The 48,468-nt window shown below is 59.8% G+C and carries 45 protein-coding genes and 3 pseudogenes; 16 read left to right on the forward strand and 32 right to left on the reverse strand.

All coding sequences use genetic code 11. The features are described from left to right. Window positions 1-679: 679 nt before the first annotated feature. The 5 genes from LB529_RS27595 to LB529_RS27615 all read right to left on the reverse strand — a co-directional run bounded on the left by LB529_RS27595 (window position 680) and on the right by LB529_RS27615 (window position 4,808). Complete coding sequence (locus LB529_RS27595; protein ID WP_224712850.1) at window positions 680-997, reverse strand: hypothetical protein; 318 nt, start codon at window positions 995-997, stop codon at window positions 680-682. Between the two features lie 215 nt (window positions 998-1,212). Next, window positions 1,213-2,277 (reverse strand): dicarboxylate transporter/tellurite-resistance protein TehA, encoded by a 1,065-nt coding sequence (locus tag LB529_RS27600; RefSeq protein WP_224712851.1) that lies wholly within the window; start codon window positions 2,275-2,277, stop codon window positions 1,213-1,215. A gap of 98 nt (window positions 2,278-2,375) precedes the next feature. Beyond that, on the reverse strand, window positions 2,376-3,086 hold the full coding sequence (locus tag LB529_RS27605; protein ID WP_224712852.1) for a sensor histidine kinase: 711 nt from the start codon (window positions 3,084-3,086) through the stop codon (window positions 2,376-2,378). Between the two features lie 133 nt (window positions 3,087-3,219). Next, entirely contained in the window at window positions 3,220-3,801 is a 582-nt protein-coding gene (locus LB529_RS27610; protein ID WP_224712853.1) for a HupE/UreJ family protein, read from the reverse strand. A gap of 80 nt (window positions 3,802-3,881) precedes the next feature. Continuing rightward, a complete protein-coding gene (locus tag LB529_RS27615; RefSeq protein WP_411962589.1) occupies window positions 3,882-4,808 on the reverse strand; it encodes a DUF4331 family protein in 927 nt (308 codons plus the stop codon). 345 nt (window positions 4,809-5,153) lie between these two features. On the opposite strand from LB529_RS27615, the gene LB529_RS27620 reads away from it, so the two are divergent. Continuing rightward, the gene (locus LB529_RS27620; protein ID WP_224582093.1) at window positions 5,154-6,914 is read left to right on the forward strand and encodes an MOSC and FAD-binding oxidoreductase domain-containing protein; all 1,761 of its coding nucleotides are present in this window, start codon (window positions 5,154-5,156) and stop codon (window positions 6,912-6,914) included. Window positions 6,915-6,980: 66 nt separating this feature from the next. Here the strand turns inward: LB529_RS27620 and LB529_RS27625 are convergent. After that, window positions 6,981-7,623, reverse strand: a pseudogene (locus tag LB529_RS27625) (VOC family protein). 642 nt (window positions 7,624-8,265) lie between these two features. Here LB529_RS27625 and LB529_RS27630 point away from each other — a divergent pair. Further along, entirely contained in the window at window positions 8,266-8,562 is a 297-nt protein-coding gene (locus LB529_RS27630; protein WP_224582094.1) for a hypothetical protein, read from the forward strand. Window positions 8,563-8,790: 228 nt separating this feature from the next. Here the strand turns inward: LB529_RS27630 and LB529_RS27635 are convergent, their stop codons facing one another. The 4 genes from LB529_RS27635 to LB529_RS27650 form a co-directional block, all read right to left on the reverse strand. Continuing rightward, on the reverse strand, window positions 8,791-9,408 hold the full coding sequence (locus LB529_RS27635) for a response regulator transcription factor (protein ID WP_224582278.1): 618 nt from the start codon (window positions 9,406-9,408) through the stop codon (window positions 8,791-8,793). Between the two features lie 92 nt (window positions 9,409-9,500). Next, complete coding sequence (locus LB529_RS27640; protein ID WP_224582095.1) at window positions 9,501-9,875, reverse strand: response regulator; 375 nt, start codon at window positions 9,873-9,875, stop codon at window positions 9,501-9,503. Beyond that, window positions 9,872-12,931: a PAS domain-containing protein gene (locus LB529_RS27645; protein WP_224712854.1), complete on the reverse strand. Its 3,060-nt coding sequence runs from the start codon at window positions 12,929-12,931 to the stop codon at window positions 9,872-9,874. Before LB529_RS27645 ends, LB529_RS27640 begins: the two co-directional genes overlap by 4 nt. Window position 12,932: 1 nt before the next feature. Then, window positions 12,933-13,589: an MEDS domain-containing protein gene (locus LB529_RS27650; protein WP_224712855.1), complete on the reverse strand. Its 657-nt coding sequence runs from the start codon at window positions 13,587-13,589 to the stop codon at window positions 12,933-12,935. Between the two features lie 246 nt (window positions 13,590-13,835). Here LB529_RS27650 and LB529_RS27655 point away from each other — a divergent pair, with 246 nt between their 5' ends. Continuing rightward, a complete protein-coding gene (locus LB529_RS27655) occupies window positions 13,836-14,429 on the forward strand; it encodes a redoxin domain-containing protein (RefSeq protein WP_224712873.1) in 594 nt (197 codons plus the stop codon). Window positions 14,430-14,590: 161 nt separating this feature from the next. On the opposite strand, the pseudogene LB529_RS27660 reads toward LB529_RS27655, so the two are convergent. Then, window positions 14,591-14,860: pseudogene (locus LB529_RS27660) on the reverse strand (hypothetical protein); the annotation flags it as partial. A 725-nt stretch (window positions 14,861-15,585) separates the two neighbouring features. On the opposite strand from LB529_RS27660, the gene LB529_RS27665 reads away from it, so the two are divergent. Together LB529_RS27665 and LB529_RS27670 are read left to right on the forward strand one after the other, a co-directional pair. Then, window positions 15,586-18,381, forward strand: coding sequence for a PAS domain-containing protein (locus LB529_RS27665; protein WP_224582098.1), 2,796 nt, complete (start codon window positions 15,586-15,588; stop codon window positions 18,379-18,381). Further along, window positions 18,378-18,752 carry a response regulator gene (locus LB529_RS27670; RefSeq protein ID WP_140502853.1) on the forward strand — a complete coding sequence of 125 codons (375 nt, stop codon included), beginning with the start codon at window positions 18,378-18,380 and terminating at the stop codon, window positions 18,750-18,752. Before LB529_RS27665 ends, LB529_RS27670 begins: the two co-directional genes overlap by 4 nt. A 432-nt stretch (window positions 18,753-19,184) precedes the next feature. Here LB529_RS27670 and LB529_RS27675 read toward each other — a convergent pair whose 3' ends face one another. The 6 genes from LB529_RS27675 to LB529_RS27700 all read right to left on the reverse strand — a co-directional run bounded on the left by LB529_RS27675 (window position 19,185) and on the right by LB529_RS27700 (window position 24,750). After that, on the reverse strand, window positions 19,185-19,514 hold the full coding sequence (locus tag LB529_RS27675) for an alpha/beta fold hydrolase (protein WP_318012585.1): 330 nt from the start codon (window positions 19,512-19,514) through the stop codon (window positions 19,185-19,187). Between the two features lie 89 nt (window positions 19,515-19,603). Beyond that, window positions 19,604-20,602 (reverse strand): alpha/beta fold hydrolase, encoded by a 999-nt coding sequence (locus LB529_RS27680; protein ID WP_411962590.1) that lies wholly within the window; start codon window positions 20,600-20,602, stop codon window positions 19,604-19,606. A 182-nt stretch (window positions 20,603-20,784) separates the two neighbouring features. Continuing rightward, window positions 20,785-21,561, reverse strand: coding sequence for an alpha/beta fold hydrolase (locus LB529_RS27685; protein ID WP_224582101.1), 777 nt, complete (start codon window positions 21,559-21,561; stop codon window positions 20,785-20,787). Window positions 21,562-21,671: 110 nt separating this feature from the next. Beyond that, window positions 21,672-22,268: a VOC family protein gene (locus tag LB529_RS27690; protein WP_224712874.1), complete on the reverse strand. Its 597-nt coding sequence runs from the start codon at window positions 22,266-22,268 to the stop codon at window positions 21,672-21,674. 207 nt (window positions 22,269-22,475) lie between these two features. After that, window positions 22,476-23,750 carry an epoxide hydrolase family protein gene (locus tag LB529_RS27695; RefSeq protein ID WP_224712857.1) on the reverse strand — a complete coding sequence of 425 codons (1,275 nt, stop codon included), beginning with the start codon at window positions 23,748-23,750 and terminating at the stop codon, window positions 22,476-22,478. Window positions 23,751-24,165: 415 nt separating this feature from the next. Beyond that, entirely contained in the window at window positions 24,166-24,750 is a 585-nt protein-coding gene (locus LB529_RS27700) for a hypothetical protein (protein WP_224712858.1), read from the reverse strand. 283 nt (window positions 24,751-25,033) lie between these two features. Here LB529_RS27700 and LB529_RS27705 point away from each other — a divergent pair, with 283 nt between their 5' ends. From LB529_RS27705 to LB529_RS27720, 4 genes are all read left to right on the forward strand, one after another. Further along, window positions 25,034-25,870 carry an enoyl-CoA hydratase/isomerase family protein gene (locus tag LB529_RS27705; protein ID WP_224582104.1) on the forward strand — a complete coding sequence of 279 codons (837 nt, stop codon included), beginning with the start codon at window positions 25,034-25,036 and terminating at the stop codon, window positions 25,868-25,870. A gap of 33 nt (window positions 25,871-25,903) precedes the next feature. Further along, entirely contained in the window at window positions 25,904-26,314 is a 411-nt protein-coding gene (locus LB529_RS27710; protein WP_140502839.1) for a GlcG/HbpS family heme-binding protein, read from the forward strand. A 251-nt stretch (window positions 26,315-26,565) separates the two neighbouring features. Further along, window positions 26,566-27,660, forward strand: a complete 1,095-nt coding sequence (locus tag LB529_RS27715) for an HlyD family secretion protein (protein ID WP_224712859.1) — start codon at window positions 26,566-26,568, stop codon at window positions 27,658-27,660. Continuing rightward, window positions 27,657-29,276: an MFS transporter gene (locus LB529_RS27720; protein WP_224712860.1), complete on the forward strand. Its 1,620-nt coding sequence runs from the start codon at window positions 27,657-27,659 to the stop codon at window positions 29,274-29,276. Before LB529_RS27715 ends, LB529_RS27720 begins: the two co-directional genes overlap by 4 nt. Before the next feature lie 107 nt (window positions 29,277-29,383). Here the strand turns inward: LB529_RS27720 and LB529_RS27725 are convergent, their stop codons facing one another. From LB529_RS27725 to LB529_RS27750, 6 genes are all read right to left on the reverse strand, one after another. Continuing rightward, window positions 29,384-29,587: a response regulator gene (locus LB529_RS27725; RefSeq protein WP_318012586.1), complete on the reverse strand. Its 204-nt coding sequence runs from the start codon at window positions 29,585-29,587 to the stop codon at window positions 29,384-29,386. Between the two features lie 160 nt (window positions 29,588-29,747). Next, on the reverse strand, window positions 29,748-32,156 hold the full coding sequence (locus LB529_RS27730; protein WP_224712861.1) for a PAS domain S-box protein: 2,409 nt from the start codon (window positions 32,154-32,156) through the stop codon (window positions 29,748-29,750). A gap of 442 nt (window positions 32,157-32,598) precedes the next feature. Beyond that, window positions 32,599-33,126, reverse strand: a complete 528-nt coding sequence (locus LB529_RS27735; RefSeq protein WP_224582108.1) for a beta-class carbonic anhydrase — start codon at window positions 33,124-33,126, stop codon at window positions 32,599-32,601. Between the two features lie 523 nt (window positions 33,127-33,649). Further along, window positions 33,650-33,919: a hypothetical protein gene (locus LB529_RS27740; protein ID WP_224582109.1), complete on the reverse strand. Its 270-nt coding sequence runs from the start codon at window positions 33,917-33,919 to the stop codon at window positions 33,650-33,652. Window positions 33,920-33,931: 12 nt separating this feature from the next. Further along, window positions 33,932-34,141 (reverse strand): hypothetical protein, encoded by a 210-nt coding sequence (locus LB529_RS27745; RefSeq protein WP_224582110.1) that lies wholly within the window; start codon window positions 34,139-34,141, stop codon window positions 33,932-33,934. Window positions 34,142-34,451: 310 nt separating this feature from the next. Further along, window positions 34,452-34,682 (reverse strand): hypothetical protein, encoded by a 231-nt coding sequence (locus LB529_RS27750; RefSeq protein WP_224712862.1) that lies wholly within the window; start codon window positions 34,680-34,682, stop codon window positions 34,452-34,454. Window positions 34,683-34,706: 24 nt separating this feature from the next. Here LB529_RS27750 and LB529_RS27755 point away from each other — a divergent pair, with 24 nt between their 5' ends. After that, a complete protein-coding gene (locus tag LB529_RS27755) occupies window positions 34,707-34,922 on the forward strand; it encodes a hypothetical protein (protein WP_224712863.1) in 216 nt (71 codons plus the stop codon). A gap of 28 nt (window positions 34,923-34,950) precedes the next feature. Here LB529_RS27755 and LB529_RS27760 read toward each other — a convergent pair whose 3' ends face one another. The 5 genes from LB529_RS27760 to LB529_RS27780 form a co-directional block, all read right to left on the reverse strand. Continuing rightward, window positions 34,951-35,136 carry a hypothetical protein gene (locus tag LB529_RS27760; protein ID WP_224712864.1) on the reverse strand — a complete coding sequence of 62 codons (186 nt, stop codon included), beginning with the start codon at window positions 35,134-35,136 and terminating at the stop codon, window positions 34,951-34,953. A gap of 799 nt (window positions 35,137-35,935) precedes the next feature. Next, the gene (locus tag LB529_RS27765) at window positions 35,936-36,118 is read right to left on the reverse strand and encodes a hypothetical protein (protein WP_224712865.1); all 183 of its coding nucleotides are present in this window, start codon (window positions 36,116-36,118) and stop codon (window positions 35,936-35,938) included. An 85-nt stretch (window positions 36,119-36,203) separates the two neighbouring features. Further along, the gene (locus tag LB529_RS27770) at window positions 36,204-36,437 is read right to left on the reverse strand and encodes a DUF982 domain-containing protein (protein ID WP_224712866.1); all 234 of its coding nucleotides are present in this window, start codon (window positions 36,435-36,437) and stop codon (window positions 36,204-36,206) included. Then, on the reverse strand, window positions 36,438-36,599 hold the full coding sequence (locus LB529_RS27775) for a hypothetical protein (RefSeq protein WP_224582114.1): 162 nt from the start codon (window positions 36,597-36,599) through the stop codon (window positions 36,438-36,440). A 1,398-nt stretch (window positions 36,600-37,997) separates the two neighbouring features. After that, the gene (locus tag LB529_RS27780; RefSeq protein ID WP_140691910.1) at window positions 37,998-38,396 is read right to left on the reverse strand and encodes a VOC family protein; all 399 of its coding nucleotides are present in this window, start codon (window positions 38,394-38,396) and stop codon (window positions 37,998-38,000) included. A 91-nt stretch (window positions 38,397-38,487) separates the two neighbouring features. Between LB529_RS27780 and LB529_RS27785 the strand changes: the two genes are divergently transcribed. Continuing rightward, window positions 38,488-39,183: a helix-turn-helix transcriptional regulator gene (locus LB529_RS27785; protein ID WP_224582115.1), complete on the forward strand. Its 696-nt coding sequence runs from the start codon at window positions 38,488-38,490 to the stop codon at window positions 39,181-39,183. A 211-nt stretch (window positions 39,184-39,394) separates the two neighbouring features. Beyond that, window positions 39,395-39,671: pseudogene (locus LB529_RS27790) on the forward strand (zincin-like metallopeptidase domain-containing protein); the annotation flags it as partial. 280 nt (window positions 39,672-39,951) lie between these two features. On the opposite strand, the gene LB529_RS27795 reads toward LB529_RS27790, so the two are convergent. Then, window positions 39,952-40,200 (reverse strand): conjugal transfer protein TraD, encoded by a 249-nt coding sequence (locus LB529_RS27795; protein ID WP_224582116.1) that lies wholly within the window; start codon window positions 40,198-40,200, stop codon window positions 39,952-39,954. A 1-nt stretch (window position 40,201) separates the two neighbouring features. After that, window positions 40,202-40,528 carry a conjugal transfer protein TraD gene (locus LB529_RS27800; RefSeq protein WP_224582117.1) on the reverse strand — a complete coding sequence of 109 codons (327 nt, stop codon included), beginning with the start codon at window positions 40,526-40,528 and terminating at the stop codon, window positions 40,202-40,204. A gap of 172 nt (window positions 40,529-40,700) precedes the next feature. Between LB529_RS27800 and traA the strand changes: the two genes are divergently transcribed. Further along, on the forward strand, window positions 40,701-43,745 hold the full coding sequence (gene traA / locus LB529_RS27805) for a Ti-type conjugative transfer relaxase TraA (protein WP_224712867.1): 3,045 nt from the start codon (window positions 40,701-40,703) through the stop codon (window positions 43,743-43,745). A gap of 129 nt (window positions 43,746-43,874) precedes the next feature. Beyond that, on the forward strand, window positions 43,875-44,078 hold the full coding sequence (locus LB529_RS27810) for a helix-turn-helix transcriptional regulator (RefSeq protein ID WP_224712868.1): 204 nt from the start codon (window positions 43,875-43,877) through the stop codon (window positions 44,076-44,078). Here the strand turns inward: LB529_RS27810 and LB529_RS27815 are convergent. Then, window positions 44,069-44,299, reverse strand: a complete 231-nt coding sequence (locus tag LB529_RS27815) for a transcriptional regulator (protein WP_224712869.1) — start codon at window positions 44,297-44,299, stop codon at window positions 44,069-44,071. The genes LB529_RS27810 and LB529_RS27815 overlap by 10 nt on opposite strands. Before the next feature lie 135 nt (window positions 44,300-44,434). Between LB529_RS27815 and LB529_RS27820 the strand changes: the two genes are divergently transcribed. Then, window positions 44,435-45,025 carry a hypothetical protein gene (locus LB529_RS27820; RefSeq protein ID WP_224712870.1) on the forward strand — a complete coding sequence of 197 codons (591 nt, stop codon included), beginning with the start codon at window positions 44,435-44,437 and terminating at the stop codon, window positions 45,023-45,025. A 385-nt stretch (window positions 45,026-45,410) separates the two neighbouring features. On the opposite strand, the gene LB529_RS27825 is transcribed toward LB529_RS27820, so the two are convergent. After that, complete coding sequence (locus tag LB529_RS27825; RefSeq protein WP_224712871.1) at window positions 45,411-45,956, reverse strand: hypothetical protein; 546 nt, start codon at window positions 45,954-45,956, stop codon at window positions 45,411-45,413. Window positions 45,957-46,806: 850 nt separating this feature from the next. Between LB529_RS27825 and LB529_RS27830 the strand changes: the two genes are divergently transcribed. Then, on the forward strand, window positions 46,807-48,465 hold the full coding sequence (locus LB529_RS27830; RefSeq protein WP_224712872.1) for a recombinase family protein: 1,659 nt from the start codon (window positions 46,807-46,809) through the stop codon (window positions 48,463-48,465). Window positions 48,466-48,468 lie beyond the last annotated feature (3 nt).

Here is a 48,468-nt window from a genome sequence, read left to right on the forward strand (position 1 = left end):
GCTGCGACGGTCGCTACCGCGATCAGCATTCCTCTAAGCATTTCGGCCGTACAGGGGGAGCAATGGTAGCGGGAGAGCGCTACCGCCTTTCCCCCCACTCGGAAACCCCGCGATATTTCCTACGGTGTTGGGCGTGATGACTGTATCGGTGTTGCAAGGGCGAGGGCAAATCTGACTCGAAGCCGACGCCCGTCTGCATGACGCGAACGGCCGCTTCGCGCCTGATGTCGGCCATTGGAGCCAGCTTGCCCCCGCCCGTAAGCAGACATCGCTGCTCAAAAAGTTAGGCATGGGAGCCGCGGGAGGCGAGAAAAAGCGGCAGCCGGCGTTCTGTACGGGCCACGTCTCGCCAATGACGCTCTTGACGTTGGCTCCTCCAATATCAGAACCAGGCCGCCGATACTTGACATCGATTTCCCATCGAAGCGCCCGGGCCGCAGATCAGTCGCAGGACCGATAGGCTGCTCGTCACAAGCTTTGACCCAACAACTCGGCAGCATGCTTGCTCTCCTCGTCGTGCAGTTCTGGCCTTGCGCCTCCCTGGCTAACCAAATACGACCCTGGCTCACTTTGACCCACTTCGATGATATAGCCGTCCGGATTGCGAATGTAGCACCGCGTCTCGCCGTACTTCTCCATCGGCTCGGTAATGAATTCAGCACCTCGGGCTTGCCATAGTTCATGGCAGCCGTGGATCGGCAACGCGAATGTTCAGAAAGCTGCTGACTAAATTGGGATCGCCGGGAACATCCAGCATGACGGACGGTTTGTCGGGGGTAGGCCCACCCCCGACGTTTACGATCAGCCAAGTATTCGCGATCTGAATGTAGCCGGGCGCACCACTGCTATCTCCCAGGCTCAGAATGCGGCCTCCGAAGACCTTCTCGTAAAACCGCGCCGAACGACCGATGTCGGCCACTGTCAAAAAATGCGCGACGGTAAAGCCCTTTTGCGGGGGCATTGCATAGATTTGATCCGCTACGATCGCTTGGGTCATCCGGGACTCCCATTGAGACAAAGTTCAAATCTTTGCGACCTTCCTTGGCTGCCGATCCTGCGCGGGCGTCTCCTTTGCAAATCGGCAGTTGTGAGCAGCCCGTGGCAAGGGAACGTCGCAGTGCCGACCGAAGCACCTGCCAAGTCGCGGCCCTTCAGACCCACGAAGCACGGCTATACGTGGCCGCTATTGCAGGGCGGAATTTGCACACGGGATCATTTCTCCTCCTGGGCGACAGGCAGTAGAGAACCGGAGATAGCCGAAATGATCGTTCTGACGGTTAGCCACAGGATAAGCAGGTTGACGCCGACAAAAACCGGCAGAGCAAGGACCGTCGCAACATTCGTGTCGCCTCGAACAGCCAGCTTTTCAATTGACGTTGCCAATGCTGTGGCCCCGAAGCTGACACTCCAAAGTCCGGCGGAGAAGCGTCGTAGGATCCGTGAGAGAATGGCGCCAACGACAATTGCTTGCAGAAGCGCGTAACCCACGAGGGAGTGGACGAACACGTCTCCAGCGGTACCCGACAAATCAGCGTAGGCCAGTGAGCACACCGCCGGCGGCGCCAGTTGGACACCCATCGTCGATCGGATCTGGCTGGCTAGCGGCTCACCAAAATAGAGCCGGCCAAACAATAGCGATTCGGTCGCCAGCCATGAGAAGAGTCCCGCCCCTAACGCCAGCTCGGCCCAGTCAAACCAGCCAAATGTCGACAAGCCAATACTCAGGACAAAAGAGGCCGCGGCAACCGGCAAATATAGGGCAGGGGTCGCGTCGGACATCGAAATCGTCCCCCGCCAGATCATTTGGGTCCGCCAGATGCCGTAGCTTGCTGCGAGCACACCTCCCGTAGAAAGCAGCACGACTGCCCCAATCTTGCTGTAGGGCAACATGCTCACTGCAGTGAGCATCATGCCGACGCCCGCCAGACCAGGGAAGCAATTCTGAACGGGATTGGCGAGCTCTGCTCGCAACGCCATTGGAGCCAGCGACAACTTCAGAATGTAGAGCGTCAGAAGGACTGCCCACAGACACGCCGCAAGCAACACCAATGCCATAACAATCCCCTCCGGAGCCGCCCAGAGCTGATGCGCTAACTGCCACGAACCAGCGAAGGAACTTGTCCCCAGGCCGATCGCAAAGAACGAAGCGGGAAACCGCGCTATCAGAGATTTTTCGATGGGCGGAGGGATCATCCCCTCGTGCGCGGATGCCACCGCTTCGTCCAACGCCAACCCACTCAGTGGTGTGATGCCTTCAGATATGGACGGCTTTTCCATTGTTGCTCCTCACGGTTTCCGGCTCGTGGTGATAGGGGATTGTCACAGCACACCCGGTGCCCGGCCGCAGTCGCGATTGGACCGCTCGCAGTGCTTCGTCAGCTTGTTACGGGCAATCGCAATGTCACGGTTGTGCCCATCCCGAGTACGCTCTCGATATGGACGCTTCCTTCGGACTCTTCGGCGAAACGTTTCACCATCGGCAGGCCGACACCGCCAAAGCCACCGCCCTTTGTCGTGAAGAAGGGATCAAATGCCCGGACCACTGTCTCGCCGGTCATTCCAATTCCGCTGTCCCGAATGCGAATGGCGACCTGACGAAGGCTTTCCGGGGCAAAGGCGTCGATTGAGATCAAACCGCCGTCAGGCATTGCGTCACGAGCGTTGAACACAAGGTTCAGGACCGCGTTCTGCAAGCCTGCCCGATCGCACCTTACCAAAGGGAGGTTGGAATCTACCCGAAACTCAAAACGAACATTTTCATATCGAGCACTTCGGACAAGAGATTCAATCTCGACCAGGCACACGCTTATGTTCGCATGCTCGACATTGCCCTGAATCTCCCGGGCCGTCTTGATCGTCTGCCTGACAAGCCCGCCCGCTCGATCCAACGCGGTTCTGGCACCGGCAATTACAATATCAATTCCCGGAACCGCTGAGATGCTGGGCTCGCGAGCCAGATGGTTCAACGCAGAGGAAGCCACCTGGATGAGATTGCCCAGGTCATGGACCACCCCCGCCGTGGATAACTGCGAACGCACGCGACCCCCAGGAACGACGCCTGGGCTGAGAGACACGTCATCATCCATCTCTGGTCCTGACATTCCATTCCTCCGTTTGCCCGGTCGACAGTTCTTGCGTCAGTCCCAGCCACACAGCGCCACTTGTGCTGCAATCCAGCAATGAATCTGACGCCAGAAACGGCTCTTGCTTGGCCCCGCTTCAAAGAACTCCTGCGTACAGGCCCGCCCCGATCGCGACGCAGAGCGCGCCGCTCGCGCGACTGAGGGGAACTGACGCAGAGCGCTGCAAGGCGAGCGCCAATCCGATTCCGATTGCTTGCAAGACCGCGGTGGCAGACGCAAATCCCGCAACGAATTCAAGCCCATTCACGGTCTCAGGCAACTCAGTTCCATGGGCGTGACCATGCAGCAGCGCAAAAAGAGCAATGATGGCAGCTCCGATCCATACCGGCGGATTTACCGCCGACGCCACCATGAGCCCCAGGATGATCACCGAAGCCAGGATGCCAGGCTCCACCAACGGCACAGTGATGTGCGCCAGGCCAAGAGCGCCGCCAATCAGCATCACCACAAGGAAGGTCAACGGCCACACCCAGAGCGCACGGTTTCCCTTGGCGGCGGCCCACATCCCGACGGCCACCATGGCTGTGATGTGATCGAGGCCCGTGAGGGGATGACCCAACCCTGCGTTAAAGGAAACGACGGAATCAACGCCGGGGTGGGCAAAGGTTGGCGTTGCCAAGGCGAGGGTTACAGTTATCAAAATCAGGATCAATCGCATGTCTGTCTCCTCAGTGAAGCACACGGGCGTCGTTCGGCCGGGTAGTGGATCGAACAACACCCAGGGAACATCTCCAACCCTCAAAGGTGCGGGTTGTGCGGCGACCCCAGATACGGGAACTCGGCAAGCAGGTCGCGGTGCGGCCCCACTCCATCCCCCGGAACCCTGCCGTTCGTGAAAATGGCCATAAAGACATCCGCGGCATCGTCAGTCAGGCTTCTGCCGTTTTCCGGGAATGACGCAGGTCGTGACGGGTCGTAAACGAGAATGTCGGGAAGCAGCGTTCTTGCCACGCGCTCTGCTTCAGCAGGCCCGTATCCTCCCGAGTGCTCAAGGGTGTGCGCGAACGTCTTGATGAACTGGTTGTCGTCTGCCGGCTCGGCGGAGAGATAGTCCTCTCTCTGCTCGCCGGGGAGGAACACTGCCTGCTGGGGTCGAGCACCACGTTCAACCTGTATCCAACGGTCGCCCTGTCTGTCCAAAATGCGAGCCCATAGACCGATGGGCTTTGAGCCCAGCGTGGAATTGGCTACTTCCAGCACGATGCTGCAGATATCCTTGTCGGCAAAGAAATCAGCACCCGTGAATTGCAAATCAGCGACTGCGCCGAGAGTATCGAAGAAAAATGGCTCGCTTCGCCAACCCGCGAAGAAACGGTAATCGCCTGCTTCCGTTACCTGGGCGTCGCTTCCTCTCGAGACTGGTGCGGCCGTGACGACGACCTCCCCGCCGTCGTCGGCCCCAGCTGCTAAGGCGCCTTCCACACGACTCACAGAGGCGATCTGCCTTCCTTCCGATAAGGACACAAAATTCACTCGATACGCGACATCGGCGACTGCATCGCCGTTTGTGTCGATCTTCAGCTCGTACACCGCGTCGGGGGCGAATGGCTCTGCGGTTGTGGAATGTGGATCAATCACCGTCGAGGATGGATGCACATTCATGATGAGGATCGACTTGCTCGCGTCTCCCGGTTTGGGGAAGGCATAAATGTCAGTGAGGTCCAAACGTGCGTCTCCACGAGGAAAGCCAAACTCAGGGCCTGAATAGTGATGAGACATTATCATGTTCTCCGAATTGTGAACCAAAGCGGAAGCCGAAAGCTACATTTATCCCTGACACGAGAGTACCATCTGTAAAATCGCGACCACGAAAACACCTGTCCGCCACTTCAGCAGAACAAACTGTGGCAGTGCCACGAGGCAGAATATATTGCACGATGGTATCTCCAATACTTTGGTCTCGGTCGCATCGGCGGGCCCGCGATGGTACTTTTGGTGGTAACCCTGAAGGCATTCTGGTGAAATGTTGGCGAGCGGTGCAGCCCGCGACGCTGACGGAGAAGAGGGAACATGGCTCGCTTGCTATCGGTCAATGTGGGATTGCCGCGCGGCATTCCATGGCAAGGCAAGATCGTCGACACCGCCGTTTGGAAAGCGCCAGTCGAGGGCCTCTGCCAGGTGCGTCGGCTCAACATCGATGGCGACCGGCAAGGAGATATCGCGGGGCACGGTGGGGAACAACGCGCCGTGCTGGTTTATCAAATCGACTCTTATCGGTTCTGGCAAAGCGAGCTAGGTCGCAACGACTTCGTTTACGGGCAATTTGGCGAGAATTTCACGGTCGATGGCTTGCCGGATCGTGAGGTTTGCATTGGCGATCGCTACCGCATCGGCGGCGCGCTGTTGGAAGTGACGCAGCCGCGCGTCACCTGTTACCGTGTTGGCATCCGGATGAATGAGCCGCGTATGGCCGCGCTGCTGGTCGCGCGCGGCAGGCCTGGCTTTTACCTGCGCGTACTGGAAGAAGGCCAGGTTCAGGCGGGAGATGAAATCACTCGGGTGGAAATCGGCCCAGAGGCGATGACGGTCTCCGAGGTGGACGCGCTGCTTTACACGCCCAGCCATCCGCGGAGCCAGCTTGAGCGCGCACTGCGCATTCCCGCGCTGAGTCCTGGTTGGCAAGGATCCTTCCGAGCACTTCTCGGACAAGGGGAGAAGGGAACCACGACGGGAAATGCCGGTCTGGACCCTGTCTCCGGACGGCCACCAGCATGGCCGGGGTTCCGGCCGCTGAAGGTGGCTCGCAAGGTCCATGAAAGCGGGACTGTGGTTTCATTGATCCTCGAGCCTACGGATGACTCTCATCTGTACGCCGCCATCCCCGGCCAATTCGTCGTGCTGCGCCTCGCGGTTTCGGCCGACGGGCCGGCTGTTATGCGCAGTTACTCTTTGTCGAGTGCGCCCGGGGATCCGTGCTATCGGGTAAGCGTAAAGCGGGAACCGCATGGCGAGGCAAGCACGTTTATAGACGAGAGCGTCCAGGTTGGAGATTTCCTGGACGTGAGCGCGCCACGGGGCAATTTCATTCTCGGGGACGAGGATCGCCCGATAGTGCTGCTGAGCGCCGGAGTGGGCGTTACGCCCATGATGTCGATGCTTCACGCATTGGCAGCCCGAGCGTCGACGCAAGAAGTTTGGTGGTTCCATGGGGCCCATTGCGGTCGCGAGCATCCTTTCGCCGAAGAGGCCCGAAACCTGCTTGAGGCCTTGACGCGCAGCCATTCCCACATACGCTACAGTTCGCCCGATCGCGAGGACAGGTTAGGTGTCGATTTCGACGCTATCGGACGCTTGGATGTGCGCGCACTCCAAGATCTGGGTGTGCCGCCAGATGCCGACTTCTACATCTGCGGACCATCGGTGTTCATGAGTGGCATGACTGCCGGTCTTGCCACATGCGCCGTCGCCCCTGCAAGAATCCATACCGAAGTGTTTGGCCCAGGTCCTTCGACGACGCCCGGGATAGCCAGCGATCCATCGCGATCGCCGCATCCGCTGGTTGAAGCTCCCAACGCGGGCCCCCGTGTTTCTTTTGCCCGGAGTGGCTTGAGCGTCCGCTGGGGATCACGGTTTCAGAGCTTACTTGAACTTGCCGAAGCCTGCGACGTGCCCACGCGATGGTCATGCCGAACTGGCGTCTGCCATACTTGCGAGACGGGACTCGTCACTGGGACCGTCACCTATAGCCCCGAGCCAATCGACGCGCCGGCGACGGCCAATGCGCTGATTTGCTGCTCGCAGCCCGATGGGGACGTCGTTCTCGACCTTTGATCTGCCCCGGGGAATTTCGACACCGGAGCTGTCGCTCGCAGGATTGGAAATCTCCGCGCGTGGCCACTACGTCGGCAGCGGGCCACCGGTCTGTTCCGCCACCATGAACTGCGCGTAGCAGTCGGGCCAGTTGTCGTCACGCTGGCCGCCAGTCCGCCTTTCATGCTCGACATGTGCCGAAGCCGCCCGCCGCAACGCAGCGGCAAGCTCCAAAAACTCGAGAATGTCGTGTCCTGCGCGTCCTCGCCACCAGGCAATCGGTGCGTGATCTCCTGCAACAGCCACCATTGCCATCGGGATCAGCGAATGTGGCAAAAGACGAATAGCTGCGCCCCTCTGGATCCCGGCCGCCGACAGGTGGCTGGCCTGGGCCGGCCCGATGATACACCTCGCTAGCGTCGACCCCACGCGCCACGAGTTCAGCGCGTGCCGCTTCGATGTCGGGGACGACAAGGTAAATTACCTTCGCGGACCCAGGCTCGGCCGAAGTCAGGCCCTTGCCGAAGTGCACGCAGCACGCTGAGCCCGGAGGGGTGAATTGAACAACGCGGAACGCATTGCCGACGACAAAGTCCGCATCGAGCCTCCAGCCCAGACGGCTATAGAAACTCGTGGAGCGATCGACGTCGGAGACACCGATGACGATGGCCTCCAGCTTCATCTCGATGGTGGCCCTTTTCGCAATTTCAGTCGCAGTTGCAACGCTCATTGCATCATTACTCACGTCAATCTCCTCGGGTTGGGCCTTCGGACACTTTGGACGTGCGAAAACGAAGACCGGTCAACTGCATCAATCGAGCCATGGCGTCGCCGAATGCCATCCTCCGGCCGTCATACCCGCCTAGCCCGGCGGACTGAGCCAACGCCGGTTCGACACGCTGGTCGCGCTCCCATGCTTGCGCCGTGCCTGGAAGCGCACCGACGATTCCCACACGTGCAGTCGCGGCAACCAGCTGCCGCTCCTAGGGAGTCAGCAATCTCGTTCCTGCCACCTCAGGCTCTATCGTTAGGCTCGCTTGAGACACCATCCGATCCCAATGGAGATAAATCCATTGCACGTTGGTATAGGCAACCGCCGGCGACGCCGATTACAGTCGAATCTCGGCAGCTCCTGGCGAAGAGGCGCCTTGGACATTAGGGACTCCAAAAGGCCGGTACCCGCACCAATCTGGGCATTTGTCCGGCATCCCATTCCAAAGTATCGGCGATACCATCGAACAATGGTGAACGCGCAGAAACGTTGATACTTCACACCCCATCTGGACTTGCTCCAGTGAATCCATGGTTGGGTAAACATTGTAGTTACCGACATTGCTCGGTAACGCATATTAACAAAGGGAAGGAGTTTATCATGAATATCAGAGGTATGTGCTTGGGAGCGGCGTTTTCTCTTTCGGCGTCCAGCGGGATTGCTGCTGCGGGGGCTCTTGACGTCATTGACCCAATCAACCAGCTGCAGCCCGTTCATACCGGTTCGATCAGGGAAACGGGACACACAAGTCCCGTCATGAGATCGCGGTTCAGGGCGGCGCTGGCCACTCTCCCGAACACGAAGCGCGAGGCGATGATGAGGGAATGCCAGGACGCTGGAATGACGAAGCCCTATGCGGAGTTCTGCGCCGACTTGAATGCGCTTGCCGGCTCGTGATCTTCCAAGCCGGGGCGCGATCCCTGTCCGAGCCGAACGATGGCGGGCCGAGTGCCCGCCATTTGTTTGCGTGGAGAGTTCCATCCAGTGACATTAGGAATGGGACTGTTTACCTCTGCGCCAGCTGGGTAAACGGGGCAACTGATCCGCGTGGCATTTGAACACTTCCCCATGCGGCAATCCTCCCATGTTGCCCATGTGAAGCGTGATCTGGCGCAGACAGTTTGGCTATTGAGCACCGCTGAGCCGCGCAGCCATGTTCACCAGGTCCGCGAGCGAGCGAGCTCTCATCTTACGCATGGCCTGACCGCGGTGTGCTTTCACGGTTATTTCGCTGATGCCCAACTCAAACCCGACCTGCTTGTTCAACAGACCGGAGACGACCAGTGCCATAACCTCCTGTTCGCGACGGCTGAGCGACGCGTGCCGATCCCTGAGCTCGTGCAATTCCGAACCAAGAGCGAGTGAGGTCTTGCTCCATTCCAGCGCTGACCCAACCGCCGCGAGGAGCTCTTCGTCACTAAATGGCTTTGTTAGAAATTCCACCGCACCGGCCTTCATTGCCTTAACGCTCATTGGCACGTCGGCATAGCCTGTGACAAAGATGATCGGCATGTCGGTGCGACCGACAGACAAAAGCTTTTGCAAGTCAAGCCCGCTGAGATTGGGGAGATTGATGTCAAGAATCAAACAGTTTGGAACCAGCGCGGGGGGGCAGTTGAGAAATTGCTCCGCCGAGGCGAACGTCTCCGGCCGCCAGCCTGCGGAGCCGATCAGTGACTCAAGGGATTCACGTACCGAGATGTCGTCGTCAACGACGAACACGACAGGCGTTCCTTGTGACATGGATGCCGACCTTGCCCCAACGCCCAGTTCAGTCGCCAAATTCGGATGCATCGCAGAGTATCCTTCTCGCACATCGTTAACAACCACCGCGTTCAAGGTGCACGTAGTGCCGAGCTAAGCGCCACCTGAAGGGCTCGGTCACTGAAAGGCTTGAACAGACACTCAACCGCACCCTGCTCCATCAGACGCGGCCGGACCGTGCTATCCTTCCACGCTGTTATGTACACAATCGGGATTAGCTGTCCGCGACGCGCCAGCTCAAGTTGCAGTTCAGGCCCCGTCATTTCGGGCATCGCTAGGTCAAGAATCAGGCACCTGGTCTCATCAACGCTATCCGATATGAGAAACTCATTTGCTGAAGAGAACGTCTTCACGCTGAAACCGAATTCCTTGAGCAAGTCTGGCAAAGATTCGCGCACGGACCGGTCATCGTCGACAACAGAAATTACTACATGCGCAGTCTTCATCTAACCCCCACTGACTTTTTGTCATTATGGGCCACATCCATACCTTGCATCAGCAGGGCCTCGGAAAACTCGGGCACGGAAAAAGAAAACGTAACCCCTGGCCCATCATTTGCGGCTGCCCACAGGCGCCCAGAGTGACTGTCGATAATGGATCGACTGATGGACAATCCTATTCCCATGCCGTCACTCTTGGTGGTGTAGAAAGCTTCGAAGAGACGGTGGGAGCCGTCTGGACCGAATCCAGTGCCCGTGTCCTGTACCGACAGCCGCACATGACCGTTCACCTCCGGCTCGGTCCTGATCATGACCTGCCTGGGACGATCTTCGATCTCGCTCATGGCGTCGGCGGCGTTGCGCAACAAGTTCATGATCACCTGCTGGAGCTGGACTCGATCCCCCGCGACATGCGGTAGCGCTTCGGCCAGTTGGGATTGCAGAACCACGCGACTGTCACGAATGTCTCCTGACGACAGTGCCAGCACCTCGCGCACGGCCTCATTCAGATCCACAGCCTCTATTATCGGAGCCCTCTTGCTAAAAAGCGCGCGCAGCCGAGCGATTACATCCGCCGCCAGGTTGCCGTCGCGTATCGTACGACGCGCCGTCTCGAGCGCGCCGTCGATATTCGGCGGATTGGCGGCCAGCATGCGCAGGCACGTGCTAGCGTTAGTGACAATGCCGGATAGCGGCTGATTGACTTCGTGCGCGATTGAGGCCGTCAAGGTTCCAAGGCTTGAAACCTTCGATACGTATGCAAGTTCAGTCCGGGCCTTCCCAAGCGCCTCCTCTGCGCGTCTGTACTCTGTCACGTCTTGAACCGCGGCGAGGCACTCCAGCCGATCGTCCTGGCGACGCACGACGCGGCCGAAGGTGCGCAGGAATTTAACGCTGTGGTCCGGCATTCGTATTCGGATCTCATAGCCCAGATTACCCTCACCGGCGCGAACCCGTGCCATTTGCGTTGATAGGGATGGAATGTCGTCCGGATGGATTCGGTTGAGAATTTGGTTCATCGTCACTGGATGCGCAGGGTCAAACTCGAAAATGCGATAGAGCTCCTCGGAAAACGCGATTTCATCCGTATCCACACGCCATGAAAACGCTCCGGTCGAACTCAGACGCTGAGCTTCGGAAAGCAATGTTTCGGTCCGCCTGAGTGCGGCCTCGGTCAGCGAGCGCTCGATGGCGATGCTGGCTATCTGCGTGGCATGCGCAATAAGATCTTGCTGGTGTGGTGATGGCGACGAGGGCTTTCGCTGAATGATGCAGAAGGTGGCCAGCACTCGCCCTTCCTTGGAACAGACCGGGGTGCTCCAGACCGACCTATATCCGTGTCGCAGCACATGGGACCTGACTGGCGAGTTATACCAGCGAGGATCCCGCTCAATGTCCTCGGTGACGACCTGTACTTTCTCAACGGCCGCTATGCCGCATGGCAGCAAATCACCGCTCAGAGGCGTACCCGCGATCGGATCGCTGTAGGCTGAAGGCAGGGAAGGAGCCACGGCGTAGGCAATTGTCAGGCTATCCTGATCGAACATGTGAACATCACAGAAGCAGTCAGGGGCAGCCTCTTCGACGAATGTGCACAAGGCGCTTAGAACATCACGCAGTGAACTGCCCGACGCGATCATCTCGAGCAGTCGCTTTTCACCCGCCAGAAAGGCTTCTGCCTGTTTGCGACCATCAATATCGTGGCTCACACCATACCAGCGCATCACTTTGCCGGCGTCGTCCCGGATCGGTATGCGACGCGCCATGTGCCAGCGATACGTACCGTCGGCCGCCTGCACTCGGTACTCTAGCTCGAACGGTTCTCCGGTCGCGATACATTCGAGCCATTTGTTCTCTTCAGCTTCGACGTCCTCTGGATGGATTCTATTTCTCCAACCACCATTTGCGATGTCTTCGGAAGAAAGCCCGGTGAAATCGCGTCCTCGCTTGTTGCTGGAAATTTGTGAGCCATCGGCGCGGAAAGCTCCAACCAGCGCCGGGATACCGTCGATCATCCTTTGAAGCTCGCGCTCAGCATCGATGACCTTCTCCTCAGCGCGCTTGCGTTCGTCGATGTCGGTATTGGCACCGTACCACTTGATAATGTTGCCGTATTCGTCTCTCGACGGGTTGGCGCGGATCAGAAACCAGCGATAGGTTCCGTCAGATCGACGCACTCGTGCTTCGGCTTCGCCTGGTACACCCGCGATCATCAACGCCTGCCATTTGGCGGTCAGTTCATCCAGGTCATCGGGATGCATTATGGCGGTCCAGCCCCAGCCCTGTGACTGCTCGGCAGACAGACCGGCGTAGTCAAGGTAATGCTGGCTGAAAAACTCGACATAGCCATCGGGGCGGGTCAACCAAGCGAAGGCCGGAATGGTGTCGACGATCAGCTGGAGATCGTGCCGGCTCGTCGCAAGAGCTTCCTTGCTTTCTCGCAGGGCTTCTTCTGTCCGCCGGCGTTCTTCAATTTCCAGCATCAGAGTTCTATTCGCGGCGACGAGTTCGCTCGTTCGCTCTGTAACCCGCTGGTCGAGCTCTTTGGCGAGGCGGTTCTGATCTCTTGCCTGCCGTGCCCCCTGGAGCGCAATGCTCGCCTGGTTGGCAGCAACACTCAAAAGCAGTTGATCGGACTGGCTGGGAAAATCGGCCTTGGCTGAACCCACAACCAGGACTCCAGCTTCCCCCTCAAGCCCCAGTCGCGCCACCGCCAGAAAAACACCACCCACTCCGACATCCATTCTGGCGCTGGACGGCCAATTCGATTCCGTCTCTCCAAGCAGATGATCGAGGGCTTTGCCTATCTCGCTCATCCCCAATGCACAGGCCTGGCCGACCCGAACGATTTCATTCGGGCATGCGCCATCTGTGTCGAACAGGCGTGCATAAACGAAATCAACGGGCAACATGGCGCTTAGCACGTCAAGCAATGTGCTTGCGATGTGAACAGGATCCTCGCCTACCCAGATCGCTGGGAGAGCTAGCAGGCTTACCAAGTCGTTCATCGAGCGCTTGAGCCGTTGATTTTCCTCCCAGGAGGTCTCCACCGGCGGCTCCATGCTAAAGGTCCATTTCTGGCTGAAGCAGCTGTCGGGCTCTGCGTTGGCGCAGTTCCTGAAGGAAATTTTCCGGCGGTACAAAGAATGGATTGTGCTGCAGTATGCCGCCTATGACGATCATGGGATGCGTCCGCATGATATCGACGACCGCGTCGCCGCCGAACTTCGCAAGATCGTACACACAGATGACCGCGTCCTCGTGACGCGACCATACCTCGTTCACCCGCGCTTCGAACTCCACCAGATCGTCAATGTGCGATCTGACCTCACAAGCCCAGTCCATATGGCAGACAATGCGGCTAAGTGGAAAATCGCCTCTGACGTTGCCGCTCGCCAGCTGTTCGAAGATCTCCAACATTCGATCCTGATCGAAACGACCGTCCCGAAGGTAGGCTTCGGTATTGGTGCGAAATTCAAGCTGGCCGCTTTGTTCCGCCGCCGTTGTATCAACGCCCGCCGCTGCCAGGCGATGCAAATGCTTGCAGCGCTCGCCCGGATTGACGACGTGGATGACTTTGTCACCGCGCTCGAAGCCATCCTTCATGAAGGGAAGCAACACCCGAGACGCCTCGTCGTCGCCGTTAAAGAATGCGCAGGCGTGCCGCATTTCGCCAAGTTCGGATCCCGCGAAGGGAATGGCTGGCGTCTTCTTATGCATGTTTGCCTCACGGGACGCAGCTCCGCCCCGTCCCACCATGCACGCGGCCAATACCAAGGTCCATTATGCGTTGGTGTCGGTTTGATGAGGGACATCGGGTTGCGACGGTGTCTCCAGCCGTAGCGGTCGGAACCCGCACCGGGGTACTCATTGTTCCATGGTGTCGCCGATACCTTGGAATAATGGATTTTGATTGTTCTTCCGCTCTTGTTGGCCCTGGGTCTCATGTTAGTGAAGGTTTTCGAAATGCGCTCAGACATTGTTCCAGGGTCCAATTTCCCGGATTACGAGTTGCCGGATCACACGGCCGTACGGCGAAAGCTTTCCGATCTGCAGGGAGAAGACCCAATGGTGGTGGTTCTCGGCAGAGGCGGGTTTTGTCCTCGGGACCGTCGGCAGACCGAAGGGCTCGTACGGCTCTATGGTGAAATGGAAGTCGGATATTGCAGGCTCGTGACCATCACGACGGACAATCTTCTGGAAACGAACGAGCATCGATTGGGGGCTGGCGCCCATTGGCCTTTTCTTTCCGACCCGCGGCGCATCATCCAAAAGGACCTTGATATCGCGGAGTACACGGACCCCCTGCACAATCCTATGATTCCTCACGTGGTCGTCTTGGAGCCTGGCCTGGTCGTCTACAAGATCTACAATGGCTACTGGTTCTTCGGTCGACCCACATTGGAAGAGCTCCGCCAGGACATGCGCGCGGTGACTATGAAATCTCGGATGGATTGGGATATTTCGAAACCCGAACTCAGGTCGGCGTGGCAAATGGGCCAAAGGGAGCTTTTCTATCCCTACCAGAAGCCAAGTTCGAAGATTGCGGCAGAGCATTGAATTGCGTTGAAGGCGAGGCAGCACGCTTTGGCATGCGCTCGGTCGGCCGACGGTCCTCCGGCCTTCGCCGGGCAGCGGCTGGTACATGCGGGACGAATCCGCCACCCTATGGAGGTCGCGCCCACCCGCCTCGCGGTAGGAGATCGGAAATCCAACTACCGCTATGATGCGGTAGCTGATTGGCGGGCCCGGATCACGTTGCGCTCACGTCGGTGATGGCCCCGAGCAAAGGCCTCCGGCGCTTCCTGAGGCAGGTTGTGACCGATGCCGCCACTGATCAGCCGGTGCTCATATTTGCCCGAGAACATCCGCGCGTAGGCGCTGGCTTCCGGGTGCGGCGCACCGTTGGCGTGCCTTCGAGCGTGATTGTCGACGCGGCGATCACAGGCGCCTGCGAGCCGCTGTTCCAGCGCGTCGCATCGCGTTTCGCCGTTCGAAATGACCTGTTGCCAATTGGGTGCAGGCCCGATTGCCGCTCTCTGCGATCTCAGGGCTGCGTCGGGGTCGGCATTTGCCGAATGCGAAGGTCTGACCCATAGCTGACTTTCGCCTGGACCAGAGCAGGAACTTTTGCGCCGCTCTCCAGTCGCCAATCTTGGCTCACATTCGTGAAAGCGGCCGTTTAGCTGTGTCGGTGGATGATTACGTTCAGAATATTGTGGCCGCTGGCCGCAGAGGGCTCGCCATAAACGCATGTCTTAATTTCCAACATCATTTTTGGCAAAGCCGATATAGGCATACGGCCCATTCCAGCGCGAAGTGTCGCGTCCAATTGGCAGGCAACGGTCACGCCCGCTGGTTTCGAGTGCCATTACACAGAGCTGTGCGCTCGCCACGGGGAGGCCAGTTCAGGCGGGTAGACATGGAACAGAATGACCCTTCCGCGGTTTGCCGGCAGCGTTACAGTGATGGTCGCCGTCCGGTCGCTCTCGCACGTCGGCGAATAGTCGCTTTACGGAGCTGGTCAAGCGCTCTGACGATTTCATCCTGTTCCTCGGGATCGAACACCCGTAGCACATCAACCATTCAGTCTCACTGGACGGCCCAAGGGAATGGCCGTAGCGTGTTGAAATCCCGGAAACTTCGGCAAACCGATACCAAGGTATAATGCGCGCGAAAGATCGAGTGGCGCATTCTGGGATCGAGGAGATTTTCGATGCTGACAGCAGACGGGCCGACCGACCCGCGCATTGCCGAGGAGATCGAACGACGCGTCGCAGAGCGGACGGCCGAGCTCTCCGCCATCAGTGAGGATTTGCGGCGCCAGCTTTCCGTTCGGCACCGTGACAACGAAAATCCGCACCTCCGGGAAATCTTGCTGAAATCCTTCATCGACGGCATTGGGGCACCGGTCACGCTATGCGCGCCAACCGGCGAAATGGTGGCGGTCAACCGGTTCGGCCAGGAATACCACCGCAAATCCGTCGAAGAGATCATGGACTGGACCTCGGGCGAAATGATATTCGCCGCTGATTTGCCGCGTGTGAAAGCGGCATGGCAGCGATCGATCGAGACCGGCGAGCCCTATGATGTCGAGGTCCGTGCCCGCCGGGCCCACGGACCCTATCGCTGGATGCGTCTCCATGGATTTCCGGTTCGCGATTCCGATGGCAGCATCCTGCGGTGGTGTGTGCTGCATCTGGATATTCATGACAGCAAGTCGGCCGAAGAAGCTCTCGCGGCCAGCGAGCGCAATCTCAAACTGACCATCAACACGATGCCGGCGATGGCCTGGACCGCCGATACGAGCGGGAATGTCGAGTTCTTCAACGACAATTTCCTGGATTATGTCGGCCTGCCGCTCGACCGCATGCTCGACGACAGCTGGAAGCAGGCCGTACACCCCGACGATGTCGATGATCTGCTTGAGACTTGGAAAGTCGTCATGGCCGCCGGCCGGACCGGCGAGACCGAGGCGCGACTGCGGCGCTTCGACGGCACCTATCGCTGGTTCCTGATGCGGGTCAGCCCCCTGCGCGATGAATCCGGAAAGGTCGTGCGGTGGTACGGCATCAACACCGACGTCGATGCTTGGCGGCAGACCGAACGGCAGCGGCAGCAGGCGGAGGATTCGCTGCGCGCCAGCGAATTGATGCTGCGATCGATGCTGGACAGCATCGCTGCGCCGATCGGCTTCTTCAATTCCGACGGCGAACTGGAGGCGGTCAATCATCTGGTCGGCGATTATTTCGGCAAGAGCTTCGAGGAGGTCTCCCAGTGGGAGAACATCGTGCATCCGGATGATCTGGTCGCCTCGCAGGCCGCCTGGCAGCGGGCGATTGAGGCCGGCGCGGCCTATGAGCACGAGGCCCGCATCCGCCGCGCGGACGGCGAGTATCGTTGGAATGACCATCGCGGCTATCCGATGCGGGACGCCGAAGGCCGCATCGTGCGCTGGTGCGTACTGCAGATCGACATTCACGACCGGAAGCAGGCCGAGGCCCGTCTGGCCGCAAGCGAACGGAATCTCGATCAGATCATCAGCGGGATTCCCGGTTTGGCATGGACCGCTCTTCCCGATGGCCATGCAGACTTCTTGAATCAGCATTATCTCGACTATGTCGGACTTTCACTTGAACAGGCGCGGGGCGTCGGCTGGATGCTGGCCCTTCACCCGGACGATCGGGAGCATTTGATCGCCGATTGGCGCGCCATGATGTCGGAGCGTCGTGGCGGAGAGTCCGAGGCGCGAATCCGCCGATGTGATGGGGAATATCGGTGCTTCCTGTTTCGCGCCAGCCCGGTGCTGGATGATGCAGGCAACGTCGTACGCTGGTTCGGTGTTAATACAGACATCGAAGACCTGAAGCGCGCCGAAGCGGCCATGCGGGCGAGCGAGCTCAATCTGCGACAATTGACAGAAACCATTCCCCAGATGCTCTGGAGTGCTACGGCGGATGGCTCGATAGACTACTGCAACAAGCGGCTGCTGGAGTTCACCGGCTTCACCCCCGAAGAAGCGATGGGTACCGGCTGGGCGAAGATGCTGCACCCGGACGACGTCGAGCCAACGGTGAGGGCTTGGCTGCACTGCATCGCAACCGGTGATCCCTATCGGGTCGAGGTGCGGACGCTGCGGGCGTCGGATCAGACCTATCGATGGCTGTTGACCAGTGCGCTGCCGCTGCGCGACGCAGACGGCCGCATCCTCAAATGGCATGGTGCCTGCGCGGACATGCACGACTGGAAACAGGCCCAAGACGAGCTTCGTGATGCCCAGGCCGAGCTCGCGCATATGACGCGGGTAATGACCATGGGCCATCTCACCGCTTCGATCGCCCATGAACTCAATCAGCCGTTGGCCGGCATCATCACCAATGCCAGCACGTGCTTGCGCATGCTGGCAGCCGATCCACCCAACGTGACAGGTGCGCGAGAGACCGCACGACGAACCATACGAGACGGCAACCGGGCTGCGGATGTGATCGCCAGGCTGCGGTCGCTCTTCAGCAAGAAGGACCCGGTCATCGAAGCGGTGGATGTGAACACGGCCACGCAAGAGGTTATAGCGCTGACGTTGACTGAGTTGAAGAAGGCCAACGTGAGCTTGCGCGTGCAACTGGCCGAGGCGCTCCCATCTGTGGAGGGAGACCGCGTCCAGCTTCAGCAGGTGATCATGAACCTGATTTTGAATGCCATGCAGGCCATGGACGGTATCGCCGACCGGTCCAAGGAGCTGGTCGTGGCGACGGAGCGCGACGGTTGCGACGCCGTGCGCGTCGTCGTCCAGGATGCAGGCGTGGGTTTCGAGGCAGCAATCGCCGAGAAGCTCTTCCATCCGTTCTATACGACCAAGAGGCACGGCATGGGGATCGGTCTCTCAGTCAGCCGGTCGATTGTCGAGAACCACCAGGGCCGGCTCTGGGCCGAGCGGAATGACGGTCCCGGCGCTACGTTTATTGTCTCAATCCCGTCCGGGGACGCTGGCGACGGTGCGGAGGTGAACGCATGACGCAACGCCGGAGGTTCATCGCTGTGATCGATGACGACGAGTCGGTACGCGAGTCGGTTCCGGACCTGCTGCGCGAGTTCGGCTACGAGGCGGGCGGATTTTCGTCGGCTGAAGAGTTTCTAGCATCCGATAAGCTCAGGCAGGCTGAGTGTCTGGTGCTCGATATCGCGATGCCGGGAATGTCCGGGCTTGATCTCCAGCGCGAACTGAGCCGGCGGCAGCTGCAGATTCCGATCGTTTTCATCACAGCGCATGGCGATGGGGCGGTACGGCTCCGACTTCATGAGCGCGGCGCTGTCGATTGTCTGCTGAAACCGTTCAGCGATACCGCCCTGATGGAGGCGCTGCAGGGCGTGCTTCGATCGAAGTGATTCGCCTGTCTTGTGTCTGCAAGGAAAGGGAGGCTTAAAATGCATGGGCGCGTGGAGGTCAACGTGCCGGGTGCAACGGCGGTGGACGGCCATGCCGGATGCTACTTCGACAGTCAATATGGTGGATGATGACATCTCCGTCCGCGAAGCACTGGAGGGGCTAAGCGGGTTGGCGGCCGACGGCCTTCAACCCTCATGTCGGCGGTTTCACCGCTTGGCTGATAATTTTTTAGGTTATCGGGCCCGTCTGAATATCTGCCTGGCCGGGTCGGCTGAGAATCGCGAATTCATCGGTCCACAGATCAAGGTCATAGCGCTCGACGGCCGGATCGCTGCCGCGGTGGCGGCGGCGCGTCGCCCCCAACGACAGGAGCTTCTTGCGCAGCGTCTCTTCATGAGTTGCGCGGTTGCCCAGAAAGCGAGGCGGGGAGCTCAGGCAGCGCCGAGGCCCGTGTCCTGGGCATGCTGCACGATCCGCGATTGCAGGCGGTCGGGATGAGCCATCGCCATGCGGAAGCCCACCGGACCGCCGTAATCCTGCATGAACAGGCTGTAACGGGAGAGTGCCAGAACCTCGGTGAAGCGGGTAATGACCTCAGCTAGGTGGTCGAAAGTGTGGCCAAACGCGTTGGGGACAGGCGCAGCGCTATGACCAAACCCGGGATAGTCCGGCTCGACCAGATGATAACGGTCCGAGAGTCGCGCAAGCAGCGGCTGATACATGCGCGACGACGACGGCAATCCGTGGAGGAGCAGGATCACCGGCGCATCGCGGTCTCCTGCTTCGCAGTCGAAGATCGGAAGACCATCGACCGAAAATCGTGCGGTAAATGATCGGATGCGCCATCGGATCACATCCCGCTTACGTCGATGATGGCCTGCGTGAAGGCTTGCGGCGCTTCCTGGGGAAGGTTGTGGCCGATGCCGCCCGCGATCAACCGATGCTCGTACTTGCCGGAGAACATCTTCGCATAGGCGCTGGCTTCCGGATGCGGCGCACCATTGGCGTCGCCTTCGAGCGTGATTGTCGGCACGGAGATAACGGGCGCCTCAGCGAGCCGCTGTTCCAGCGCGTCGTATCGCGCCTCGCCTTCCGCCAGCTCGAGCCGCCAGCGGTAATTGTGCATCACGATATCGACATGATCCGGATTGTCGAAGGACGCCGCACTGCGCTCGAAGGTGGCGTCGTCAAAGTTCCATTGCGGCGAGGCAAGCTGCCAGATCAGCCTTGCGAAATCGCGCGTGTATTTCTCGTACCCCGCCCGGCCACGGTCGGTGGCGAAGTAGTACTGGTACCACCATTGAAGCTCAGCCTTGGGCGGCAGCGGCGACTTGCCGGCCTGCTGGTTGCCGATCAGGTAGCCGCTGACCGAGACCATCGACTTGCAGCGCTCCGGCCACAGCGCGGCAATGATGTTTGCCGTGCGGGCACCCCAGTCGCAGCCGCCTATAGTGGCCTTCCCGATGCCGAGCGCATCCATCAGGGCGATGACGTCGGATGCGATTGCCGCCTGCTGGCCATTGCGCGGCGTTTCGCCTGACTGAAACCGCGTCGTGCCATAGCCACGCAGGTGAGGTACGATCACGCGATATCCCTTGGACGCCAGCAACGGAGCGACGTCGACGTAAGTATGGATATCGTAGGGCCAGCCGTGCAGCAGGATGACAGGCGCGCCGTCGGCTGGTCCCAGTTCGACATAGCCGACATTCAGGACGCCGGCGTCAATCTGCTTCGGTGCGCCAACCGAGTTGTGTGTTGTCTGCATCGCTGACGCGGTCGTCTTGTCGGCTCCGCCGGGTGCGGCCTTCGCGGCCGTGGTCACACCGAGTTCGGCGATCGCGAGGGTCATTGCCGCCGCGCCGATTATGTGGCGACGGCGCTCATCGATCCTGTCGGAAACACTGTCCATGGTGATGCCTCTCCTGTGGCAGGACTAATCTCGATTTCCTTGGCATGCCTGATCAAGATCCGAGCCGCTGGTCGCCATCAATGTCGCATGTCGCGCCAGTCGACGCCCCATCACGACGGCTTTCATCGTGATGTCTCCTTAGCGGCCTTCTCGATCAGCCGCGCCACGGCTTCAGGGTGCGACACCATCACCAAATGCGAGGCGCCCTTGATGACCACGGTATCCCGTGAGTGGGCCCGAGCAGCCATGAATGCTGAGGCTTCCGCCGGTATGTTCTTGTCACCGGCCCCGTAGATGAACCAGGTTGGGAACTCTTTCCACGCCGCTTCAGTTTGGATTTCGTTCAGCGCCGCTTCTTCAATGGGCCTCTGCGCCGCGGCCATCAACCTGGTTTCGGCCTCGGGGACGTCGGCGGCGAACTGCCCGTGGAACCTGTCCTGCCGGATGTAGAGATCCTTGCCTCCGCTTGACAGGCTGACTGGCGGCGAGAGGGCCGGACCGAGCGTGCTGCCGGGATACTGGGCGGCGAGTTGCGCGGCTGTCTCGCCCGTATCCGGCGCGAAGGCGGCGACATAGACCAGCGCCTTGACGTTGGCGTGGCCTTCGGCCGCCTCGCTGATGACGGAGCCGCCGTAGGAATGCCCAACGAGAACGACAGGCGATTTGATGGAGCCAAGGATGTCGGCGACGTAGCCGGCGTCGTTTTTGACCCCACGTAACGGATTGGCGACAGCTACGACGCGATAGCCATCCTTCTCGAGGATTTTGACGACGCCGTTCCAACTCGACGAATCCGCGAACGCACCGTGAACCAGAACGATCGTGGGTTTGTCGGCCTGCGCATATGCATTGCCGAACGAGGCGCTGGCGATCGCAAAGGCTGCGAGAAGTGTTTTCATCTGAATGTCCCTTCATGTTTGAGGTATCCCGCGAACCGCGCGGAGACGTAGGCGTGCCTCCTCGGTGTGGACGAGCCTGGGCGTCCAACCCATGCCCCCCAGGGCTTGGCCTATTGCGGCAGGGGCTTTCCGGTCTGCTCCGCCGCCATGTAGGCGGCGTACCAGTCCGGCCAATTCTCATCACGGCGGCCGCCGCTCCGCTGCTCGTGCTCACCGTGGGCCACCGACGCGCGCCGCATCGCGGCAGCCAGATCCGCTTCAGAGGCGAAGCTTGTCGAATTGCCGTCGATCCGGCCAGGAAGCCGAGCAATGATTTCCTGCAGCACCCAGCCGTTGTCGTCAGGATCGCTGAATGTAGCATACGAGATGTAGCTGCGCCCTTCAGGATCGCGACCGCTGATCGCGGGCTGGCCCGGTCCGGCGCGATGGAACACCTCGCTGACCTCGGCGCCGTGAGCAATGAGGTCGGCACGCGCCGCCTCGATGTTAGAGACGACGAGAAAGAGGCCATGCGCCGAGCCCGGAGCGGCCGAGGTGATGCCCTTGCCGAAGTGGATCGAGCCTGATGAGCCGGGCGGAGTGAACTGAACGACCCTGAACACGTCGCCGACCACGAAGTCGGCATCAAGCCTCCAGTCTAAGCCGCCGTAGAAGCTCTTGGCGCGATCGACATCCGAGACAGGGATAGCGATCACTTCGAGCTTCATATCGAGGGGCGGCGCGCTCGCTGTGCGGACTGATGTTTCCAACGTGGTCTCGACCTGCCGCGCTTCAACCGTGGATGACATGGTCGTTCTCCTTCTCTTGGTTTTGTCGCAAGCAGTATGTTGCCGCCCTACGCCGCCTCGGCGGACCGACCTGCCGGTCCGACCGCCGTTTTGAAATGCGGACGACCTGATGGCTGCCCTTCGGCTTCAGATGGACTGGCGCAGCGGGCGGAAGGCGTCTCTGAGCTCTGCGCTAAACACCGTCGGCTGTTCCCAGGCCGCGAAGTGCCCGCCCTTGGCGAGCCGGTTGTAGTGGATAAGCTTCGGATAGGCTTTTTCAGCCCAGCTTTGCGGCGCCTGATAGATCTCGTCCGGGAAGGCGCTCACGGCAACTGGGATTTTGATGCCACGCGGATCGAAGAAACCCCCCGTCGGGAAATGTGCATTGTCCCAATAGAGGCGGCCCGACGAGATCGCCGTATTGGTCAACCAGTACAGCGTGACATTGTCGACGATGTCATCCTTCGTCAGCCCTTCGGCGCTCCCATCAAAGACGCGCGTGATGAGCCTGTAACTGCGAATGTCGTGGTCAAGCATCCAGGCGGCCAGCCCGACAGGCGAATCCACGATGCCGTACAGCGTCTGCGGACGGTTGTTCATCTCGATCGCATATCCCAGCCCGTTTTTGTTGAAGTCGTCGAGCTGGCCGTAAGCACGCTTCTCGTCCGGCGAAAGGTCGGAGGGCGCAGCAGCCCCTGCCGCCAGTGCCTTGGAGATATCGGCGGGCACCGTTGCGGCCATGTTGGTGTGGATGCCCAGCAATCCCGGTGGCTCCTGCAGAGCCATCTGCTCAGAGACGGCGTTCCCCCAATCGCCGCCCTGCGCCACGTATTTCATGTAACCGAGGCGCTGCATCAGCCTTGCCCATGCCTTGGCGATGCGGACGGGGGTCCATCCCGGTGCGGTCGGCTTGCCCGAGAAGCCATAACCTGGAAGCGAGGGGATCACGACGTGAAACGCATCGCCTTCGGTTCGGCCATGGGCGGTCGGATTGGTAAGCGGCTCGATGATCTTCAGCTGTTCTATGATCGAGCCAGGCCAGCCATGCGTCACGATGATCGGCAGCGCGTTCTCGTGCCTGGAACGCACGTGAATGAAGTGGATGTCCAGCCCGTCGATCTCCGTAATGAACTGCGGAAGCGCGTTGAGGCGGGCCTCCACCTTGCGCCAGTCGTAATCCTTCGCCCAGTGCTGCGCTAGTTTCTGAATCGTCGCCAGTTGCACGCCCTGCGTATCGTCCGCAACGGTCTCCTTATCGGGCCAGCGGGTCGCCATCACCCGCCGGCGCAGATCGTCGAGGTCGCTGTCTCGGAAGTTGACAGTGAAGGGACGGATTAAGCCTTCCGCCGCTTGGGATGTTCCGGGAAGCATGTTGGCAGCCCCGGCGGCGGCTGCGGCGGCAAGTAGTTCGCGTCGTGTCATGACGTCCTCCTGTCTAAATTGGTTTTTTCGAATGCTGCTAACAGATCAACTGTCGGCGAAGGCGAATCCATCACACGATGGTATCGCCGATACTTTTGTATTGCTGGGCTACCAGGCGTCTGCTGTCCTTCATAAGGACAAGACCAGCAGCGAGGCCACGATGCGAGTTCGCTGGTCAACTGACCCGTACAGCATATGAGCCGGGGTCGGTCTTACCAGGATCGCTATGCGGGCGTGGCTGGCGGGTAGGCAGTGAACCGCTTCCACGCGATGTCTTGCGGTCGGACGGCCAAGAGCAACTCCTCGCCAGGCTGATGCGAACAATGGCTCGCCGGGCATCGTGGAAATGGCAATCCTCGCTCTGTTGGTCAGAGCCCTGCGTCGCGACGCGCGCCGAGCATCTCTGACCCACGCATCACGTTAAATCCGCGTTCAGTTGCGACGGCGAATCCTTGGATCGCTCGATCGAGAAATGCAGGCCGGCGAACGATCCGGACTCGGTGAACCACCAGTCGACCGATCCGCCGAGTTCCTCAGCCAGGGTTCGGACCCGCCGCCGCTCAGGACGCTCCTGGGAGTCCGCCGCCGTCGAGCGGCTGCCTCTGACCAGGCAGCGCACATTGCCGCCCCATCCACTCAAAATAACCGCGATAGCTCCTCGCCGGCCCTTGAGATTGTGGCGCGCCGCGCTGCGGACCAGCTCGGATAGGATCAGTCCCACCCGCCGGCAACAAGCGGCGTCTAGCCGTATCTCGTCCGTCTTGACGCTGAGCCGAACTCGCAGCTGCTCCGACAGAGCCGCACATACGCTTCCCACGTGGCCACCAAGGTCCATGGTCCCATCATCAGTCGGAATCAGCGGAGCCCGGCGGGCCGAGGGTGTTGCGCGCATCCGCTGCGCCGCCATGCTCAGTGCAAGCATTGCGACCGCGTCGCCGCGCAAGGCTGCCAATCGCAACTGGCGGGGTGTAGTGCGCGTACTGGTCGTGACAAGTTGCATAACGGATCCTTCGCAAAGTCCGCGCCATCGACGGAATTGTCGCGTGGTGCTCGATCCACTCAGAGCAGAGGCGATCCTGCTGATCTATTGCGCCAAGGTATCGCCGATACCTAAGGCGAATGCGCCTGGGCCGGCCTTCTTCACTTCGGGCTTGGCTAGATCACTCCCCACTGAACGATATCGTCGAGACGATAGTATCGCCGATACGTAGGTCCAATCGAAGTGCACGAACTTGAGCGGTAACTGACAAGCGTCTCGCAATTATTTGCCAAAGGAGGTTTCAGTGGACGCCAAGACAATCGCTTCACAAATTCGCCTGGTCCGATACACGGCCGCTTGCTGGCGTGTCACCTTCAACAACCCGCCACTCAATGTCATGGGACCGGAGATGGTGCGGCAGTTCCAGGCCACGATCGACGCCATCGAGGCTGACGGTGACGTCAGGGTCGTGGTCTTCGACAGCGCGGCCGAAGATTTCTTCCTGAACCATTCAGACTTCATGGCCCCTCTGGAAGAGATGACCTCGATGTCACCCGGACCGACGGGCTTGCCGCCCTGGCCCGATTTCCTCGTGCGCCTTACGCGTGCCCCTGTGGTTTCGATCGCGCTGATCCGTGGGCGCGCGACTGGCAACGGCAGCGAGCTGCTGCTTTCCTGCGACATGAGCTTCGCCAGCAAGGAGAAGACGATCATCTCGCAGTGGGAAGTCGGCGTGGGCATGGTGGCTGGCGGCGGGCCGATGGCTCGGCTGCCTAACCTTATCGGGCGAAATCGCGCCATGGAGGTGCTGCTGAGCTCGGAGGACATTTCCGCCGACAAGGCGGAAGCCTACGGCTACATCAACCGGGCGCTTCCCGACGCTGAACTCGACGCCTACGTTGAAGCGCTCGCCACCCGCATCTCCGGCTTCGACAAGTGGGCCATCGGCCAGACCAAGCGGCTGGTGAATACCAGCTTGCCGCCGGATGTCGAACTCGGCGCCGGATGGGAGGCCTGTATCGCCTCGCTCGGGCGGCCCGCCGCGCAGAGTGGCATCAAAGCCCTGACTGCCAAAGGCTTCCAAACGCCCGGCGATGTTGAAAATCGGCTGGGGTTCCACCTCGGCGAGCTGCCTCGCTAGGCAATCACCAAACGTTCAGAAAGGATGACTCTCATGGATTTGCTCATGACAGCCAAGAAGCTGGCCGAGCGCGTAGAGGCTGAAGCAATCAAAGCCAAGATTCCGGTAGCCGTCTGCATTGTCGACGTCCATGGCAACCTCGTGCTCCAGCATCGCATGAACGGCGCCCCGCTGTTCTCACTCGAGATATCGGAGCGGAAGGCCTACACCTCGGCCCTGGTGCGGATGCGCACGATTGATCTGCTGACATTGGTGCAGCCTGGTCAATCGCTCTACGTGCTCCCTTCGGTTGGTGGCGGCCGCTTCTGCCCCATGGGTGGCGGCGTCCCGTTGACCGAGAAGGGCGAGGTGTACGCTGGTATCGGCGTCAGCGGCGGAACGGCCGAGGAAGACGTGGCTATCGTTGAAGCTGCTCTGCAGGAGCGCGCCCAGGTGGCTGCTTGATCGAAGAAGGATGAGTCTTGCTCGCCGGCCGCCCGGCGGGCAGACGAGACCCTGTGTGGCTTTTTGGCGGCGAGGCCGTGAAGTCAATAATCATTCGCCGTTCTACGCCCTGCACGTCTGGATTTTGATGGAGACAGGTTCGTGAAACTCCACTGGCCACCCACGATCTGCAACATCACCGATCGTCTTGCTGTCAGGGGCGCGAACATCTCCATCGACGGCGAGTGCGTCGATTTGAGGCCGAGGCAGCCATGAGCCGAGTTCGCAGGATCGCAATCGTCATCGTTGTCCTTTTCGTGACATCGCTGGCGGCTTCGTGGGGCTGGCAGTGGTTCACAATAGGCCGCTTCGAGGAAACGACTGACAACGCATATCTGCGTGGAGACATCACCAGTATCGCTCCGAAGCTCGCCGGTTATGTGATGGAGGTCGACGTAGATGACAACGCGAGTGTTTTGAAGGGCGCTGTCCTGTTTCGAGTCGACGACAACGATTATCGGGCCAAGGTGGAGCAGGCGAAGGCCAACGCCGCCGCCAGGAAGGCGGAAGTTGACAACATCGTGGCTACCTCTGCATTGCAGAAGGCCTTGATCGTGCAGGCCGACGCGCAGAGGCAATCAGCTGCAGCCGATCTGCAGTTTGCGCGCTCCAACCTCGACCGCTACGTCACCCTGCAGAGGAACGGGACCGCGAGCGATCAGAAACTGCAAGATGCGCAGGCGGCTTATGACAAAGCAAAAGCATCGGTGGATGGCGCAGACGCCAACGTTTTGGCTCAAAGGCTGAAGTTAGACGTCCTGGGTGCACAGTTGGCCAGCGCGGAAGCAGCCCAATCACAGGCGGAGGCTGCGCTCGACCTAGCTATGCTCGACCTGTCCAACACGGTGGTGAAGGCCCCGATCGACGGAATTGTTGGTAATCGTCAGATACGTGTCGGGCGATATGTCACTGCGGGTACTGCGGCGTTGGACATTGTTCCTGTAAAAGACGTTTGGATTGTCGCGAATTTTAAGGAAACGCAGCTAGAGCAGGTAAACATAGGGCAACGGGTACGTGTGACTGTCGACGAGTATCCAGACCTCGAAATTGACGGCGTCGTCGACAGCTTCTCTCCCGGCAGTGGTGCGGCATTTAGCCTGCTGCCGCCAGACAACGCCACGGGAAATTTCATCCGCGTCGTTCAGCGCGTGCCGGTCAAGATCAGGATAATGCGCAACCCCTTGCCCGGCCGCCTGGTTCCTGGCCTTTCGGCTCGTGTTGCTATCGCCGTCAGCGCCGGAGACACTTGGGCGGCGGCGCTGAAACCACAGACCGGCGGAATCGCGAACGGACAACCAATACAGTGACCCACCTTGTCGAAAAGCGGTCGGCGCAGCACCTTCTCGACGCGCGGCTGCGCGCTTTATCCGTAACGGGCGCTGTTGTACTGGCCGCGCTCATGGATGCGATCGCATCCACTGCTCTGTCCATCGGCCGGATCGGCCTGCTTGGCGACACCCACGCAACGCCGGACGGACTGGCGATGATCGATATTGTTTTCATCGCCGCTAAGCTGACTTCCTTCCTTGTCGCTCCACTCCTTGTCAGAGCGGTCAGGCCTACTGCCTGCTTGCGCGCAGGGGCTGTCATCCTTCTTCTGGCCTCCGCTGCAATGACATTGTCGGCCGATCTCGTCTGGATTTGCGTCTGCCGCGTTGCCCAGGGGCTGGCCGGTGGCACAATCCTGGTCGCCGGCCAGACCTTACTGTTTTTACGGTTTCCGCATCGACACCAGCCGGTCGTTCAGGCAGTTTTTGCTACAGGCGCCGTGATGGCTCCGACGACAATCACGCCTGCTCTCCATGGTTGGCTCGTCGACCATCTCACCTGGGACTGGATATTTCTGGCCAACATTCCGCTGGGCCTCGCCTCCCTTATCCTGCTGGCGGCGGAGGGTGACGCGACATTTTGGCGAGATGCCAAGCTTCCTATCCGCAGGGTAATTTTGCTTGGCATCGGTACCACGCTTTTGACCTACGTCCTGCTGCAGGGCAGCAGGTTCAATTGGTTCGATGACACCGACATTGCTGTCCTTGCCGCGCTCGGTGTCATGTCTGTCGGCCTTCTGGCTATCGGCGAAGTCGGGTTCCGTCCACGAGGCTCTTTGTTGCCGATCTCGCCACTTGGCGATCCGGACTTCCGCTTCGGACTTCTCGCCAGCCTGCTTGCTGGCTTTGCCCTTTCTGGCAGCGCCTATCTCATTCCCACTTTTGCCCTGACCGTCCTCGATTTCACCGCCACGGGCGCGGGAGTGCTTCTGCTGCCCAGCGGAGCCGCGCTTGCGCTGGCACTTCTGCTGTCGGGCCTTCTGATCGAAAAGGCGGGGATACGTGCGATCATGCTTGCTCCATTCGGAATTTTGCTCTTCGCCGGAGCCATGTGGCTGCTGTCTGGTTCGACGAGCGGCAGCGGTTCGGCGGACCTGGCCGTTCCGTTGCTCCTGCGCGGACTCGGTCTTGGTCTTCTGTTCATGGCGTTGACGATGATCACCCTCCAGGGGCTTGCGGCCGACGCGCTTCCGTTCGGCATTGGCCTGTTCAATTTTGGCAAGCAGGTTGGTGGTTTGGCCGGCACGGCCCTTCTGCAAACATATATTGACCACCAGAATGCGTATAACCGGACGATACTGGTTGCCCACGTTTTCAGTGGCGATCCCGCGGCTGACCAGCGCTTGAGGGCTGCTGCGAGCGCTTTGGCGTCAAACGGTGTCGACAGCACTGCATCGACAAAGGGAGCGGTCTTATTGTTGCAGCACGCGCTCGACAGGCAGGCCGCGGTTATCTCTTTCGATGAAGCTTTCTTCTCTTTCGTCCTGCTGTTCGCGGTCGCCGCGCCGTTTCTCATTCTGGCTAAGCGATTGCTCGGCCTCGGAGCCGTCAGGCGCAACCGGACAGCCGCGCATAAGCAAGACATGCTTCGGTGATGCCACATCTACTGCGAAATTCGGGTTTCACACATTCATCGCATGCCGAGCGAAAACTCAGAGTTTGCGATCCTTTCCGCTCCACCTCCGGCGAGACACGGCGTCTTCTAAATTAGCTTTGAAAAAACTCTATCGAGCGCCTCCACGAGAGCGGCTTCGCTAATTGGCTTGAATAGACATGCAACCGCGTCCCGACCGTCTAGTAACGGGCGGATCGACTCGTCGCGATGTGCCGTAATGAACACCACCGGAATATCGTGGCCGCGACGCCTGAGCTCGGTTCTCAGTTCGGCCACCGTCATATCGGGCATTGCGATGTCGAGGATTAGGCATCGCGTCTTTCGAGGTCTTTCGAGGGGAGAAATGCCTGTGCGGAGGGAAAGGCCTGAACGGGTAACCGAGCACTTTCAGCAGATCAGGCAAAGACTCGCGCACAGACTCGTCATCATCGATGATTGTCACGAGGGGCGCTTAGGCATTGGGGCTTCCTTCGTGGGATGCCTTCGCTCCTTGTGGCGTGTGCCCTGCGGGCTCGGTTGGAACAACCTGCACCGCAGGCTGCGGGATCGCGAACGAGAAGCTCGCCCCCGTGTCGGCGTTTCGGCTTGCCCAGATGCGGCCGCGGTGATGCTCGATGATTGACCGACTGACAGATAGACCGATGCCCATGCCGGTCGGCTTGGTCGTATAGAACGCATCAAAGGCTCTATTGATACTCTCCGGGTCGATACCTACGCCGTTGTCCTTTACCGTCAGTTTCACTTGACCGTCTTCGTCCATTGCGGTGCTGAGTGTGACGCGCCTCGGTCGATCCTCGATCTCGCTCACAGCATCAGCCGCGTTAAGAAGAAGGTTCAACACGACCTGCTGAAGCTGCACACGGTCGCCAACGATCTTCGGCAGGTCAGGCGCGAGATCAACCTCGAGGTCCACCCGTCCTCGCCGCAACTCGATGGTCGTCAGGGCGAGCAAATCTCGCACAGCCTCGTTGAGGTCGACTGACTCGGTGGTCTCACTTTTTTTGCTGAACAAGGCGCGCAGCTTGCTGACGACTTCGGCGGCGCGATTGCCATCGCGGATTGTGCGCCGCGCGGTTTCGCGCGCGCCCTCGATATCTGGCGGATTGGACGCGAGCATGCGCAGTCCGGTGCTGGCGTTAGTAATGATACCCGAAAGCGGCTGGTTAACTTCATGAGCGATCGACGCCGTCATCGCCCCAAGGGTGCTGACCCTCGAGACGTACGCCAATTCTGTGCGCAGCTCGTTGACAGCCTCCTCGGCCAATCTCCGCTCTGTAATGTCCTGCATGGTGCCAACGAAGATCTTCTGCCCGTCAACTTGAGTGTCCGGGCGCGATTCTGTGCGCAGATATTTGACGCGGCCGTCGGGCATGCGGAGTCGAACGTCGTAATCGTGATCCACAATACCGGCCTGCGCCTCTGCAAGCTTAGTCGTCAGCAGCGGGATGTCGTCGGGATGGACCCGGGTGGCGATCTGCTCAACGGTAATCGGCACGCTCGAATCGAACTCGAAGATCCGGTAGAGTTCTTCCGAAAAGAACGTGATCTCCCTTGTCGCTAAGACCCACACGAAACTTCCGGTGGAGCTCACGCGCTGCGCATGCGCGAGCGAGGCTTCGCTTTTCACCAACTCGTCTTCGGCGCGTTTGCGATCCTCGATGTCAGTATTGATGCCGTACCACCTGACGACCGCTCCGGTTTCGTCGCGTAGTGGGCTCGCTCGGAAGATGAACCACCTGTATTTGGCGTCGGCACCGCATAGCCGCGCCTCGCACTCGGCGCTCGAGCCGGTCTCCCGGGCATTCTCCAATGCGGCACCCAATCGCTGCAAATCCTCTGGATGCACTGCCGACGTCCAGCCCCAGTCCGCTAAGTCGTCGAGCGATCGCCCGACATAGTCGAGATAGTGCTGATTGAAGAAGTCGGCCGCGCCGTCTGGATGTGCTGACCAGGCCAATGCCGGGATGGCATCGACGGTGACTTGCAGGTTGCGCTCGCTGGCCGCGAGGGCTTGCTCAGCATGCTTGCGATCGTCGATGTCAATCATCAGACAGTACCAGCGGATGATGCGTCCATCGGCATCTTTGGCTGGGAGACCACGGACCTGGAACCAGCGATACGCCCCGTCGAAGCGCCGCAGTCGCGTTTCCGTGTCGATCGGACGTCCTGAATGGAAAGATCCCCTCAGGACTTCAACGTGGTGTTCGACATCGGCGGGATGGACCGTGCCGTTCGTCGGCCAGTTCGAAAATTCCTCGATCGTCTGGCCGAGATATTCAAGGAACTGGGCGTTGACGTCTTCGGCGGCACCGCTCGGCGCGAAGGTGGCGATCAGGCCGGGGGTGGTGTTCACCGCTAGCCGGAGTTGACCCTCGCTTTCGCGCAGCGCTAGCTCCGCCTTTTTCTGATCATCGATGTCGGTCAGCACCCCATACCAGCGGAGGATGCGGCCATCGGCGTCTCGCAACGGATTGTTGCGGACCTGGAACCATCGATAGACGCCATCGAATCGTCGTATCCGAGTTTCGAACCGGCTTTCTCGATCCAGGGTCATGAACGTTCGGAAGTACTTCAACGTCCCACCGAAGTCGTCGGGATGGACCATATCGGTCGTCGTCCATTGCTTCAGTATCTCAAGCGTGTACCCGAGATATCCCAGAAGCCGTTTGTTTGCGTCCGTGATTCCTGTCTCTGGAGAGACTACGATAATGCCCGCTGGAAGGGTGTCGAGCGTCAGGCGCAGCTCACTTTCACTGGCCCGAAGCGCGTCCTCCGCAAACCGTCGCTCGGCCACTTCGCGATGGAGTGCTTCGTTAGCGCGAGCGAGATCCGCCGTAAGTTGAGGTATGTCCATTTCCATTTGGCCGCCTGTCTCCCGTCGAAGCCTTCGGCCGCGTAGGATTCCAGGCTGCTCCTGGGCGGCAGTCGCCACAAATGCCGACCCCGGCATGACCGGCCAATTCGGTACACCCGCCAGCAGCGCTAGGCAACTTCAGGAAGCTCCCGCCTTGAGCACCAAATCAAATTATCATAGGTGGCACTCGTCGCACGACCGTTGGTCGCTGGACCCGAGGTGCTCGAACACGGTATGGCCCAACTGGCACGACAGAGTTAGCAGAGCGCAAGATTATTGCTTCCTCCGCGGGCCCGGCTCACCAACGACCGCTCTCACGCGGCGCTTGGACGGATCGGACGTCGGGGATGCGGCGCAATTCAATTCCACACTAGCCGCGACCTACGGCACCATTTACTCCACACTCGGTCCACGGATGGGCCCTCTCCACCACCGCTGGCGAATATATTCATTTCCGCTCTGACAACTGCTCGCTTTCCACCGTCACTTCCGTCAAACCACCGGTGTCGACATCAAAAATAAAGCCGCGCACGGGAACGTCTTTAGCAATCCATGGGTGCGATCTAATTTTCGTTATTTGCTCTTTCGTGTGGTTTTCAGGATCTTTATATGAGAAGAATCGCATAGGCGCCGGCGTTGCGTCGCCAGTCTGCGCGCTGAACTTTGTGTTCAAATCCTCGTCTGTAAAGCTCGTGAATCCACAGCCCGTGTGGTTGAGCAGCATAATCTCTGCTGAGCCCAGTACCCGGGTGGACACAATAAGTTCCCCCATCACATCATCTGTTACAGCCGGACCGCCAGTGCGAATTACGTCCATGTCGGCATTGTTCAAACCTAAGATTCCCACTAGGTCAGAGAGCCGCGGATCCATGCAGGTTACGATCGCAATCTTGGGCCGAGGGTGCGCCCCCAGCTTTGAGTCATACCCCTGGGCATACCGCTCATTGGCCTCTAGAGCCTTATCGATGAGACTCATGATCTTTCTCCTTGTTTAGCAATCCGCTTCAATTGCGGCAGTCATAGTCCGCTGGAGAGCTGCCGCTGTCGATGAGACCAAGGTGTCGGGTGGACCGACAAATTGCCGACTGAATGTCGGCCATTTCCGACCAACGGGCAGAAGCCAGGAAGCGGACATCGCCGGCCGACAACGACACATGCCGAGTCGGCAGCAACTCCCCTTTCCTGCTTTGGGCCGCTGAAGCGTACCGGCGGGGTTTCGGTGCCTTTTCACGGCTCGTACTTCGGCGCCACGTGAAGAACGTTCGAACTCACACGTGGGAATTCGAACTCACACGTAGAACTTGAACGGTTGGCGTTCCTCTCCCTTGGCCGAGCCCATCGTGAGGACGTCTCCAACCATCCAAGCCGATCATAACGGACGCCGGCCGGCGACGTTGTGGCAAGCGTACTCGAGCGAGAATGGTGGCGGCGCTGGCCGGAAGGGCGCGACGAGGCGAAATGCTCGAAGCCATGAGGGGCACATGACAGCCCGGCTCGCTTCACATGCCCAATGTCTGCCCCGCGTCCAGGTGCAGGAACGCCGCCGACGAATTGCTGCGAATGGCGTCTTCAAATGCCTCTGTCGCCTTGCCATGCGTGACGTCGACCAGAAGCGATGCCGCCTTCTCGACCTCATCGGCAGCGCGTTCAATACGGTCAAGACGCTTCGCCAGACGATCGTGCAGCATTTCCAGCCGCGCTGCCCGGTGCAGATCGGAGCGCTCTTCGCGGTGGTCGAAATCGAGGGGAGCGAACATCATCGTCGTCATGGTATCGGCTCCTCAATGGGCGGTCGGCGGCGTTATCTTCAGCCGCCGCCGCTTGGCTGCCTTCGCTCTCGCCTGGCCGGCTCGGATCCGGCGGCACAGTGCAAGGCTGACCGCGAGGCCGTGCTTTTCGTCGAGCATAGCCGTGGCCTGCTTCAGGGTGCGCTCGGCTCGCTGCGCGCGTTGCCTTGCGACCGCCATTTCGAGAACGACAAGTTCAAGCATCGTCCCGTTTCCTTGCGGGCTGAGGTCCCTTCACGGAATCAACAAGCGAGCCCGGCATTTGTTCCTGTGGCAGCCAGGTCGCGCGTCGAGCCCCTCGATCGCCTCGCTCATCCTCACCGCGCTGGCGCTTGCGACCGTCCTGGCCGCCGGCGGCGCCGAGTGCCGTGCCGCCGGCCGCGACGACCGGAATCTACAGTTCACGAGTCATGCGATGACGCCGAAGCAGCGCAAGGGTTCGACGCCTTGCCCATAAGCTGGCGGGCATAATTGCAAGCCCTCATTTGGAACGCTTCGTGCAACAAACGGACCATCAATGCTCTCCCTCGTCGGCTAGGTATTCCCTCACATTTCCGAAGTCGCGGTAAATCCCGCCGTCGGGATGCTTTTTCTCGTGCCACGAGATCGACCAATAACCAGTGTCTTCAAGATATTCCATAGCGCGGATCCGATCGGCATCGGCCGGAAATTGCTGCTTGAGGAGTGAGTTGACTGCGTCCACCCCGCCCAGACGATAGGCTTCCAGGCAAATGTCGTGAAACATTGTCTATCCCCCGAAAAGACTCGCATGAGCAGAATTGCGCAACTGGAGGCTGCAACGCAAGCGGGCTCTCTCGTCGGCACCTATCGCCTGCCCAACGAATGGCAATACGCGCGCCTTGGCCGTCTGCGGGGCGAGAAACGGCATGCCGCAGTGCTGGCCTTGGGCTGCGGGCTCACCGTCCGCCAGTTCGCCAAGCTGCCCCTGGATAGGCAGCAGGCGGTTCGCAGGCAGGCGGCATAGGCCGCAACCTTTGGCCTGAGAGCTTTTCCTAATTCTCCGCGTGGCTGAAGACGACAGCGCCGTTGTCCTTGCGAACTTCGACCGACACTACTCCATCGTCACCCTTTCGAGTCGGGAACATGGTGATTGCGTGATCCTTCGCCATTTTCTCAGCGTCAAAGGTCACCTTGTCGATAATGCCCCGTACTCCATACCACATGACAGTGTAGGCCATTTGTTGCTCCCACGCTTTACGCAAGCATAGCACCAGCGTCCCGTGGGACCTACATCGGGCCACAGCGAGGCGCCAAGACGCGATCGGCGCTTCGGCGGTGCCAAGAGAGCGGCGACGAGGAATGCGCGCTGATGGCTGGTAGAGGGGCGGCCCGGCAGCCAACGTATCTTCGGGGGAGTGGTAAGCCGCCGGGCCTAGGGGACACCTAGGACGGGGAGCACTCGTCCCAGAAGCTCCAGCATGATCCCGACGGCGGCGGGCGGGAAGAATAAGAAAGCAGCCGGCCGAACTTTCAACGGTCGCCTTTATGACGACATGCCCGTTCCATCGACGCCTTGAGAATGTGATTCCCGATCTTGGTTGCCAGCCCAATAGCCTTCGGCTCGGGGTTCGATATGGCCAGAAACAAAGAGAACATTGGGGCGCCCCGGTCGTTGCGGAAGGCAAGACTTTCGGGAAGAGGTCCGCCAGTCGCTTCCCGACAAACTGTTCTATGGCCGCGACGTCGGCGCTTCGTTGGTGAATCTCGTCGATCTGTCCTAATAAGTCGGTGCGTTGCTCGCGACTATCCCAAGCCTTTTCCCATTCGTCCGTCCCGAGCATCCGAGTGATCAAATCGGATGAGGGCCGAATCGTCTACCCGGCGACTCGACCCTCATAGCCCCCAGCACTGTTCCAAGGAGTCCCAGGCCAGCAAGCTGGCGGTGAGGATATGAACTCCGTCGCTAGGGCGATCGCGGGAAGCCCGTCGCCTACCCTCATTAGCTGCGATGGGCTTTTCTTTGGGTAGGCTGAGAATTCAGTGCCTGCGGGCCAGCGTCTGTTCCTCTTCCTGCTGATCCAGCGCCCCTAGCAATTCAGTAAAGGACTTCGGCAGCGTCAGTTCAACGCCCAAGTCCAGCTGCTTGCGCACCCTCCGACGGAAACCTTCTGAAGTGGCCAGCTGCCGAAAGATTTGGGGAGATTCGTTGAGCGTAGACATTGAGCAGTGGCATCCCTTGGGGGCCGGCCCTCAAGGGCGGAACTCACCCGGGAGGGAATCGTTCCCCGATCGAATTGCCCTGCTATCAATCGAGCAGCATGCCTTCCTTGCGTGCCGCCGTCTCGAATGCGGCGCGCACATCATCCGGGGTCAGATCGAGGCAAGCCTGCAACGCCTTATTCCAGTGGCGGCCACGCTCGGGCCACTCAAGCAGGTTCTCGGCGGCTGCCTGGACGTTGTTGACCTCATAGCGGACGCCCGTTTGGCGGGTCTTCACCGAGACCGGCGGCGAGAACCATAGCGCGCCATGCGTGCGCATCTATTCGTGCATGTCGAAGGCGACGAACCGGCCAAGCAATATCGCCTCGTACATGATGCATTCGGTGAGTTGGCAATCGGTCTCGGTGAGATTGGGACCCTGTTCGCGGACGGCAGCGATGGTTTCTTTGATCGAAACCGTTTCGCCAAACGCATCGGGCACCCAACTGTTCGTTCAAGGATAGCCAAGTCATCAACACGATATTGAGGGAGGCATTCGCGGCGACGGGCGTCCGGCGGGATAGGCAGCCGATCATGTTGCTGGCCTTTTCCGCGAACCAGCAGTTCTCCGGCGCGCCAGTCGATATCGTCGAGTAGGATCGCCATGACCTCGAGCGCGCGCAAGCCAAGGCGGGCCATCAGCAGCATGGCGTAGTCGCGTGCATCGCGCCGCGAATTGCGAGGCCACGACTGCCTCCACCTCGTCAGGCAACAGATGACGAGGAAGTCTTGCGCCCCAGGGTTTAATGCACCCGAGGGACGCAAAGCGACAGGTGCGTAGTCGTAAGGCCCTGGGGGAACAGATATTGAAAGAAGCTGCGCAAATGCGTGGCTGGTGTCTTGTCGCGGAACGGTCGCTTGCGCGTCAGAAGGTGCTCCATGAATGCCACGACATCTCGCGCGCCAGAGCGGGCAGATCGAGCATATGGTCGCCGAAGCGATGATCGAGAAAGCATCCGCGAACCGGAGCACGTGATAGACCATGCGCGGGCTGAGGCCGCGCTGTCGCAGAAGGTAGGTTTCGAAGTTGCTCGGCAGCTCAGCGCGCTCTGCCTGCGCAGCGACCCGACCCTCACAGCCCGCAGCACCGTCGAGGGGGGTCTCCCAGTGCTGTCGAACTGGGGGTGACGATAGCGGCATTGATGGGAAACGCGTTTAGGAGCGCTGCATGGACAAGCTTTTTAGCGGTGCTCGCCCGACCATGGTCGGCTTGAACGTCCACCAGCCCAACTCCACCCTACAAACCCGAGTGCCTACCGTTGCGGCAAGACCCCCGGGAAAGCAATGAAAATCTGCGTGGAAAGAAAGAGGGCCGAATCGTCTACCCCGACGACCCGCGAGGGCCCAGCGGACAATGACAACGCCGCAGCCAGCCGCTAACCTTCCAGACGATCACGGTCGCTTCGCCCGCTTGCTCGAGGCCGAGGGCATTGCGCCGTCGGCTTTGACGCCGGACCTTGCTGTCGAGTTGGGACGCCGATTGCCGCCCACGCGAAGCAGGTAGCGATAATTCGTAGGGGTGTCAGGTTTGTAAGTCCTGGAAGAAAGACTTTCCTCGAACGACGTGAAGTGGGGATCGAGGCAGGTAGTCTGGTTTGATATATCCGTCTCTTGTGCTCCATGTTGTTGGAGCGACAATCTTCACGTCAAATCCATATCTGTTTTCCAGCCTAGCGGCAGTTTTCGACCCTAGCACAGACGTTCGCCATCGAGTTCCAGATATCCTGATAGCAGTCATTCGACTCGATGACGGAAAGCGCTACGTCTGCGACGCCATGTTTGCCATTGTTGCATTGCCTACTGCGCGCGGGGCGCTCGCGCACCCTATCTGTCGTTCTGATTATCGTCCTATGAACCGGCGTTTGGCATCTTCCGTTGCCGGCATGAAGAGCGATACCGCACTTCCTTCCGGGTCGCGGAACTGGAATGTCTTGTTGCCCCAAGGCATGGTCTTGAGTTCATGCACAAGGGGAACGCTATCCTTGAGGCGCGCGTATTCGGCATCAACGTCATCGACCTGAAACTCGAGAAAAACAGTGCGGTTATCTCCTGGCTGGGCGCTGTTTTCCTGCCAGAGCGATACAGTCTCCACCGAGCCGATCGCAAGGACTGCGCCAGGGGTGACGAGTTCGGCAAAGACCGGCGCCAGCCAGTTTGCCGTGACCCCGGTGACCATTTCGTAGAAGGCGACCATCTGTTTGATGTCGCCGGCGATGATGCGAGCGGATGCGAATTTCATGAAAAACTCCTGGATGGCGATGCCTTTGCCGCATCTTCACAGGCTTGTCTCACATCGCTGTTGCCAGCATTATGGCAGCAGGAGTCAGCATATGCGCAGAGCCGACCGTCTTTTTCAGCTCATCCAGATCCTGCGGCGCAGCAGCCGGCCGGTGACGGCCGCTGCTATCTCGCAGGAACTGGAGGTTTCGAAGCGCACGGTCTACCGCGACATCGCGGACCTCATGGGCCAGCGGGTGCCGATTACCGGTGAGGCCGGCTTCGGCTATATTCTCCATCCTGGGTTCGACATGCCGCCCCTCATGTTCACGCCAGACGAGATTGAAGCCATCGTTCTGGGCGCCAAATGGGTTTCCTCTCATTCGGATGCGCTCATCGCCACTGCTGCTAGCGATGTCGTTAGCAAAATCGCTGCCGTCGTTCCCGATGCACTGCGGCCGTTCATCGCCGAACCAAGCATGACCATACGGCCGGTGCAATCGCCGCCGAACGAGACCATCAATATTGCGCCTATCCGCCAGGCAATTCGCGACGGACGAAAGCTGCGTCTTCGCTATCGCTCGAAAGCCGATGAGACGACAACGCGCACTGTGTGGCCGGTCATTCTCGGTTATTCCGAGACCAGCCGATTGCTGGTGGCCTGGTGTGAACTGCGGCAGGACCTTCGGCACTTCCGCACCGATCGCATTGTGGCGGTGGAGGTTTCAGAAGAGGCCATTTCCCTACGCGATGGTGAGTTGCGTCGGCGCTGGCAGACATTGCGAGAGAAACAACTTCCTGTCCGCTAACACGTTTGGTGATAGCCCTAGTCCGCTTCCTAGGTCGCTTGCCTGTAACCAGACCTTCGCAAAACATCCATACTCGCCCCCCTCGAACCGCTCTGATTATGCCTAACTGTCGCATCGCTGAACGCTAGCTCAACAGTGGCCAAAATCAGGCATGCAGCATAATCCGACTTACGGCATAATGCCCCTTATGCCGATATCGGCATAATGGCCATGGACGAAACATCCCAAGCGCCTTGACCGGGAGTTAGGCCGCAAGCGCTTTGGCGATGAGGGCCCTGGAAGAGCTGGTGGCGGAACTTGGCGCGGCCTTTCTGTGCGCCGATCTCCAGCTTACCCCCAAGACGCGCGATGATCATGCAGCTTATGTCGCAAGCTGGCTGAAGGTCTTGAAGGACGACACGCGGGCGATATTCACCGCTGCATCACATGCCGGTCGCGCGGTGGCGTTTCTGCATGCACAGGCGAAGGCTAAGGGCTTGGCTGCGTAATGTCTGGTCTGCCGGGCAACGGCGCGACGGGGTCTGCTCAATCCGGCCGCGCTGCGCTGCTCTGGACCGGGTGGGCGCCATGCCAAGGTGGGTTATCAGTTGTGTCGGTGATCTCCGAAGTTTGTTACTCGACGGCCTGAGACCTGGAACAGGTAGCTTTCGCAAGGCTCCGCCGACCTCAGCTCTTCCACCAGGGGCGCAGCAACAAGTGCAGGTCTTGCTTTCCTTCAGTCCGGTTCGAGATATTTGACGTCGGGGCCGCGGCGTAGCGCAAGCGCCGCTAAGTTCGCTGATCCTTTCCCCCTTCATGCCTTTCTGCATTGAACGCCTGCTTCCCCTTCGCAACCCAGAGGTCGCGCGCTTGCTCGCCTTCATGGCTCTGCAGCTTCTCGGCAATCCAGAGCAGCGCGCCGTACATCGTGGCGCGATCGTCATTGGTGAGCTTGACAATGCCTGCTTTGACGACGAGCCCACCAAGTTCGATGAGCAGCCGTGTGCGCTTGCGACGCTCGACCTGCCAGGTGCGCATATCATTGCGAGCCTGTGCCGCTTGCCGGCGATTGTGGGCTGACCGGTTGCGCTGGAGCGCCGCGTGGGTTGCGCTGAGATGCCGAAGCAGTTCGCCGGGACCGGCTCTCGAAAAACATCACCCCACGCTTGACCCATGCCTCGCGCTTTGAGGTGTCTTTCGTCTCGGCAATTGCGACTAGTGCGCCGGCCAGTTCGTCGGTGCTGAGTTGATCGGCGCCGGTGGCGATCACCAGTTCGCCAAGTTGCTGTACCTTTCGTATTTTGAGCTCGCGCGCCTTTTCTTCCAGCGCCTTCAGTTCGGCGTCGAAGTCTCGCTGTTTGCGCATGGCTGTCTCCGTCGGTTGTCGATCGGAGGATGATAGGGGAGCGCCTGCCGGAAGGCTTCAGGGTTGCCGAGACAGCCCGGGACGGGCTGGTCGCTCCCGAGAATTTTTCGAGGGAGGGCGCGCTTATACGTCGTGCCGACGTGCGCTTTGCCGTGCAAATGATTTGGTCGCGATGGCGATCTATCATCTTCATGTCAAGGTCATTGGCCGCAAGGCTGGGAGCAGTGCGGTGGCGTCGGCCGCCTACCGCTCGGCCTCGCGGCTGCGCGATGAGCGGATCGACCGCAGCCATGATTTTTCGAGCAAGCGCGGCGTTGTTCATTCCGAGGTGGTCCTGCCGGAGAATGCACTGGACGCCTGGAGTGACCGCGAGCGGCTTTGGAATGATGTAGAAGCCTTCGAGGTAAGGAAAGACGCGCAGCTTGCCCGCGAGGTGGAGTTTGCCCTCCCACGTGAACTGAGCCAGGCGCAGGGCATCGAGTTGGCGCGCGACTTTGTTGAGGCCGAGTTTGTCAGCCGGGGCATGGTCGCCGATCTCAACGTGCATTGGGACAGGGCAGAGGATGGCAGTCCAAAGCCGCATGCCCATGTCATGCTCACCATGCGGTCGGTCGATGAGAACGGGTTCGGCGCAAAGGTGCGCGACTGGAACAGCACCGAGCTGGTCGAGCGCTGGCGCGAGCGATGGGCCGAGCTTGCCAATGAGCGCCTTGCCGAACTCGACATTGATGCCCGCATTGATCATCGCAGTCTGGAAGCGCAGGGCATTGCGTTAGAGCCGCAAACCCAGATTGGCGCTCCCGCACAACGCATTGAGGACGGCGGCCTCGACGTTGTCGGCACTGAAGCAGATCGCGCCGAGCTGCACCGCGAGATCGCACGCAACAATGGCGCGCGGATTATCGCCGATCCATCCGTGGCGCTGGAGGCAATCACGCATCAGCAGTCGACGTTCACGCAAAAAGACATTGCGAAGTTCGCGCATCGGCACAGCGACGGAATAGAGCAGTTCAACGCGGTCGTGGCGGCTATCAGCAACGCGCCCGATTTGGTCGAACTGGGCAAGGACGGACGTGGAGAAGATCGCTTTACGACGCGGCAGATGATCGAGACCGAACAGCGCCTGCATCGCACAGCGGAACGCATGGTCGGGGAGGAGCGTCATGCGGTGAATGACGCACAGCGCGAGGCAGCTCTGGCGCGGGCAGCGCAACGCGGGCTTGTCTTGTCAGGCGAGCAGGCCGATGCACTGGATCACATCACCGACGGGCGCGGTCTTGGTGTCGTTGTCGGTTTTGCCGGAACCGGCAAGAGCGCCATGCTGGGTGTTGCGCGCCAGGCATGGGCAGCAGCGGGTTACGAGGTTCGAGGCGTGGCACTCTCCGGCATTGCCGCAGAGAATCTCGAAAGCGGATCAGGCATCTCGTCACGCACCATCGCCAGCATGGAACACGGCTGGGGACAAGGCCGTGATCTGCTTACCGCGCGTGATGTCCTGGTGATCGATGAAGCCGGCATGGTCGGCACGCGCCAGTTGGAGCGCGTGCTCTCCCATGCGGCCGAGGTTGGCGCAAAAATCGTGCTGGTTGGTGATCCCCAACAGCTGCAGGCGATCGAGGCGGGTGCTGCATTCCGTTCGATCCACGAGCGTCATGGCGGTGTTGAAATTGGTCAAGTGCGTCGGCAGCGCGAGGACTGGCAGCGTGACGCCACACGTGATCTGGCAACCGGCAGGATCGGCGCCGCGATCGGCGCCTACGACGCGCAAGGCATGGTGCATCAGGCCGCCACGCGCGACGAGGCGCGCAGCGATCTGGTCGAGCGCTGGGATCGCGACAGGCAGACGCAGCCTGATGCGAGCCGGATCATTCTCACCCACACAAACGACGAGGTGCGCGCGCTCAACCAGGCAGCGCGCGAACGCATGCGCGCTGCCGGCGATCTCGACGACGACGTTCAGGTGGAAGTGGAACGCGGTGCCACGGCCTTTGCCGGCGGCGACCGTGTCATGTTCCTGCGCAACGAGCGCGGGCTCGGCGTCAAGAACGGCACGCTTGGTGTGATCGAAGAGGTCAGCACGCAAAGCATGGCCGTGCGCACCGACGACGGCAGGTCGGTGCGCTTTGACCTGAAAGACTATGCCCATATTGACCACGGCTATGCCGCGACCATTCACAAGGCTCAGGGCATGACCGTCGACCGGACTCATGTGCTCGCTACGCCGGGCATGGATGCGCACGGCAGCTACGTCGCCCTGTCCCGGCATCGAGACGGGATGGATCTGCATTACGGCAGCGACGACTTCGCCACGCGGGACCGGCTGGTCCGTACGCTGTCACGCGACCGCGCCAAGGACATGGCATCCGACTATGAGAAGATCGACCCGGCGCAGAGCTATGCCGAACGGCGCGGCATCACTTTCCGCGAGCGCGTGGTCGAGATCGTGCGCCGGATTGTTCCGGAAAAGCTGCGTGACAGGATCGACGGGCTGCTGGACGGGTTGCGCTCGCCCGGAGACGGCGAGGCCGGCCAGGACCGTAGGCAGGGGCCGGGAAGGGAAAATGTTGGAGCGCAGATCGGAGATGCTCACCCCGCGCCTGAAAGAGAATCTACCAGGGGAGCGCAGCGCGAAGCGGGTGCTTCGGTGGACGCGGAAGCGGCGTTGCGCAGTGCTCGAACGAAGGCGCTTGTGCGTCACGCGCGCGCGCTCGATGCGGTTATGAGCAGCGGAAATGGGGACGGGCAGGGCACCCCCGAGCAGATGCGGGAACTGAGGGAGGCCCGCAGCGCATTCGAGAAGGTTCGGCCGCATGGCTGGCGCGACGCCGAGGCGGCCTATGTAAAGAATCGCGAGCTTGTCCGTGAGGCTGCGACCGGCCGGGTCAACCGTATCGTGCTTGCTCTCCAGCTTGAGACGGAAATCCGCACCGGACTGGATACCGATCCCAGCCGCCGCGCCGACCGTTTCGTGGAACGCTGGCAAAAGCTCGACCGGACGAGCCAGGGCCAATATCAGGCCGGCGACATGTCGGGCTACAAGGCAACGCGCTCAGCGATGTCCGACATGGCCAAAAGCCTCGAACGTGATCCGCAGCTTGAATCCCTCCTTGCGAACCGCAAACGCGAGCTTGGCATCAACGTGGATTCCGGCCGTAGCCTCGCTGCGGAACTTGCATTCAGCCACGGCATCGGCAGGGGCCGTGGCATTGGGATATGAATCCCTCCGATTTGCCACCGTCTCTACGCCACAGGCGGGTGAGGCGACAAAGCTGATTGCCTGCAGGGGATCGGTTCGTCTGTCTATCCCAGAAGATACCAGCAACATCCAGAGAGTGGCAGGCGAGCAATGTCCGAGCCAGATAAAATCATACGCCTCAAAACCGTCCTTGCCCGGACCGGCCTGTCCCGCTCAACCCTCTATCGCAAGATTGCCGAAGGCACGTTCCCGGCTCAGATCAAGATCAGCATAAACGGGGCGGGCTGGCAGGAATCCGATGTCAACCGATGGATCGCCGATCCTGTTGCATGGCGAAAACAGCGTCAGTTCTGATTGCGAGACAGACGAACGCCAGGGCCGCCGCCATTCTCTGGAATGAATTCAATGCCGGCGCTTTCGAACGTGCTTCTTATCAGTTCCACAGTCGATTGCTTCAACGCTTCGCCTCTTTCGAAGCGAACAATCGTCTGGGTCGATATTTTGGCTTCTTTTGAGAGGTCTAAAACACCCCATCCTAATGCAGCCCGAGCCATACGGCACTGCACCGGATTCATAAAATCACCATTTTATGGTGATTTTGGTTGCTTAGATAATGCACTATGTGTAGTCTCGGTTTCACTTGGCGGCCGGATGGGTGATGCAACACCAATCCGGCCTGGCCACGCCAAAGCTGTTGAGGAGCTCGGATCATGGCTGATTCCGACAATAGCACGACTTTGCCTTCCGTCACGCACGGGCGAGGGCAATGGCAGAAGGCGCACGGAGAAGATCGTTTCGAAGATGCGAACCCGGCTCTTGCGCTTCTCCAAGGCTGGTTGCGAGCACAGCATGTCTCAAATCTCCTTTGCCGACTTCAACAGCGTCTAGAGAGGCGCGTTCTCGACGCTGCCGCGTCCGAGGCGATGGATATCAAGCTCGGTTATTCGATCGCCTGCCAAGCGGAGGTTGAGGCCACAACCGCGGCTTTGAAGTTTCAGGACAAGCTACCTCACATACAGGCGCGGTCGCTTCTTGGCATCGTCGCCAAGCTCGAAATCATCGCTGGCGCAGATCGTGACATCGACGATCCAACAGACTTTCCCTGGCCGCACATTGCTTCGGTCCTTGCCGACTTGAAGGAAATCGCCGGGAACCTGCCGCTTCAACGGCCTGAGCGAACCGTCGTTCAGGCGGACTGCAGGCGATATCAAGCGATGGCGGCCGACCTGATCGGCGTGGAGAAGCAGGCCGCCATCCTTCATTTGGGGCGTGGCTCCCCGTTGTGCGTTAACGCTGAGTAGAGAAAGAAACTCAGCCGGAAAATACGGGATTTGGTACTGAGCGATTTCGGAGACCCTATTCCAATACAGATATGGTCGGGGCGGGAATGGTGAAAGCAGCGCGGCGCGTTGCGGGCCGCGCCGTTGAGCGCAACGCCGTGAGCGATCTGTTTCGCGCTAGCGCGCCATTGACGAAGAATTCTTGGAACGATCAGATCGCTTGTTCGAGGCACGCATGGGGCGGTCCTTGTCAACGGAAGATGCCCGGCAAATCGTGTTACCCAAGGCCAACCGCAAAGATCGTGAGAGGCGCGTCGGCCGTATGAGAGAGCGGCCGGCAGAAGATCGAGCGTCCTTGTCTTCCTCTTAAAAAACCCTCGCGAGACCGCTAGCATGCCGGCAGGGGTCAGCTTGCAGGTTTATTCTCCGAAGCCAGATAGGCCCGGTATTCGCTCATTGCCGTCGGTGCGATCTTGACCAAATTTCCGAAATTCGGATTTGACTCTATTGGCACCTCGAGCCAGCGCTGCCCCTCCTGCTTGAACCGGAGCATTTTGCCGCCGTGCAAGACAAACGAAATCGTCGTTTTGTTGCGGTCAAGGGATTCGACGTATCGTGCGCCAATGTAGCAACCCGTCTCAATGAATGCGCTATCGGTGGCGATCATTTTTATACGCAAGTACGACAATGGACCGACTAAAGAGACCGTCGCGATTGCTGCGAACGCGGCTATCCCACTGATGACCAAGATTGGTTTCACGGTCGGATCAGCTTTCATGGCGTTCAAATCCCATCTGAAGCCACCTGGCGCTGTCAGACCATTGATGCAGACGACCGCAACCCAAATGGCGACAAAAATGACGATGAGGCTAAATATCTTGAAGTAGGCGATTGCCGCCAATTGCAAGCACGTCGGCGTTGAAAATGAACCGTCGAGCAGCAAGTCAGCCATACTGACAAAGATGGCCGGAGCTTAGGCCAAAGGCAAGCGGCTTCCCGCAGGGGGAGTGCTTGACGGTCTTGGTGGCTGTGCGCAGGGCGATCCGCTTTACATCACAGATAGGCAGAGGAGATCTCCATGGGCGGGCGGGCCCGCGTTGAAATTTGGCCCGTTACTACGCCCCAGGCTGTGTAGCCGCAGTTAGCTTCTCAAATCACCACGCACGAACAAGGACCGCACATCACAGCCGAGCCGCTAGGATACGAAATTCCATCATTGCTGTTGATGGCAAAGCGCCGGCGGGCGCTTGTCCTGCCGGCTAACGCCACCATCTGAGGGCGAGAGGGCGCCGGAAGGGCAGGCGGTCGAGAGAGCGCACCGCATAGCTGGAATGCTAGGGCGTCGGCCAATACGGCAGGGATTCCCGACGGCGGCTCGATGAAGAGAGTCAGTCAAACCTACCTCAAGAGCGTCCGCGATTTGAACCTTCGGTTCTTGCCAACAACGCTTAAACGGAGAGCAGCCGATCAGGTTCGCGGATTTCCGAAAAGCACGCCTTGCTATCCATTTCTGCGACCGATCGATTTGATGGCTTCTCTCATCTCCTGCATGTGCACATCTGGGAGACATGGAACAAGATCATGATCTCGGCAGGATTCAAGGAGGCCGCGCATTCTGCGGACTGCTATTTTCCACAGGAACACAGCCGAGCCGTAGCGAGCGCTACCCGCAATGGTTGTGAGATCCCCAAAAAGGGTCTTGTTTCGAGCGCCTGATAGAGCGATTCTGCGCCTTGCCAGCACTCTCGCCCGCCAAGCGGCCCGCGAAGACCATGCGCGTGAACAGGCCGAGAAAATTCAACATGAGCCGAGCCGCGATCTACGCACGCTTCTCAACCGACCTCCAGAATGAGCGATCAATCGACGATCAAATCACTTTGTGCCGAGCATACGCAGATCGTGAGGAATTGAATGTTGTCGCGACGTTCGATGACCGAGCCCGCTCCGGCGGCTCCGTCCTGGGCCGTGATGGTTTGCTTCAACTCATGGATAAAGCGCGTGAGCACGAATTCGACGTGCTCGTGGTAGAGGCACTTGATCGGCTGTCGCGCGACATGGAAGACCTTGCGGGTATTCACAAGCGCCTTTCATTTCTCGGCATCGAAATTCGTGCCGTTCACGAAGGCGTGGTGAACACGGTCTTGGTCGGCCTACGCGGTCTCGTTGGTCAACTCTACCGAGAGGACATCGCTCACAAAGTCCGGAGGGGCCAGGCCGGCCGAGTCAACAAGGGGCTTCATGCCGGCGGACTGACCTATGGCTATTCGTACGTGCTGGGCGACCCCGGCAAGCGTGTGATCGCAGAGGATGAAGCGGACATCGTGCGTCGCGTCTTTCGAGAGTATGTCGAAGGGCAGACCCCGCGTGATATCGCTCACAATCTAAACAGAGACCGCATACCGCCGCCTCGCGGTCGAGCCTGGAATGCCTCTACTATCAATGGAAATGTGCAGAGAGGGACGGGGCTGCTTCACAATGAGCTTTATGCTGGCCGCCTGATCTGGAACAGGGTCAGAATGATCAAGGATCCTGATACGGGGAAACGTGTCTCGCGTCCAAATCCCAAGGGTGAATGGCGAGTGGTCGCAGTACCGGAACTCGCCATTGTTTCGTCCGACCTGTTCGACGCAGCACAAGCACGCAAGAAGGCGCGTGCAACCACCCATCCAAGCCATCAACGCCGACCGCGACATATGTTGACTGGGCTGCTGAGGTGCGGTGCCTGTGGTGCGGGAATGTCGTCAAAAGGCACGGACAAGTCCAAGCGCATTCGCATCCGCTGTTCGGCCGCGACAGAAAGCGGAATTTGCACTGATCCGAAGACCTTCTATTTGGATACGGTCGAGACCGCAGTTCTGAACGGGCTTACCGCCGAGTTGCGCCATCCCGAAGTGATTGCCCAGTACGTCCAGACCTACCACGAAGAACGGAAGCGCTTGGCAGCCGATACCGATGCTAGGCGCATCCGTTTGGAGCGACGGCTTGAAGAGCTAACTCGGGAGATCGAGCGCCTGGTCAACGCCATTGCCAAAGGCCACGGCGACCCAGCTGTACTAGGACCGCAATCAACAACCCTGAATGAAGAGCGCAAGTGCATTTTGGCAGAGTTGGATCGGGTACCCGCTGCGACCGGAGTGATCGCGCTGCACCCTGCGGTACTCTCCCGCTACGAGGAACAACTGAACCAACTTCAGACTGGGCTTGCCAAGGGCATTGCTTCTGGCGATTCCGAATGTGCAGAGGCAATGCGTGACTTGATCGAAACCGTCACGGTGTTTCGAGATCCGTCGAGAACCGGCGGGGTTGAAGTCGAAATCGCTGGTCGGCTGACGGCACTCTTGGGCGAGCGTGCCTTCCCCCACGGCATCAAGGGAGTGGGGGGAATGGTGGTAGCGGGAGAGCGCTACCGCCTTTCCCCCCACTCGGAAACCCCGCGATATTTCCTACGGTGTTGGGCGTGATGA

This window comes from Mesorhizobium sp. CA5 (assembly GCF_020165105.1).
GTDB lineage: Bacteria > Pseudomonadota > Alphaproteobacteria > Rhizobiales > Rhizobiaceae > Mesorhizobium.

Bases quoted from the DNA above. Each gene is read 5' to 3' on its own strand.
- LB529_RS27740 (WP_224582109.1), bottom strand. From the start codon at position 33,919: ATGACGACGATGATGTTCGCTCCCCTCGATTTCGACCACCGCGAAGAG.
- traA (WP_224712867.1), top strand. From the start codon at position 40,701: ATGGCGATCTATCATCTTCATGTCAAGGTCATTGGCCGCAAGGCTGGG.
- LB529_RS27715 (WP_224712859.1), top strand. From the start codon at position 26,566: ATGAGCCGAGTTCGCAGGATCGCAATCGTCATCGTTGTCCTTTTCGTG.
- LB529_RS27645 (WP_224712854.1), bottom strand. From the start codon at position 12,931: ATGGAGCCGCCGGTGGAGACCTCCTGGGAGGAAAATCAACGGCTCAAG.
- LB529_RS27690 (WP_224712874.1), bottom strand. From the start codon at position 22,268: ATGAAGCTCGAAGTGATCGCTATCCCTGTCTCGGATGTCGATCGCGCC.
- LB529_RS27640 (WP_224582095.1), bottom strand. From the start codon at position 9,875: ATGAAGACTGCGCATGTAGTAATTTCTGTTGTCGACGATGACCGGTCC.
- LB529_RS27800 (WP_224582117.1), bottom strand. From the start codon at position 40,528: ATGCGCAAACAGCGAGACTTCGACGCCGAACTGAAGGCGCTGGAAGAA.
- LB529_RS27785 (WP_224582115.1), top strand. From the start codon at position 38,488: ATGCGCAGAGCCGACCGTCTTTTTCAGCTCATCCAGATCCTGCGGCGC.
- LB529_RS27780 (WP_140691910.1), bottom strand. From the start codon at position 38,396: ATGAAATTCGCATCCGCTCGCATCATCGCCGGCGACATCAAACAGATG.
- LB529_RS27770 (WP_224712866.1), bottom strand. From the start codon at position 36,437: ATGCGCACGCATGGCGCGCTATGGTTCTCGCCGCCGGTCTCGGTGAAG.
- LB529_RS27700 (WP_224712858.1), bottom strand. From the start codon at position 24,750: ATGCAACTTGTCACGACCAGTACGCGCACTACACCCCGCCAGTTGCGA.
- LB529_RS27610 (WP_224712853.1), bottom strand. From the start codon at position 3,801: ATGCGATTGATCCTGATTTTGATAACTGTAACCCTCGCCTTGGCAACG.
- LB529_RS27830 (WP_224712872.1), top strand. From the start codon at position 46,807: ATGAGCCGAGCCGCGATCTACGCACGCTTCTCAACCGACCTCCAGAAT.
- LB529_RS27810 (WP_224712868.1), top strand. From the start codon at position 43,875: ATGTCCGAGCCAGATAAAATCATACGCCTCAAAACCGTCCTTGCCCGG.
- LB529_RS27760 (WP_224712864.1), bottom strand. From the start codon at position 35,136: ATGGCCTACACTGTCATGTGGTATGGAGTACGGGGCATTATCGACAAG.
- LB529_RS27710 (WP_140502839.1), top strand. From the start codon at position 25,904: ATGGATTTGCTCATGACAGCCAAGAAGCTGGCCGAGCGCGTAGAGGCT.
- LB529_RS27750 (WP_224712862.1), bottom strand. From the start codon at position 34,682: ATGTTTCACGACATTTGCCTGGAAGCCTATCGTCTGGGCGGGGTGGAC.
- LB529_RS27820 (WP_224712870.1), top strand. From the start codon at position 44,435: ATGGCTGATTCCGACAATAGCACGACTTTGCCTTCCGTCACGCACGGG.
- LB529_RS27600 (WP_224712851.1), bottom strand. From the start codon at position 2,277: ATGGAAAAGCCGTCCATATCTGAAGGCATCACACCACTGAGTGGGTTG.
- LB529_RS27650 (WP_224712855.1), bottom strand. From the start codon at position 13,589: ATGCATAAGAAGACGCCAGCCATTCCCTTCGCGGGATCCGAACTTGGC.
- LB529_RS27670 (WP_140502853.1), top strand. From the start codon at position 18,378: ATGACGCAACGCCGGAGGTTCATCGCTGTGATCGATGACGACGAGTCG.
- LB529_RS27815 (WP_224712869.1), bottom strand. From the start codon at position 44,299: ATGAATCCGGTGCAGTGCCGTATGGCTCGGGCTGCATTAGGATGGGGT.
- LB529_RS27695 (WP_224712857.1), bottom strand. From the start codon at position 23,750: ATGACACGACGCGAACTACTTGCCGCCGCAGCCGCCGCCGGGGCTGCC.
- LB529_RS27680 (WP_411962590.1), bottom strand. From the start codon at position 20,602: ATGACCCTCGCGATCGCCGAACTCGGTGTGACCACGGCCGCGAAGGCC.
- LB529_RS27725 (WP_318012586.1), bottom strand. From the start codon at position 29,587: ATGCCCGATATGACGGTGGCCGAACTGAGAACCGAGCTCAGGCGTCGC.
- LB529_RS27685 (WP_224582101.1), bottom strand. From the start codon at position 21,561: ATGAAAACACTTCTCGCAGCCTTTGCGATCGCCAGCGCCTCGTTCGGC.
- LB529_RS27795 (WP_224582116.1), bottom strand. From the start codon at position 40,200: ATGCGCACCTGGCAGGTCGAGCGTCGCAAGCGCACACGGCTGCTCATC.
- LB529_RS27665 (WP_224582098.1), top strand. From the start codon at position 15,586: ATGCTGACAGCAGACGGGCCGACCGACCCGCGCATTGCCGAGGAGATC.
- LB529_RS27730 (WP_224712861.1), bottom strand. From the start codon at position 32,156: ATGGAAATGGACATACCTCAACTTACGGCGGATCTCGCTCGCGCTAAC.
- LB529_RS27825 (WP_224712871.1), bottom strand. From the start codon at position 45,956: ATGGCTGACTTGCTGCTCGACGGTTCATTTTCAACGCCGACGTGCTTG.
- LB529_RS27765 (WP_224712865.1), bottom strand. From the start codon at position 36,118: ATGTCTACGCTCAACGAATCTCCCCAAATCTTTCGGCAGCTGGCCACT.
- LB529_RS27605 (WP_224712852.1), bottom strand. From the start codon at position 3,086: ATGGATGATGACGTGTCTCTCAGCCCAGGCGTCGTTCCTGGGGGTCGC.
- LB529_RS27655 (WP_224712873.1), top strand. From the start codon at position 13,836: ATGCGCTCAGACATTGTTCCAGGGTCCAATTTCCCGGATTACGAGTTG.
- LB529_RS27595 (WP_224712850.1), bottom strand. From the start codon at position 997: ATGACCCAAGCGATCGTAGCGGATCAAATCTATGCAATGCCCCCGCAA.
- LB529_RS27620 (WP_224582093.1), top strand. From the start codon at position 5,154: ATGGCTCGCTTGCTATCGGTCAATGTGGGATTGCCGCGCGGCATTCCA.
- LB529_RS27735 (WP_224582108.1), bottom strand. From the start codon at position 33,126: ATGAGTCTCATCGATAAGGCTCTAGAGGCCAATGAGCGGTATGCCCAG.
- LB529_RS27630 (WP_224582094.1), top strand. From the start codon at position 8,266: ATGAATATCAGAGGTATGTGCTTGGGAGCGGCGTTTTCTCTTTCGGCG.
- LB529_RS27755 (WP_224712863.1), top strand. From the start codon at position 34,707: ATGAGCAGAATTGCGCAACTGGAGGCTGCAACGCAAGCGGGCTCTCTC.
- LB529_RS27635 (WP_224582278.1), bottom strand. From the start codon at position 9,408: ATGTCACAAGGAACGCCTGTCGTGTTCGTCGTTGACGACGACATCTCG.
- LB529_RS27745 (WP_224582110.1), bottom strand. From the start codon at position 34,141: ATGCTTGAACTTGTCGTTCTCGAAATGGCGGTCGCAAGGCAACGCGCG.